Annotated in this window: 37 protein-coding genes and 1 pseudogene (1 of these 38 only partly in view); 23 read left to right on the plus strand and 15 right to left on the minus strand. The window is 61.0% G+C overall.

Going from position 1 to position 43,295, the window contains the following annotated elements; genetic code table 11:
- Together ABHT90_RS03895 and ABHT90_RS03900 are read right to left on the minus strand one after the other, a co-directional pair.
- A protein-coding gene (locus tag ABHT90_RS03895; RefSeq protein ID WP_346981685.1) for an RsmB/NOP family class I SAM-dependent RNA methyltransferase crosses the window boundary here: on the minus strand, positions 1–370 show its 5' end (the start). Its footprint begins 734 nt before the window's first position; only the first 370 of its 1,104 coding nucleotides appear in the window; the start codon lies at positions 368–370; its stop codon lies beyond the left edge, outside the window.
- 151 nt (positions 371–521) lie between these two features.
- Positions 522–2,672, minus strand: a complete 2,151-nt coding sequence (locus tag ABHT90_RS03900; protein ID WP_346981686.1) for a methionine--tRNA ligase — start codon at positions 2,670–2,672, stop codon at positions 522–524.
- A 132-nt stretch (positions 2,673–2,804) separates the two neighbouring features.
- Between ABHT90_RS03900 and ABHT90_RS03905 the strand changes: the two genes are divergently transcribed.
- The 3 genes from ABHT90_RS03905 (at position 2,805) to queA (ending at position 5,239) form a co-directional block, all read left to right on the plus strand.
- The gene (locus ABHT90_RS03905; RefSeq protein ID WP_346981687.1) at positions 2,805–3,371 is read left to right on the plus strand and encodes a DUF3267 domain-containing protein; all 567 of its coding nucleotides are present in this window, start codon (positions 2,805–2,807) and stop codon (positions 3,369–3,371) included.
- Positions 3,372–3,381: 10 nt separating this feature from the next.
- Complete coding sequence (locus ABHT90_RS03910; RefSeq protein WP_346981688.1) at positions 3,382–3,957, plus strand: epoxyqueuosine reductase QueH; 576 nt, start codon at positions 3,382–3,384, stop codon at positions 3,955–3,957.
- A gap of 70 nt (positions 3,958–4,027) precedes the next feature.
- Entirely contained in the window at positions 4,028–5,239 is a 1,212-nt protein-coding gene (queA, locus tag ABHT90_RS03915) for a tRNA preQ1(34) S-adenosylmethionine ribosyltransferase-isomerase QueA (protein WP_346981712.1), read from the plus strand.
- 349 nt (positions 5,240–5,588) lie between these two features.
- On the opposite strand, the gene ABHT90_RS03920 is transcribed toward queA, so the two are convergent.
- Positions 5,589–7,352: a coiled-coil domain-containing protein gene (locus tag ABHT90_RS03920; RefSeq protein WP_346981689.1), complete on the minus strand. Its 1,764-nt coding sequence runs from the start codon at positions 7,350–7,352 to the stop codon at positions 5,589–5,591.
- Positions 7,353–7,646: 294 nt separating this feature from the next.
- On the opposite strand from ABHT90_RS03920, the gene ABHT90_RS03925 reads away from it, so the two are divergent.
- Entirely contained in the window at positions 7,647–8,447 is an 801-nt protein-coding gene (locus tag ABHT90_RS03925; protein WP_346981690.1) for an SDR family NAD(P)-dependent oxidoreductase, read from the plus strand.
- Between the two features lie 503 nt (positions 8,448–8,950).
- On the opposite strand, the gene ABHT90_RS03930 is transcribed toward ABHT90_RS03925, so the two are convergent.
- On the minus strand, positions 8,951–10,072 hold the full coding sequence (locus tag ABHT90_RS03930; protein ID WP_346981691.1) for an IS110 family RNA-guided transposase: 1,122 nt from the start codon (positions 10,070–10,072) through the stop codon (positions 8,951–8,953).
- Between the two features lie 295 nt (positions 10,073–10,367).
- Between ABHT90_RS03930 and tgt the strand changes: the two genes are divergently transcribed.
- The 4 genes from tgt to ABHT90_RS03950 all read left to right on the plus strand — a co-directional run bounded on the left by tgt (position 10,368) and on the right by ABHT90_RS03950 (position 13,202).
- Entirely contained in the window at positions 10,368–11,507 is a 1,140-nt protein-coding gene (gene tgt, locus ABHT90_RS03935; RefSeq protein ID WP_346981692.1) for a tRNA guanosine(34) transglycosylase Tgt, read from the plus strand.
- A 213-nt stretch (positions 11,508–11,720) separates the two neighbouring features.
- Complete coding sequence (locus tag ABHT90_RS03940; protein WP_022093814.1) at positions 11,721–12,479, plus strand: LOG family protein; 759 nt, start codon at positions 11,721–11,723, stop codon at positions 12,477–12,479.
- 112 nt (positions 12,480–12,591) lie between these two features.
- Positions 12,592–12,891, plus strand: coding sequence for a type II toxin-antitoxin system RelB/DinJ family antitoxin (locus tag ABHT90_RS03945; protein ID WP_022093815.1), 300 nt, complete (start codon positions 12,592–12,594; stop codon positions 12,889–12,891).
- A 2-nt stretch (positions 12,892–12,893) separates the two neighbouring features.
- Positions 12,894–13,202, plus strand: a complete 309-nt coding sequence (locus ABHT90_RS03950) for a type II toxin-antitoxin system RelE/ParE family toxin (RefSeq protein ID WP_195502729.1) — start codon at positions 12,894–12,896, stop codon at positions 13,200–13,202.
- A gap of 64 nt (positions 13,203–13,266) precedes the next feature.
- Here the strand turns inward: ABHT90_RS03950 and ABHT90_RS03955 are convergent, their stop codons facing one another.
- Positions 13,267–16,251, minus strand: coding sequence for a TOTE conflict system archaeo-eukaryotic primase domain-containing protein (locus tag ABHT90_RS03955; RefSeq protein ID WP_346981693.1), 2,985 nt, complete (start codon positions 16,249–16,251; stop codon positions 13,267–13,269).
- A gap of 742 nt (positions 16,252–16,993) precedes the next feature.
- A complete protein-coding gene (locus tag ABHT90_RS03960; RefSeq protein ID WP_022094987.1) occupies positions 16,994–17,854 on the minus strand; it encodes a DegV family protein in 861 nt (286 codons plus the stop codon).
- Between the two features lie 156 nt (positions 17,855–18,010).
- Between ABHT90_RS03960 and ABHT90_RS03965 the strand changes: the two genes are divergently transcribed.
- The 10 genes and pseudogenes from ABHT90_RS03965 to ABHT90_RS04010 all read left to right on the plus strand — a co-directional run.
- A complete protein-coding gene (locus tag ABHT90_RS03965) occupies positions 18,011–18,673 on the plus strand; it encodes an HAD hydrolase-like protein (protein ID WP_346981694.1) in 663 nt (220 codons plus the stop codon).
- A 54-nt stretch (positions 18,674–18,727) separates the two neighbouring features.
- The gene (locus ABHT90_RS03970; protein WP_346981695.1) at positions 18,728–20,164 is read left to right on the plus strand and encodes a M20 family metallopeptidase; all 1,437 of its coding nucleotides are present in this window, start codon (positions 18,728–18,730) and stop codon (positions 20,162–20,164) included.
- A 294-nt stretch (positions 20,165–20,458) separates the two neighbouring features.
- Positions 20,459–21,397, plus strand: coding sequence for a phosphate ABC transporter substrate-binding protein (locus ABHT90_RS03975; RefSeq protein WP_346981696.1), 939 nt, complete (start codon positions 20,459–20,461; stop codon positions 21,395–21,397).
- 25 nt (positions 21,398–21,422) lie between these two features.
- Positions 21,423–22,331 carry a phosphate ABC transporter permease subunit PstC gene (gene pstC, locus ABHT90_RS03980; protein ID WP_346981697.1) on the plus strand — a complete coding sequence of 303 codons (909 nt, stop codon included), beginning with the start codon at positions 21,423–21,425 and terminating at the stop codon, positions 22,329–22,331.
- Positions 22,324–23,250 (plus strand): phosphate ABC transporter permease PstA, encoded by a 927-nt coding sequence (gene pstA, locus ABHT90_RS03985; RefSeq protein WP_346981698.1) that lies wholly within the window; start codon positions 22,324–22,326, stop codon positions 23,248–23,250. The genes pstC and pstA overlap by 8 nt, the downstream gene beginning before the upstream one ends.
- A complete protein-coding gene (gene pstB / locus ABHT90_RS03990) occupies positions 23,247–24,119 on the plus strand; it encodes a phosphate ABC transporter ATP-binding protein PstB (protein ID WP_346981699.1) in 873 nt (290 codons plus the stop codon). The genes pstA and pstB overlap by 4 nt, the downstream gene beginning before the upstream one ends.
- Positions 24,120–24,282: 163 nt before the next feature.
- Positions 24,283–26,142, plus strand: a complete 1,860-nt coding sequence (locus ABHT90_RS03995) for an ABC-F family ATP-binding cassette domain-containing protein (protein ID WP_346981700.1) — start codon at positions 24,283–24,285, stop codon at positions 26,140–26,142.
- A 6-nt stretch (positions 26,143–26,148) separates the two neighbouring features.
- The gene (locus tag ABHT90_RS04000) at positions 26,149–26,919 is read left to right on the plus strand and encodes a Cof-type HAD-IIB family hydrolase (protein WP_346981701.1); all 771 of its coding nucleotides are present in this window, start codon (positions 26,149–26,151) and stop codon (positions 26,917–26,919) included.
- 182 nt (positions 26,920–27,101) lie between these two features.
- Positions 27,102–27,491, plus strand: a complete 390-nt coding sequence (locus ABHT90_RS04005; protein WP_195502713.1) for a metal-dependent transcriptional regulator — start codon at positions 27,102–27,104, stop codon at positions 27,489–27,491.
- Between the two features lie 452 nt (positions 27,492–27,943).
- Positions 27,944–28,957: pseudogene (locus tag ABHT90_RS04010) on the plus strand (IS110 family RNA-guided transposase); the annotation flags it as partial.
- Positions 28,958–29,348: 391 nt separating this feature from the next.
- On the opposite strand, the gene ABHT90_RS04015 reads toward ABHT90_RS04010, so the two are convergent.
- The 5 genes from ABHT90_RS04015 to ABHT90_RS04035 all read right to left on the minus strand — a co-directional run bounded on the left by ABHT90_RS04015 (position 29,349) and on the right by ABHT90_RS04035 (position 34,976).
- Entirely contained in the window at positions 29,349–31,301 is a 1,953-nt protein-coding gene (locus ABHT90_RS04015) for a heavy metal translocating P-type ATPase (protein WP_346981703.1), read from the minus strand.
- A 99-nt stretch (positions 31,302–31,400) separates the two neighbouring features.
- Positions 31,401–31,619: a cation transporter gene (locus ABHT90_RS04020; protein ID WP_006235433.1), complete on the minus strand. Its 219-nt coding sequence runs from the start codon at positions 31,617–31,619 to the stop codon at positions 31,401–31,403.
- A 63-nt stretch (positions 31,620–31,682) separates the two neighbouring features.
- Positions 31,683–32,048, minus strand: coding sequence for an ArsR/SmtB family transcription factor (locus tag ABHT90_RS04025; RefSeq protein ID WP_117634970.1), 366 nt, complete (start codon positions 32,046–32,048; stop codon positions 31,683–31,685).
- Between the two features lie 419 nt (positions 32,049–32,467).
- A complete protein-coding gene (locus ABHT90_RS04030) occupies positions 32,468–33,658 on the minus strand; it encodes a hypothetical protein (RefSeq protein ID WP_346981704.1) in 1,191 nt (396 codons plus the stop codon).
- Between the two features lie 349 nt (positions 33,659–34,007).
- On the minus strand, positions 34,008–34,976 hold the full coding sequence (locus ABHT90_RS04035) for a 3'-5' exonuclease (protein WP_346981705.1): 969 nt from the start codon (positions 34,974–34,976) through the stop codon (positions 34,008–34,010).
- Positions 34,977–35,148: 172 nt separating this feature from the next.
- Between ABHT90_RS04035 and ABHT90_RS04040 the strand changes: the two genes are divergently transcribed.
- Complete coding sequence (locus tag ABHT90_RS04040) at positions 35,149–36,237, plus strand: putative manganese transporter (protein ID WP_346981706.1); 1,089 nt, start codon at positions 35,149–35,151, stop codon at positions 36,235–36,237.
- Positions 36,238–36,370: 133 nt separating this feature from the next.
- Here ABHT90_RS04040 and ABHT90_RS04045 read toward each other — a convergent pair whose 3' ends face one another.
- Entirely contained in the window at positions 36,371–36,853 is a 483-nt protein-coding gene (locus tag ABHT90_RS04045) for a YaiI/YqxD family protein (RefSeq protein WP_055310731.1), read from the minus strand.
- Complete coding sequence (locus ABHT90_RS04050; RefSeq protein WP_346981707.1) at positions 36,854–37,456, minus strand: HdeD family acid-resistance protein; 603 nt, start codon at positions 37,454–37,456, stop codon at positions 36,854–36,856.
- Between the two features lie 235 nt (positions 37,457–37,691).
- Here ABHT90_RS04050 and ABHT90_RS04055 point away from each other — a divergent pair, with 235 nt between their 5' ends.
- The 3 genes from ABHT90_RS04055 (at position 37,692) to ABHT90_RS04065 (ending at position 39,641) form a co-directional block, all read left to right on the plus strand.
- Positions 37,692–38,363 (plus strand): nitroreductase family protein, encoded by a 672-nt coding sequence (locus ABHT90_RS04055; RefSeq protein WP_199579994.1) that lies wholly within the window; start codon positions 37,692–37,694, stop codon positions 38,361–38,363.
- 82 nt (positions 38,364–38,445) lie between these two features.
- Entirely contained in the window at positions 38,446–38,988 is a 543-nt protein-coding gene (locus ABHT90_RS04060) for a histidine phosphatase family protein (RefSeq protein WP_055252053.1), read from the plus strand.
- Between the two features lie 17 nt (positions 38,989–39,005).
- Positions 39,006–39,641 (plus strand): histidine phosphatase family protein, encoded by a 636-nt coding sequence (locus ABHT90_RS04065; protein WP_346981708.1) that lies wholly within the window; start codon positions 39,006–39,008, stop codon positions 39,639–39,641.
- A gap of 131 nt (positions 39,642–39,772) precedes the next feature.
- Here the strand turns inward: ABHT90_RS04065 and ABHT90_RS04070 are convergent, their stop codons facing one another.
- Entirely contained in the window at positions 39,773–40,456 is a 684-nt protein-coding gene (locus ABHT90_RS04070) for a DUF1015 family protein (RefSeq protein WP_346981709.1), read from the minus strand.
- Positions 40,457–40,495: 39 nt separating this feature from the next.
- Entirely contained in the window at positions 40,496–41,716 is a 1,221-nt protein-coding gene (locus ABHT90_RS04075; RefSeq protein ID WP_346981710.1) for a M20 family metallopeptidase, read from the minus strand.
- 154 nt (positions 41,717–41,870) lie between these two features.
- On the opposite strand from ABHT90_RS04075, the gene ABHT90_RS04080 reads away from it, so the two are divergent.
- Positions 41,871–42,920: a hypothetical protein gene (locus ABHT90_RS04080; RefSeq protein ID WP_346981711.1), complete on the plus strand. Its 1,050-nt coding sequence runs from the start codon at positions 41,871–41,873 to the stop codon at positions 42,918–42,920.
- Positions 42,921–43,295 lie beyond the last annotated feature (375 nt).

Raw genomic sequence — 43,295 nt, forward strand, 5'->3', positions numbered from 1 at the left:
GGTAGATGCCGAGATCCCACAGATCGGAAACCTGGGCCTCGGGCAGGATAAAGGCGTCTGGGTACCAAGCGACGGGGTTGTGGGCGATGCCGGCGGCACCGAGCGCCGCAGCGATGTCCTCGGCGGTCGCCTTGAGCGTGTTGGCGCGCAGCGTGACCGGGCGTGTGGCCGCGGCGCCGAAGCCCTCGATCATGAGCTCGGCATCGGCGGGCGCATAGGCGCCGGCGACCGTGTCGACCATAAAGCGCGGCAGGTCGACGGCGGAGTGTTGGGCGGCAAGCTGGTCGGAAAGCTCGGTAGCGGCAAACTGCCTGAGCTTGAGCTCGGGCTTAACCTGCTTTTTCTGCTTACGACGACGCGGCTTGGACATCCGTCTTTCCTTCCCATTCCATTAAAAGTAGTCAATTTGGGACGGGGCTATTATAGCTGCCCGTCCGTTTCGGCAGGCGTTGCAGTTAAATTTGGGACGGGGTAGCTAAAATAGCCCCGTCCCAAATTGACTACTCTGCCTTGGCGGTTGCCTAGTACTGGCTCTCGTGCTTGCTGAAGAAGTCGAAGCGCGGGGGCAGCGGCTTTACGCGGTGCTCGCCGGGCTTCTCGCCCAGGCTCTCCACGAACTTGTCCGTGGAAGTAAAGATGTTGTCCCAGCTAAAGAACGCGACCGGGTCGACGTCGAAGTACTCACAGATGAGCTCGCAGCCGGCCGGGACGATGCCGTGCATCAGGACGGTTGCCACGCGCAGCTCGGTAAAGGCGTCGACGAGGGCCTGCGTCATGGCGGCATTGGCCGGCTCGCCCTGGAGCTTGTTGGCGGCCTTGGAGGCATCGCTCCAGCGCTTGTTGGCGGCGCGCAGGTAGTCGTCGCACACGGCGAGCGCGCGGTGCGTCTCGAACTTGTACATGGCCTGCTCAAAGGCGAGGGCTGCCTGTTGGGCGGCTTCGACCACGGTATCAGAGGCGGCACCGGCGGGGATGCAGCCGTTGCGGTAGGGGCTCTCGTCGCCTTCCTTGACGGCGACGCCGTAGAAGCAGCTGCGGGCCAGACGGTTGAACACGCCAGTCAGCAGCGCACTCTCCTTAAGGGCCGGATCGATGACGCGCTTGTCGTCGCAGGCGCGCACCTCGTTGCCGTCCTTGTCCTTGCCGGTTACGCGCGTGTCGTATGCCTTGGGGCTAAAGCTCACCGGCTTTTCGGACAGGCCGAGCGACAGCCAGTGCGCGCGCATCTGCTCGCAGGTGTAGTGGTTGAGCAGGTCGTCTGCCGGCGGGGGAGGCGTCTGCGAGGACGAGCTGGCCTTTTTGCCCATGTAGAGCAGGTGGTAGCAGGCGCTGACGGTGCTCTGCGTGAGGTCCCAGCCCAGGGCCTCCCACATGGCGGTCTGCGCGATGCAGTAGAAGTAGATGTTGTCCTGACCGATAAACTGGTAGATCTGTGCGTCGTCCGAGCACCACCAGTCGCGCCAGTCGAGTGAGCTGTGCTGGTAGGTGGGCGCGGGCACCTGCGTGGAGTCGGCAGCGGGCTCGCCCATGAGGGCGGCATCCTGGGCGGCGACACCCTCGGTCACGCCGGCGGCCTTGGCATCGCGTGCGAGTACGGTGCGGGTGTAGCTGATGGGCGCCCACAGGCTCTCGGGCCAGCACCAGCAGGTGACGTCGGAAACGCCGTCGACCTCGGGCACCGGAACGCCCCAGTCGATGTTGCCGGTGATGCGGAAGGGCACGAGCGCCTTGCCGCTGCGGAAGCGCACGCCGCCATTGGCGAGCACCGCGTGGGCGTCGTCGCGCTCTTTCCAGCTGGGGAAGGTGACGGTAAAGCTGCTCTTGTTGCCCTCGGGCTCCAGCACGGTGTGCTCGGGAAGCTGATCCTCGACGGCATCGAAGGCCTCGCGGAACTTGTTCTGGATGTAGAGCTGAGCCGGCAGCAGCCATTCCTCCATGGTCTTGGAGACCACGGAGCGAACCTGCGGGTTCTGGGCGAGCTTGGCGGTATAGGTCTTCATAAAGTCGAGGTAGGCCGGCAGGTCGAAGTAGAGGTTGTCGACCGGGCGCAGTTCGGGCACCTCGCCGGTGAGCTGGCTCTTGGGCGCGATGAGCTCCTCGGGCTCAAACTGGTGACCCAGGTCGCACTCGTCGGCATAGGCCTTCTCGGACTTGCAGCCCTGGATGGGGCAGCGGCCGATCACCTGACGGCCGTTGAGGAACGTGCCGGCCTTGGCATCGTAGAACTGCAGCGTGGAGCGCTTGGAGATGGTGCCCTGCTCGTGCAGGCGCTTGATAATCTCGGCGGTTACCTCGTTGTGAATCTGCGCGGCCGGCTCAAGGCCCGAGCCGCCGTAGATGTCGCAGCTGATGTTGTAGTTGTTGAGGGTCGCGGCCTGGCGGGAGTGATTGGACTCGACATACTCGCCGATGGACTTGTCGTAGCCCTCGTTCTCCTTGAGCTTGCGGTAGCTCTCCATGATGGGCGAACCGTAGCAGTCGGTGCCCGAGGTGAAGATGACGTTTTCGCGGCCCAGGCGGTCGCGCAGGAAGCGGGCGAAGAAGTCGGCCGGGACAAAGACGCCGCCGACGTGGCCAAAGTGCAGACCCTTGTTGCCGTAGGGCTCGCCGGCGGTAACGATGGCGCGGCGCGGCCAGCTGGGACGGTCGTTCATGGAGTATTTGGATGCCATGGGACTCCTTCGCATATGGTGAGAGCGCGGCCGGGCACGGGGTTCGGCGGCGCGGTGGTCAATTCGTGCATATCGTTCGACATTATCGCACATGCGGGCGGGTGCGTGGCAGGGGCGCTATCCTAAGATGCTATGAATGAGATTTCCAACATACATGCGTTTGAAGACGAGGATTTTCTGCACGCTTGCTTCGTGTGGGGGATGGTCGTCGTCGGCGTGTTTGCCGTGTGCCTGGTGCCGGTGTTTATGCTGCTGGGCGGGCCTGCGGACTTGGACGCGGCTGAGGCGGGCGGCTGGATGGCTGTCGTGGGCTGGATAGTCGGCTTGGCTGCGGTCTCAATGGCGTCGTTTGCCGTGCACGAGCTGGTACATGCGGTGTTTTTTAAGCTGCTGGCTCCTGCGGGCGCGCGCGTGACCTTTGGGGCGAACCTCGAGACGGCGATGATCTATGCCTGCGCCGAGGGCGTTGTGTATTCGCGCCGGCGGTACATGGCGGTTTGCCTGGCGCCGACGGTTGTTGTGACGGCGGCGCTTGCCCTGGGGTTTGCGTTTTCGGGCTATCCGCTGCTGTGCTACCTGGCGGCCGGCTTGCATTTGTCGGGCTGTGTGGGCGACTGGTATTACGTGCGGACCATTTTGCGCGACCGCCGCATTGTCGCCTGCGAGGATACGTCCTTTGGCGTGCGCTTTTTCGGGTGAGGAGATGTCGATGAAGCCGTTGTTGCTGCATGCGTGCTGTGCGCCGTGCTCTCTTGAGCCGGTCCGCCTGCTGCGCGAGGAAGGGTTTGAGCCCACAATCTGCTGGACAAACCCCAATATTCAGCCGCACGATGAATGGCAGCGGCGTTTGGACGAGCTGCGCCGGTGGTGTGCCGATGGCGACATCGAGCTTATCGAGGCGGGGGAGGACCGGGAGCGCTGGGAGGCCGGCGTGGCCCCGCTGGGCGCCGATCGAGCCCGTCGCTGTCGCTCATGCTATGCCCTGCGTCTGGCCGAGGCGTGCCGTGTGGCCCAGGAGCGCGGGTTTGAGTTTGTGGGCACGACGCTCGCCGTCTCGCCGTACCAGTTGTTCGAAACCTGCAATGATGTGTTGGAGCGTCTGGCTACTGCCCGCGGTCTCACTCCGGTGATTCGCGATTTTCGCACGTATTACCCCGAGGCGACACGTCGTTCGCGCGAGCTGGGCATGTATCGGCAGAACTACTGCGGCTGCCGTTTCTCGGCCGTCGAGGCGGCCATGGACCGCGCCCGCATCCGCGACGAGCGCAAAGCCGCCAAAAAGTAGTTCACTTGGGACGTCAGCCTGCTAGGATGTAGAGCGGACTTTAGCTATATAAGGAGAATCCGACGTGTCTATGCGTACCGATGATTTTGACTATAACCTGCCCGAAGAGCTCATCGCCCAGGCGCCTGCCGAGCCGCGCGACTCCTGCCGCCTGCTGGTGGTTGATCGCAAAGGCTCCGAGACAGGAACGCCGTTAGGGCATGGCGGCACCGTCGAGCACCGCATCTTCCGTGACATCATCGACTATATCGAGCCGGGCGACGTGCTCGTCATCAACCAGACGCGCGTGATGCCGGCCCGTCTTATCGGTCGCAAGACGGGCTCGGGCGGCGTGGTCGAGACGTTGTTGCTCAAGCGCCGCGAGGATGTTGACCCGCTGGGCCATGTTTGGGAGTGCTTGGTCAAGCCGGGTAAGCGCCTGAAGCCCGGTGCTCAGATTGAGTATCGCGCCGGTGGCGCTCATGCGCCCGAGGGGGCTCCCGTGGTGCTGACGGCCGAGGTCGTCGACTTTGTCACCGATAGTCGCGGCGGCCGCCTGGTGCGTTTTGAGCCGGCCGGTTGCAATGCCGCCGGCGAGCCGCGCACGCTTGACGAGGCCATCCATGCTGCCGGTCACGTGCCGCTGCCGCCCTACATTACCGATTACGAGGGCGATCCCGAGAAATATCAGACCGTGTACGCCATGAAGGAGGAGCACTCGGCTGCCGCTCCCACGGCGGGCCTGCATTTTACTCCTGAGCTCATGGCCGCTATCGAGGCCAAGGGTGCCAAGTTTGCCGCCGTCGAGCTCGAGGTGGGCATCGATACCTTCCGCTTGGTGGAGGAGGACGACCCCACGCAGCACGTCATGCACACCGAGCGCTACCACGTGTCGCAGGAGGTTGTCGACGCCGTGCATAAGGCCAAGGCCGAGGGTCATCGTGTGATCGCCGTCGGCACTACCGCGGTGCGCTCGCTCGAGAGCGCGTTTGACACGGACGCGCCGGTGTCCGATCCGGCCGTGACGGCGCGCTATTTTGAAGGCCGCGAGGATGGGGCCGATACGCTTGGCCGCGGTGACATCGTGGTGCGCGAGAACGCCACGACGCAGCTTTACCTCATGCCCGGCTCGACCTATCACGTGGTCGATGCGCTGATCACGAACTTCCACGTGCCGCGCTCCACGCTCATGATGCTCGTGAGCGCGCTTGCCACCCGCGACCAGATCATGGATGCCTACGCCGCTGCCATCGAAGAACGTTATCGCTTCTTCAGCTTTGGCGACGCGATGCTCATTTTGTAGTTACGCGGTTCTACGAACCGCGTAACTGCTCGATGCTGCGCGGGCCGCATTTGGACAATCTGACGTTCAACTTCAAGGACGCGACCAGAAGGTCAGCGCCCTTTCGTTTCACGTCACCTTGTCTCAAATGCGACCCGCTCGCTGACTCTGCCATAACATCGGCATTTCTTTGGTTGTCGATGTAGTCATTGGGGACGTTCTTGTTCGACTGGTCGTTTAAGAACGTCCCCAATGACTACCTTGCATCAATCTAATAAGTTGCGGTGAGATAGTTCTTGAACTGGCCTTTTTTGAGGCTAAACAGGAACTATCTCACCGCAACTGCGTTGAGCGTTTTTTGGCAGCCGGTTTACTTGCTTGCGAACAGCCAGACTAGGATGATCACTAGGATTGCGGCGACGATGCAGACGATGGCGCCGGTGAATTTGATGCGTGAGTCGCGGGTACGCTCGCGCACCGCGTCCTCGGTGGCCTCGAGCTGGGCGACTTCTCGCTCGGTCTCGGCGTGTTCGGCTTTGTCTCGGGCCAAGGACCCTGCAAGCGACTCAGTGATCTTTGGGTGGTCGTGTACCTCGGTCGCCTGTTCGATAATCGACTGCGCATGCGCGGCATCTGCTTGGGCGTTGGCGATGCTCTGCTCTTGGTCGCGGCGTGCCTTGTCCTCGGCAGCGATCTTCTCGTGCAGTTCGCGCTGACGCGTCGCGGCGGCAGTCTTCGCCGTCTGCAGCTCGTCGCGCGCGGCATCAGCCTCAGTCGTCACGGCTTGGTGCGCGCGTTTGGCTTCGGCAATGGGGGCTTGAGCCTGCTCGACGGCCTGCTCGGCTGCGGCAAGCGAGTGCTCAAGGTCGGCGGTGATGCGCGGGACATCTTCTTCGGCTTTACGCAGGGCATCTGCCGTGTCGGAGATCTGCATCGAGAGCTCGCTGGTGCGCACCGTATAGTTGGCGGGATTTGCCGAGGGATTGCGTTGCAGCTCGGCATACTCATGACGCAGCGTCTCGAGCTGGGCGCGCGTGGCGTCGACGGTTTGTTGTGCGGCGGCAATGCCGGCGTCTCGCTCGGCCTTCACCTTGTCGCGGATGCGCTTGGAATCCTCAAGACGTCGAATGAGGCGGTTGCCGGTCTCGCGCGAGCTCGCCTCGCGGGCCTCCACGGCATCGAGCGCGGCTTTCAGCCGGAGCTCAGTCGCGTCATCCTCTGTCTTCATTTGTTCGAACTGACTCTTGAGCTCTGTCGCTTTGGCGGCGTGGGCATCACGGTCAATCTCGGCGGCCGCTGCAGTCTTTTGGGCCGTGGCAATCGCCTGGCGCTGGTCGGCGACGATCTGGTCGTAGCGGCCTGCGATATCCTGGCGCGTCTCGAGTTCCTCGGCCTGATCGGCAATGCGCTGCTCAAGTTCGGTCAGATGGGCGCGGGCATCGGCAAGTGCCTTTTTCGCGGCGTTCATCTCGCGCATGGCCGAGGCACCCTGGGCGATAAAGGTGCCCACGGCGTTCGCGGTGTTCGAGACAGCGGTCCCCAGATCGCGACTCGCGGCGGGGGAGTGGGGGACGGTCGGGCGAGTGGTGTCGGCAGCGTCCGCATCGGCAGTCTGCGGCGCGGCGATATTGCCGGTACCGCCCTCGACCACAGAAAAGCCTGCTGCGTGCGGATCGACCGCATCGGCGCCAATCGTGGGGTGCTCGAGCTGCAGAAATGAGGGCATGGTGCTGCCCTGGTCGGCAACCGGAGTCTCGCCGGGCACAAAGGTCGAGGCCGCCTCGGCGGCCTCCTCTTCCTCGGCATCAATATCGGCATCGGCGACGGCGTCTTTCATCGCTTTGACAGCATCCATCATGGAGTCCATGACGGCATCGAGCTCTTCTTCCGAAGAGACCTCGATGGGGCCCGCTGCTTGCGGGACGTCGTCCTGTACAGGGGCGTCGTCCTGAGCGGGCGCATCGTCGTTTTGCTCATCGGCGTTTTCTGTTTCGGGGGTTTCCGCCGTAGCGCTTTCGTCCAAGATGGGGTCGTCGATGTCGATACCATCGCAGGTCACAGCGTCAGTATCTGCGGTGACGTCTGCGGGATCATCAATATGCTGTTGAGTCTGGGGGTCCAGCTCGTCTGTCATAGGCATGTGCTCCTCATCGTTGTTTGTCACCCTATGATAAAGTCTCGCGCCGACATCCCGCGCGCCGCAGCAAAGTTTCAAAACGTGTTCGATGGCTCGTCGCGTTAACAAAAACTCGGCCGTTCTATTCAATTTTTACTTGACAATCCCTTCGCCGAACGACGTGGTGCCGTTCGCCTACCGCGGTCTTTTATTTTCGCTTGAACACGCTAAAGTTGCATCTCAGCTTTTGGCGCGTGAAGTTGGATACGCGCAGTCGGCGGGCGTGCCCGTCGCGATTTGAAAGGACTTTGTATGGGACTTTTCACTGGTAAGACCGTGATCGTCACCGGCGGCGGCAAGGCCACGCTTAAGGACGGTTCCGCTGGCTCCATCGGCTACGGCATCGATATCGCATTTGCCAAGGAGGGCGCGAACCTCGTCATCACCGGCCGCAACGTCGCCAAGCTCGAGGCCGCCAAGGAGTCTCTCGAGGCCGAGTACGCTGTCAAGGTTCTGCCTGTTCAGGCCGATGTCTCGGCTGGTCAGGACAACGAAGCCGTCGTCCAGAACGTCATCGACAAGGCCATTGAGGAATTCGGCCGCATCGACGCCGTCGTCAACAATGCTCAGGCCAGCGCCTCGGGCGTGACCATCGCCGATCACACCATGGACCAGTTTAACCTGGCCATTTATTCCGGTCTGTATGCCACCTATCTGTATATGCAGAAGGCCTATCCGCACCTGAAGGAGACCAAGGGCTCCGTGGTCAACTTTGCCTCGGGCGCCGGCCTGTTTGGCAACTACGGCCAGTGCAGCTATGCCGCTGCCAAGGAGGGCATCCGCGGTCTGACTCGCGTTGCCGCCAACGAGTGGGGCAAGGACGGCATCAACGTCAACATCGTGTGCCAGCTTGCTTGGACCGCTGCGCTCGAGAACTTCCAGGATGCTTATCCCGAGGCGTTCAAGGCCAACGTCCACATGCCGCCGGCTGGTCACTACGGCGACGTCGAGAAGGAAATCGGACGCGTGGTCGTTCAGCTCTGCGGTCCCGACTTTAAGTACATGAACGGCGAGACCGTCATCCTCGAGGGCGGTATGGGCCAGCGGCCTTAGGGGTTACGTCTCAGGTTCCGCCGTTCTAACGAACGGCGGACCAGCCGACGCTGCGCGGGCCGCATTTGGACAATCTGACGTTCAACTTCAAGGGCGCGACCAGAAGGTCAGCGCCCTTTCGTTTCACATCACCTTGTCTCAAATGCGGCCCGCTCGCTGACTTATGCTCAACCTGCGGCGCCATTTTGCTTGAAGGCACCTTGCTCGATCTGGCGGGCTTTCGCTCATATGACCCAATCCGCTGTCAAGAGCCACAATGGCCCCGCCGACCGCTTGCAATCGGTCGGCGGGGCCTGCCGTTGAACCCGTCCCGGTCCGCCCCGGCATGTCGTCGACGCCCTCGGCTCAGTCTCATATCCGCGGATACCGTTCTGTCGGCCCGCACTCCATTCCTTCGGCGGGGTTCCCCAAGTCTGTCGAGGCGCATGCGGAGGGCTCCGCGCGCACAGCGAAATAGGGGGTATCCCCGAAGGCCGCCCGGCTCGCCGGGACGGGGGCCATGTCTATTCCGCGCCCTCCCGGCACATCATGCCGAGGGCCCAGAGCCACCTCACGAGCTCGGCCGCGGTGGCCGCGTTGGCCTTCGCCGCGGGCATGCCGCGGGCGAGCATCTCCTCGCGCCGCCGCAGGAGCCGCTCGGACCCCTTCCTCCCGTGCATCCTTATCTCGAGGGGCACGCCCGTGTCCCTCGGCATGAGCTTCGGCTGGTGCCGTGCCGCGGCGTAGCACCATGAGCCCTCAACGGCCAGCTTCCTCACGAGCGCGTTGCCCGCACCGCTGATGCCTCCGAGCCGCACGGAGTCGCCACTCGACCTCTGACTCGGCGCGAGGCCGAAATAGGCCGTGACCCGCCTTCCGGAACGGAACCTCGTGAAGTCGCCGACCTCGGCCGAGAAGGCCGCGGCCAGCGCGAAGGCGCAGCCCTTGATCGACTGGAGGGCGGCCACCTCCGCGGCGATCGGGCTGGCATCCACGGCGGCCCTGTACTCGGAGAGCAGGTCCGCCCGGGCCTCCGCCGCGGCCTCGACCTCGTTCCTCAGGGCGGCGAGCGCCCGAACCCCGCCATCGTCCTCAGGCCTGGCCTTGTCGAGCCACCTCAGGAAGTCGTAGGTCCAGTACTTCCTCGGGTTGCCGGCGGGCGTGGTGCCGCCGTAGACGAACCCCCGCCTTGCGAGGAAGGCGAGCAGCCGCTGCTTGGCGGTCGCCAGGCGCGCGGTCGCCCCGTCGTAGGCGCCGGCGAGGTCCCTGATGCCCTCGACCTCGGGGGAGGGGACCCATACGGGGGAGATGTCGTGGGCGAGTATCGCCTTGGCCATCCTGGCGGCGTCGTTCCTGTCGTTCTTGGAGGCCGAGTCGGCGGCCGACCTGGGGATCTTCGAGACCGCGGCGACGACGCACTCGACGCCGAGCCCGGCGAGCTCCCTTTGCGGGGCGAAGCCGAGGTAGCCGCTCTCGTAGGCCGCGAGCGACGGCCCGGGGAACCCATCCATCCACCCGGCGATCTCGCCCCAGGGGTTGCCGGGGAACCTCCTCGTCACGGCCTCGCCGGTGTCCGCGTCGAGGGCGCAGACGGTGGTCGACCTCAGGTGGACGTCCATCCCGAACGCGGTAGAATACTTTGGCATGGGAGCCTCCCAACCTCGTTGCGGCGCGGCTGCGCCTATGGCACTTCAACATCATTGTCGCAGCCCCGACCCGCGGTCACGAGCGGGGGCTCCTGTCTTTTTAGCGCCCTCGGATTGGGTCATAGTGTCTGTCGGAAATGATCCGTTGGGGACGGAGGAAAACGGATTATTTTTATCCTGGTGCATTGGTGCAGGGGGCAGGTTTCCTTTGCACCAGTTTCTGTCGAGTCGGTGCTTCTTGCGGGTTGCCCGTATAATGGTTTGCGTATGAACCGCAACCAAGGAGTTCCAGTTTATGGACCAGAGCCTTTTTAAATTCGACATGATCGCCGAGGACCCGACCACGCATGCGCGCGCCGGCGTGCTGCACACCCCGCACGGCGACATCGAGACGCCGATCTTTATGCCCGTGGGCACCAAGGCAAACGTCAAGGGCATTCCTACCGAGACCGTCAAACAGCTCGGCGCCCAGATCGTGCTTGCCAATACCTATCACCTGTCCATGCGTCCCGGCGAGGACACCATCGCCGAGCTGGGCGGCCTGCACAAGTTTATGAACTGGCACGGCCCCATCCTCACCGATTCGGGCGGCTTCCAGGTGTTCAGCCACAACGATGCCGTCAAGCTCACCGACGAGGGCGTGCGCTTTATCGTCAACGACTATGACGGCCGTCATGTGTTCTGGACGCCCGAGGACAACATGGAAATCGCCATGAAACTCGGCTCCGACATCTGCATGCAGCTGGACCAGTGCCCGGGCTATCCCGCCACGCGCGCCTACGTTGAGCGCGCCGTTGAGCTGTCGAGTATGTGGGCCGAGCGCTGCTATAAGGCGCATACCCGCGACGACCAGGCGCTCTTTGGCATTGTTCAGGGCGGCATGCACCTAGATCTGCGCCTGCGCTCGCTGCGCCATTTGGAGGAGTGCGGCGACTTCCCCGGTTACGGCATCGGCGGCTACTCGGTGGGCGAGGACCACGAGACCATGTTCGAGACCCTGGCACCGCTCGTAAGCGAGTACATGCCCAAGCACAAGCCGCGCTACCTGATGGGCGTCGGCAACCCCACCACCCTCGTGCGCGGTGTGGGCGTGGGCATCGACATGTTCGACTGCGTGCTGCCGACGCGCACCGGCCGCATGGGCACAGCGTTCTCGAGCGAGGGTCGCCTCAACTTCCGCAACGCGCGTTTTGCGCACGACGACGGCCCCATCGATCCCACCTGCACCTGCCCGGTGTGCACGGGCGGCTACAGCCGCGCGCTCATTCGCCACATGGTCACGCAGAAGGAGATGCTCGGCGGCATTCTGCTGTCGATGCACAACATCTACTACCTGCTCAACCTTATGCAGCGTGCCCGCCAGGCCATTATCGAGGGCCGTTACGGTGCATTCGTGAGCGACTGGATGAACAGTCCTGCTGCGGTGGATTACTAAGGGCGACAGGCACGCTTGCAGAGCGTGGGCAACGGCAAAGGTTGAGCGGCAGCTGCTCGTCACATTCGCTGACGCCGGCTGCGCGACCGCTGACCGATGCCTTGCAAGCGCTTGATGCAACGTGGGTACCATACCGAATAGTTGATGTTCGGGCGGGTGTTTGGCGCATGGCGTCGACCCCGCCCGCTTTTCTTTTTCTCGATAGGAGTACCCATGATTAAGAATGAGAACGTCGAGGGCGAGCCGGCCTACGACGAGACGTACCGACGCGGTCCCGTGGTCATGCGCGGTCCCATGATTCCTAAGGACAACACCTACGCCAACCTGCTGGCGCCCGAGGAGTCGACCGACTGGTTGCATGCCGATCCGTGGCGCGTGCTGCGCATTCAGGCCGAGTTTGTCGATGGCTTCGGCGCGCTTGCCGAGCTTGGTCCTGCGGTGACCATCTTCGGTAGCGCCCGCACGCCCAAGACCGATCCGCTTTACAAGGCGGCGCGCACCGTCGGGCGCAAAATCGCCCAGCGCGGCGTGGCGGTTATCACCGGCGGCGGTCCCGGCATCATGGAGGCGGCCAACAGGGGAGCGGCGAGTGTCAACGGCAAGTCAGTTGGCCTGGGCATTGAATTGCCGCACGAGCAGGGGCTCAATAAATACGTGAACCTCGGCATGGACTTCCGTTACTTCTTTGTGCGCAAGACCATGTTCGTCAAATACAGCTCGGGTGCCATCGTGTTTCCCGGAGGTTTTGGTACGCTCGACGAAATGTTTGAGGTGCTCACGCTGGTGCAGACACACAAGGTCAAGCGCATGCCGCTCGTTTTGGTGGGAACCGAGTACTGGCAGGGCCTGTTCGACTGGCTCAACGGCCCGGTGATGGACGCCGGTATGATCAGCCCGCTCGATCCCGAGCTCGTGCATATCACCGACGACCTCAACGAAGCCGTCGACATCGCCCTGAGCGGGCTGATGTAGGGCGCTGTGACTGTTGTTATAGTAATGTGAACGGCATACTGATGCTATTTAACATCAGTATGCCATCAAAACGGGGTATACTGATGCAAAAGACGAGGCGAGGAGGTCGCGTATGTCTACTGCAACGGTTAAGCCTACGACGGTTCGCATCGAAGAGGGGCTCAAGGAACAGGCGACTGAGTTCTTGGATTCGGTCGGCCTCAGCCTCAATTCCTATCTCAATCTTGCCGTTCGGCAGCTTGTAAATCAGCGAAAGATTCCTTTTGAGATTGTAGGAAGGGCGGAGGTGCCCAACGAGGCGACGAGGCGTGCCATGGTGATCGCCGAGGCTCATGAGTTGGGGATTTTGCCGGACGATAGCCCGTCATTCAACAACGCTGATGAGCTTATGTCATTCCTCGATGAGGAATAGCGATGTTCGAGATTAAAGTCGAGGCTCAATTTAGGGCGGACTACAAACGAACGATGCGCATGCATCCGCAGCTAAAGAGTGAGTTTAAGGCGGCAGTCGCAGAGCTTGCAGCTCACGGCTCGCTTCCCGCGGAATATGGCGCCCATGAGCTTTCAAACCCGGGCGGAAACTACAACGGCCACATCGATTTCCACCTATCCGATGGCTTGGTCGACGTGGTCGTTCTCTACTTACCGCATAAGACTAATCCTGTGATCCGGCTGGTCAGAATGGGCTCGCATGAGGAGCTGTTCCAGGGCCCGCAGGGCTGATTGCCGATTTCTAAGTTGCGGTGGAATAGGGATTGGTTGACGGCTAATAAGTCAAAAACAGTCCCTATTTCACCGCAACTGCTGGGGGTACCCCGTTCGTCGCCGCGGCCTCCGGTTCCACTTTTCGCTGAATTTCGCTCAAAAGCTCGGCTGCGACTTCGCTGCTTTTGAAACGAATGCTGCAGTCTTCTTTCTTTGGGAAAGCCAGCAACGGAATAGCTCCGTACCAGACAGTTTCCTCGTCAATCACTGATGCGCACAGGCGTCCTTCGGCTTTGATGAGATAGTTGACGTTCATCTCGGCAAAAATCGCTTTCACGTCATCGCGTGGAGTTGAAGCAATAGAAATCTCAAGGGCAATTCCACGGGTAGCGGCATCCGCGAGTGCAGCGGCGAGCTTTTCAAGGCATGCGGCGGACGCGTAGGGTGCGGCAATAAAAATGCTTTTCGATGCGTTCTCGATGTCATTCACTAAAGCCTCCACGGCTCTTGCCGACCTAACGAGGATGTTTCGATCGTCCTGTCTGTTGTCGTTTGCCGCAAAGACTTCATACCCCAGCTTGGCGTAGGTCTTGAGCCTCTTTTGGTACATGCGCGCGAACATGGGTATCGACAGGTCAACATAGTCGAATATCTCAACCCGCTGTTTGCCCTCGTGGCTTCTGTGTAGCCTACCTGCCTGCTGCGTTATGCTGCCGTCCCAAGATATTGGAGTGGCAATGAGCAAAGTGTCAAGGTAAGACAGGTCGAAGCCCTCGCCCAGAAGACTTTCAGTTGCGACGATGATTCGATGATCATGCTCAAAGCTGGGAAGACTCTTCAGTATTGCTTTTCTTTCTTTGGCGTCGATTTCTCCGGTTAAGAGTATGGGTTCGTGTCCACGGCTTTGAAGTAGCCTGCATAGCTCTTCGGCATGCTTTTTTCTTTTAGATAGCACAAGCGGATGCCGGCCGTTTGATGCGGCCTCGAGGGCGTCCTCGATAATTGCTTCGTTTCTCGCGGCGTGTACACACAGGAGATCGAGAATTTGGTTAAAGGATGCTCCTGGTCCGTAGGTGGGTAATCGAATTCCGGTGAAACGCGGTCTAACAATGCGCTGAATCCCCTGTTGGATTGCTTGCGTTTTTGGATCGACGACATAGCGAACCGGGCCGCAGAGCATCGAGAGTGCCCGCGTGAGTCCGTCCGAACGCTCGGGCGTTGCGGAAAGGCCATATACATATTTGGCAGGAGCGGACTTGAGGACAAGCTCAAGCTGTGGCGCGGCCGCATGGTGGCATTCGTCACAGATGATGAGACTGTAATCGCGAACGAACTCCTTGGCTAATGACTCGCCGGTTTGGGGATCCTTGCCGGATAGCGACTGGAATGAAGCAATGTCGATGAGACGGCTTATGGCGGTCTTGCCTCCTCCGATTTGCCCAATGAGCGGAGGCTGTCTTTTGCTGATTCGTCCCTTTGGGGTTCGGACGGGCTCTCTGTTGTCCGTGATGTCGAGAAATCGTTCGAGTTGGGATTTCCATTGGGCAATGAGCGCAGTTTTAGGAACGATGACGAGCGTTGGAAGACCAATGGCAGCAATAAGATAAGCTCCGATGACGGTTTTGCCGAACCCCGTCGGTGCGGACATGATCCCGTCTTCATAGCTGAGCATCTGTTCAGCGACAATTTGCTGTTCAGGGCGAAGAGTCCCTTTAAATGCCATCGCAATTGGATGGCTCGACTTGCGTTTGTCTGAATAGTGGGCAGAAACGCCGGCTTCTTGAAGCAGCCGCTCAAGTTGAACCTTGCAGCCTCTGGGAATCGCGACGTAGCCATCTCTAAGTTCGCTGAGGTCTATGAACCGCGGTTTGCCGAATACCGATTGATGCATAGATTGTGCGCGGAAGAATTCTGTGTTGGCAAATGTTGCAAGCCTGCGGACTTCCATTTGAGCTGCGGGACTTAGAGATTTTTCGGGGATATAGAGCATATCGGTCTGCGTGACGGACAGCGATGACGGGAAGTCCCGCGGTGTGAGCGGAAGCCGCTTTCGCAGTCTCTGGGAATGTGGCACACCGGTGTTTGCCGCCGCAACAGCTGCTATTCCATGTGACCTATTTTCGATGCTCTCGATCAGATTTTGCACCGTCACGCGCGGGATTAACTGGATTTGCGAAAGGTAAAGCCATTGATCGGGAAAGGGCTCAAATTGCTCGTCAACAAATACGCTGTTCCCTTTTCGCTGCGCTTTTCCTTGAAAAGGCAGCGCTATGAGATTTCCAAAGCCGCCCTCAGGAATGGTGGACTGCGCGGGCAGCATTCGGTCAAATGCTTTGAAGGTGATTGTCTTGTTCAGTATCGCCGCTTCGGTGATAAGGCTGCTTCCAAAATCTCGTGCGGTCTTTGCGCTGACGAGCTCTAGGAAGAAAAACCAGACATGTGCGCCGTCGCCCGATCTCGATCGCTCAACTGCGACATCGATTCCGTGGCTTTTTGCGACATGTCGAATGGCTTTCGTCGCTTCTTTCCAATCGGCTCCGTCAAAATCGATGACCAGGACTTTCGTGTTACTGTCTTTATCGAGCACATATTGGCCTATAACGTCTCGAAGCCTATCGTCATTGCCTCTGAAATGGGCGATGATCGCGGCATCGCTCAACTCGGGGAAGACGCGGCTGCTGCATTCCGTGCATTTGACTCTCTGGTGGCTTGCTTTGGGGCAAATGCCTGACTTCCACTCATTTGCGCAGGCGGGCGTATAGCCAATTCCTCCGTCTTTTCTGCGGTACCCATGAGCGTAGACATCTTTGCGACCAGTAAAGAGATTGCGGAAGAGCTCGAGTTTGTCGCGCGCTGGGCTTGCGCTGGTGACGATATCTTCGATCTGCGCCCGTCTATCGAAAGAATCGCCAGCTTTCTCCCATTCTTCCAGCGTTGTATAACGGATGTCTGGACCGCTGCTGCAGATAACGATTTGCTTGCGCGGATCCGAAGCGTGGACGACCGTTTTATTGAATTTGAATAGGGCGCTCCCGAAAAGGGCGTATTGATGCGTGCCGTTGCTCATTTGAAAGCCATTCTTATCAGCGTTCATTGGGATGAGGGTACGTCATTTCAGCTTTATGAGATACGCGACTTCGATTTTGGTTCGGTAATAGTGGGGTACCGATCCGTGAGTGGCAATCAGCCGGTGCCAAAACGTGCGGCGGCTGTTGTTAAAGGTTTTTGACGGCTATGGGGCGGGTTGGCGGCGTGGGGAGGGGTTTTCGAATGACCCCGTGGTCAAATAACGTCAAATGTGAGTACTGCTGTTAATGTAGTCTCATAACATTTGGCAAGAATAGAATACCAATTCGACATTATTCTATATATCTAACCCACCAAACACGGCATTTTGAGCCTTGGCAAGGCGTGAAATTAATCGAAACGATCGATTCCGGCGAGATTTTGCTGCTACTAATTTGGTGGCAGTACTCATATTTGCCATTTTTGTCCAGTGGGTACCGCGAGGGGGTCTGTTCGACTGGCCCAACGGTCCGGTGATGAGCGCCGGTATGATCAGCCCGCTCGATCCGGATCTGGTACACATTACTGACGACCTCAACGAGGCCGTCGACATCGCCCTGAGCGGGCTGATGTAGAGTAGCTAAAATGGGACGGGGCTAAAAAGACTGGTCTGAAACGTTTGATACCAGTCTTTTTAGCCCCGTCCCAAACGAACTGCTTCTAAGTTGCGGTGGAATAGGGATTGATTGGCGGCTAATAAGCCAAAAACAGTCCCCATTTCACCATAACTGATGTGGGCGTCCCTAGCGAGTTGGCTGGTAGCGGGGGCAGTAGCTGATGGCGATGGCGTCGACGCCTACATGGGTGGCGATGGTGCAGCCGATGGGGCCGGTGCCGGCGTCTACGTAGTCCTGGCCTGCGAGTGCCTCGTCGACAAGCTCCTGCTCCTCGGCGGCACCGGTCGTGAGCACGCGCACGCTGGAGCCCGGATGCTCGGCCAAAAACGCGAGGCAGTCTGCCATGGTGTTGGCGACGATGCGCTTGGCGCCGCGGCCCTTCTTGATGGCCTTGATCTCGCCCGACTGCCACTCCGGCGAAACGGCCAGGCGAATATTGAGCATCTGCGTGAGCTGGCCGGCGAGCTTGGGCGCGCGGCCGTTCTTAACGAGGTTCTCGAGCGTGCGGGGAATCAGCAGCAGGTGCGCGTCGGGCAGGGTCGCGCGGATCTGTGCCTCGGTCTCGTCCAGGCTGCGGCCGTCCTCGCGCATGGCGAGCGCGTACTCCACCAGCAGGCCCTCGGCACCCGAGCCGGTGCGCGAATCGATGCAGCGCACGTCGAGCTCGTGGGTCTCGGCGACCAGGCATGCGTTGGAATAGCAGGCGGACCATTCGCTGCACAGCGAGATAAAGATCGCGCTGTCGTGGCCGTCAGCACGCACGCGGTCAAAGAGTGCCTTGAACTCGCCGGCACTCGGCTGCGAGGTGTGCGGCAGCTGCTCGGAGCCGGCCATGCGGGCGACGTACTCCTCGGCGGTGATCTGTACCTGGTCGAGCAGGTCCTCGCCCTCGATAATCACATGCAGTGGAATGACGTAAATGCCAAGCTCTTGAGCACGGGCGGGGGAGATGTCCGACGTGGAGTCGGTTATGATGGCAAAAGACATAATTGCACCTTTCATTGGGGCGCTTGCGCGCCGCCTTCTGAGAGCAAAGTGCGACAAGTATAGTGGAGTCGTTCCACATTTCTAGGTTCAATTGTTGAATAGTCAACAGTTTGAAGTGTCGGTGTGGAAATCATCAACTGGGGAAGAGGAATGCCGATGGAGGCGTTGGAGATATACAGGCGGCCGGTTGTGCTGTTCGATTTTGACGGCACGGTGGCCGATACGGGCCGGGCGGTGATGAGCTCGACGCGCAAGACGTTGGCCGCGCGCGGGTTTTCGGAGGCGCAGATGGGTGACCTGCGCCGCATGATCGGGCCGCCCCTGTGGAAGAGCTTTCACGACTTTTATGGCTTCTCCCGCGAGGAGTCGCTTGTGGTGGCCGACGAGTACCGCGCCTTTTTTGACGAGCTGGGACCGGAGGAGTATCCCGTGTTTGACGGGATCCCCGAGCTGCTGGATGGGTTGGTCGCCCAGGGCAAGCGCTTGGCCGTGGCGACGTCGCGCATGGAGGCAAAGTGTGTTGACATGGTGGGAGAGCTGGGACTTTCTCAGTTTGAGGCGGTGGTTGGCATGAATCCGCCGCAGGGGCGCGAGACCAAGGCCGATTCGGTCCGCGACGCGTTGGCGGCCTTGGGTGCGGCCGCGGGCGATGCCGTGATGATCGGCGATCGCTTTAACGACGTCGAGGGCGCGCACGCGATGAGCGTGCCGTGCATTGGTATCTATTCGGGCGCGGCGGCGCCGGGCGAGCACGAGGCGGCGGGTGCCGATGCAGTGGTGCACTCGGTGGCCGAGCTTGCTAAACTTTTCGCTATATAGGTATTTGATGTGAGGGGCGGGCACGCTCGCCGCTCATTGGTAAGGAGGTCGTCCATGAATCAGGTGGAGCAGAGCGTTGCCGAGTATGTCGACGAGGTCTGGGAGGATGTCGTCGCCGATATCGAGCAGCTGGTGAGTTATCCGTCCGTGGCAGTTTCTGCCGATGCGGAGCCCGGCGCGCCGTTTGGCCGCCCGGTCCGTGACGCGCTCGACTGTGCGCTCGGCATCGCGCAGAAGCTCGGCTATCAGACGAGCGACGACGAGGGCTATGTGGGAATCGCCGATATCCCGGGCCGCGGCGACAAACAGCTCGCGACTATCTGCCACGTGGACGTGGTTCCCGCCGGCCCTGGCTGGAACACCGACCCGTTCACCATGGAGCGCCGCGAGGGCTGGCTGCTCGGTCGCGGCGTGATTGACGACAAGGGCCCGGCGGTATTGTCACTCTACGCCGGCGCCTACTTGCTCAAGCACGGCATTGTTCCGCGCTACACCTTCCGCGCGCTGCTGGGCTGCGATGAGGAAGTGGGCATGTCCGACGTTCACCATTATCTGGAGAACTACCCCAACCCTGACTTTCTGTTTACGCCTGATGCCGAGTTCCCGGTCTGCAATGCCGAGAAGGGCCAGTTTGGGGCGACGTTCGTGAGTCCCAAGATCGACGGCGGGCGCATCGTGTCGTGGAGCGGCGCCGAGGCGAGCAATGCCATTCCGTCGCAGTCCATCTGCGAGCTCGCGATTGCCGCCGATGAGCTGCCGGCGCCGGTCGAGAATGCTGACCGCCTGGAGATCACGGCTCTCGACAATGGTCATGTGCAGATTTTCGCCCACGGTATTGGCGGTCACGCCTCGATGCCCGAGGGGACGATCAATGCCGTCGGCCTGATCGTGTCGTATCTGCGCGAGGCCGAGGACGCGTTTGGTGCACGCGACGAGCGCCTGCTGACGCCTGCCGAGCACGAGTTCGTCAAGTTCCTGGCCTTTGTGCACGCGGATGCCTATGGCCGCGGCCTAGGTATCGATGCGACGAGTCCGGCGTTTGGCCCGCTTACCTGCAACGCTGGCGTCATCCGCGTGGCGGATGGCCATATTGAGCAGGTCATCGACGTGCGCTTCCCCGACAGCACAAGTGCCGATACCATCCGCGAGCAGCTCGACCCGCTCGTGGGCCGTTTCGGCGTGACGTGCCAGCTGGGTCGCGCGAAGGTGCCGTTCTCGGTCTCTGCCGATGATCCGGCCGTGAAGGCGCTTATCGATACCTATAACGAGTTCACCGGCAAGCATGCCGAGCCTTTTGCCATGGGCGGTGGCACCTACGCGCGCAACTTTGCGCGCGCCGTGTCGTTTGGCCCCGAAGAGACCGGCCTTGAGCTGCCCGCGTGGGGCGGCCAGATGCACGGCCCCAACGAGTGCGCCAACGAGGAACAGCTCAAGCAGGCGCTTAAAATCTACATCGTGGCCATCCTGCGCCTCAACGAACTCGAACTTTAAGGTTTCGCGGTTTCCCAATCTAAGTTGCGGTGGAATAGTTCCTAGAATGGGCCATTTGATGGCCAAGCAGGAACTATTTCACCGCAACTTTGTTTTTATTGGTGTAAAAGGCGGGTCATGCTTGGTGGCGGGTTTGTTATCCGTTTGTAAAGGCTGGGCCGGGCTTGCGGTAAGGGTCTATCAAATGCCCGTAAGAAACCGCAGATAACGCGGTTGTCGCCTGATCGGGGTCGTATCTTTCCGAACAGCAAAGCGGGCAGGGTGCTCGCGAGTCGCATGTATGAAAGGAAGATCATGCTCGATCAGGCTTATTCTCGTCGTCAGTTCCTCGGCCTCGCTGGTGGTCTTGCCAGCATCGTCGGTCTCGGTCTCGTTGGTTGCGGCGGCTCCGGCGCTTCCGACGCCGCCGACAAGGGTAGCGCCGCTGCTGCCGAGTCCGTCTCCGGCGAGGTGACCTACGACGGTGCCTCTTCGTTCCAGGCTCTCGTCGAGGCCGCTGCCGAGAAGTTCATGGATGCCAACCCGGACGTCTCCGTCTCCGGCTCGGGTAACGGTTCGGGCAAGGGCCTGACCGCTGTCGCCGCAGGCACCGTTACCATCGGCAACTCCGACGTCTTCGCCGAGACCAAGCTCGAGGCCGATCAGGTCAAGAACCTCGTCGACCACGAGGTCGCCGTCGTGGGCATGGGCCCCGTCGTCTCCAAGAACGTCAAGGTCGACGACCTGTCCCTCGAGCAGCTCAAGGGTATCTTCTCCGGTCAGATTACCAACTGGAAGGAGGTCGGCGGCGACGACGCAAAGATCGTCGTCCTCAACCGCAAGGCCGGCTCCGGCACCCGCGCCACCTTCGAGGCCGCCGTCTTTGGTGACGAGGCCGTTGACTTTAAGGGCGACGCCGAGCTCGACAAGTCCGGCGACGTCCAGACTCAGATGGGCAGCACCGACAACGCCATCTCCTACCTCGACTTCTCGCACTTCGATGACTCCAAGTTCAACGCCATCAAAGTCGAGGGCGTCGAGCCCAAGAGCAAGAACGTCACCGACGACTCTTTCAAGATCTGGGCTACCGAGCACATGTACTGCTCCAAGGACGCCGACGAGGCTACCAAGGTCTTCCTTGAGTTCATGCTCTCCGACGACGTCCAGGGCAAGCTCGTCGAGGAGCAGGGCTTTATCCCCGTCTCTGCCATGAAGGTCGTCAAGGACGCCAGCGGCAAGGTCTCTGCTAAATAAGCAATCGCCCCCGGAAAGGTTTGCAATGGCAAAACAGCTGCCAAAGCGCGACCTTGAGAACGTGGGCCTGGGCGTCACGGGCGCGTGCGTTGCGCTCGTGACGCTTGTCGTTGCCGCGCTCATCTTTATGGTCGCCCAAAAGGGCCTCTCGGCTTTTCTCAAGGACGGCGTTTCGGTCGTCGAGTTCTTCACCGGCACCAAGTGGGACCTGGCCAACACAGCCGAAAACGGCCTGCCCTATACCGGCGCCCTGTCCCTGATCGTCACCTCGTTTGCGGTCATGGTGCTCTCCACGCTTATCGCGCTGCCCATCGCTATCGGCTCTGCCATCTTTGCGGTCGAGATCCAGCCTAAGTTTGGTTCCAAGATCTTTCAGCCGCTCATTGAGCTTTTGACCGGTATTCCCTCGGTCGTCTTTGGCCTGATCGGTTTTCACGTGGTCGTCGGCCTTATGAAGAGCGTTTTCCACGTAAGCACAGGCCTGGGCATCTTACCCGGCGCCATCGTGCTGGCCGTCATGATCCTGCCGACCATGACCACGCTTTCGGTCGATGGCCTGCGCGCCGTGCCCGACAGCTACCGTCAGGGCTCGCTCGCGCTGGGCTACACCCGCTGGCAGACCATCTGGCACGTGGTGCTCAAATCCGCCATGCCGTCGCTCATGACCGCAGTCATCCTTGGCATGACCCGCGCCTTTGGCGAGACGCTCGCCGTGCGCATGGTTATCGGCGGCATCGAGGCCATGCCGACGTCGCTGCTGTCGCCGGCGTCCACCATCACCACCACGCTTACCACGTCTATGGCGGTCTATGCCGAGGGTTCGGCCCAGGACGATGTTCTGTGGGCGCTCGGTCTGCTGCTGATGGGCATGAGCCTCATCTTCATCCTGATCATCCACCTTATCGGCCGCAAGGGGGCGAAGGCTCGTGGCTAGTACGCGCATCCATATCGACGAGGCGAGGTTCGGGCGCGTCCAAAAGCAGGACCGCATCGCCACGGGCGTGCTGACGGCGATCGTCGCCATCGTCATGCTCATCGTTGTCTCCATGGTGACCTATATCCTGTTCGAGGGCATCTCGACGCTGTTCCAGCCGGGCTTTCTCACGCAGCCGTCGCGCGCCAACGGTACCCAGGGTGGCGTGCTCTACCAGCTGTTCGACTCGTTCTACCTGCTGCTGATCACTCTGGTCATCTCGGTGCCCATCAGTCTGGGCGGGGCGGTCTTCCTGGTTGAGTACGCGCCGAACGGCCCTATCCGCGACATCGCCTCTACCGCCATCGAGACGCTGTCCTCGCTGCCTTCCATCGTCGTCGGCATGTTCGGCTTTCTGGTGTTCTCGGTGCAGCTGGGCTGGAAGTACTCCATCATCTCCGGCGCTGTCGCGCTCACCATGTTCAATATCCCCATCCTGGTGCGCGTGATCCAGCAGGCGCTCGAGGACGTGCCACAGGCCCAGCGCGATGCATGCCTGGCCATGGGCCTTACCCGCTGGGAGGCCACGCTGCACATCCTGATTCCCGAGGCCATGCCCGCCATCGTGACCGGCATTGTGCTTTCGGCCGGCCGTGTGTTTGGCGAGGCCGCGGCACTGCTCTTTACCTCGGGCATGAGCTCGCCGGTGCGTCTGAACTTCTTGAGCTTTAACCTGTCGAGCCCCACCTGCGCCTGGAACGTGTTCCGTCCCGGCGAGTCGCTCGCCGTGCACATCTACAAGATCTATGGCGAGGGCAGCCCCGAGGCTCAGCAGATCGTTTGGGGCACCGCTGCACTGCTGATGATTTGCGTGCTGCTGTTTAACGTAATCGCCCGTATCGTGGGCAAGCAACTGGCAAGGAGGATGACGGCCGAGTGAGCGAGATGAAAGCAACACCCGCAGCCGAAGCGGCACCGTCCGAGATCCAGAACTTCCTGTCGAGCGTGGGGGAGAGCGAGAAGCGCGTGCGCGCGAGCGGCAAGGCCGTGAGCGACGAGGTCGTGCTCTCCACCAAGGACGTCAACGTGTACTATGGCGACCACCATGCCCTGCACGATACGTCGCTCGACTTTCACAAGGGCGAGATCACGGCGCTCATCGGGCCTTCGGGCTGCGGTAAGTCGACCTTCTTACGCAGCCTCAACCTGATGAATCGCGAGATTCGCGGCTGCCGCGTGGAGGGCGAGATCAACTACCGCGGGCGCAACGTGAACACCAAGACCGAGAACACCTACGAGCTGCGTCGGTCCATTGGCATGGTGTTTCAGCAGCCCAACCCTTTCCGCAAGTCCATTCGCGACAACATCACGTTTGCGCCCAAGCGCCACGGCATCACCGACCGTGACGAGCTCGATCGTATGGTCGAGGAAAGCCTGCGTGGTGCGGCGTTGTGGGACGAGGTCAAGGACAAGCTCGACAAGAGCGCCTACGCGCTTTCGGGCGGCCAGCAGCAGCGTCTGTGCATCGCGCGCACGCTGGCGCTCAACCCCGACGTGATCCTGTTTGACGAGCCCTGCTCGGCGCTCGACCCCATCTCGACGCTGGCGATCGAGGACCTCATGTCATCGATCGTTGCCGAGCGCGCCATCGTCATCGTGACGCACAACATGGAGCAGGCGTCGCGCGTGTCCAACCGCACGGCGTTCTTCTACATGGGCGATATGGTCGAGTACGACGAGACTGACGAGATTTTCCAGCGGCCCAAGGACAAGCGGCTGAATGATTACCTCACCGGCATGTTCTCCTAGTCCGGGACATGCTTGAGGCCCGCGGCGGCCACGGTTGCCGCGGGACTGATTGGAGAGGCGGGTCATCTCTTGCGGGAGATGGCCCGCCTTTTTGTGTCGTGTGCGGCCTGCCTTTTCGCTGCTATCATGGACAACGTTGAATTTCTACGAAGGAGCAGGGCATATGGCGATTCTTTTGGGATGCGATTCCGTCAGCCTAGAGTTTCCCACCAAGCATATTTTCGATAGCGTGACGCTCGGCGTGGGCGAGGGCGACCGCATTGGTATTGTCGGTAAAAACGGCGACGGCAAGTCGACGCTGCTGAGCGTGCTTGCCGGCACGCTGGAGCCCGACGATGGCCGCGTGACGCATCGTCGCGGCACCACGATCGGTCTGCTCGGCCAAAAGGACCAGCTTGTCGATACCGACACCGTGCACCATGCCGTCGTCGGCGACACGCCCGAGTACGAGTGGGCGTCGAGTCCGCGTACACGTCAGATCCTGGCCGGCCTTATTAGCGATGTGCCCTGGGAGGGCACGGTGGGCGAGCTTTCGGGCGGCCAGCGCCGTCGCGTGGACCTCGCGCGCCTGCTAATCGGCGATTACGACGTGCTTATGCTCGACGAGCCTACCAACCACCTTGACATGCGCACCATCAACTGGCTCGCGCGTCACCTAAAGGCCCGCTGGCAGCGCGGCCAGGGCGCCATGCTCGTGGTCACGCACGACCGCTGGTTCTTGGACGAGGTCTGCACCAGCATGTGGGAGGTCCACGACGGCCAGGTCGATCCCTTCGAGGGCGGTTACTCCGCATATATCCTTCAGCGCGTAGAGCGCGACCGCATGGCCGCGGTTACCGAGGAGCGCCGTCGCAACATGGCGCGCAAGGAGCTCGCGTGGCTGAGCCGTGGTGCCCAGGCGCGCTCCACCAAGCCCAAGTTTCGCGTGGATGCCGCTCGCGAGCTCATCGCCGACGTACCGCCCGTGCGCGACGAGCTGGAGCTCAAGCGCCTGGCGGTGAGCCGCCTGGGCAAGCAGGTTATCGACGTGGTCGACGTGGACGCCGGCTATGCGGATACCGATGGCGCGCCCAAGCAGGTGCTCTCCGACGTGACCTGGCTCATCGGCGCGGGCGACCGCTATGGTCTTTTGGGCGAGAACGGCGCCGGCAAGTCGACCTTGCTCGACGTGATCCAGGGCAAGATTGAACCCATGCGCGGCCGTGTGAAGATTGGCCAGACGGTGCGCTTTGGCGTGCTGTCGCAGCAGCTCGAGGAGCTCGAGCCCTTCATGGGCGACACGATCCGCGAGGTGCTCAGCAACTATAAGAAGTACTACGTCATCGACGGCAAGGAGACTTCGCCCGAGAAGCTCTGCGAGCGTCTGGGCTTTACGACCCAGCAGCTCTGGAGCCGCATCGGCGATCTTTCGGGCGGCCAGCGCCGTCGCCTGTCGCTGTTGCTGACGATCCTGGACGAGCCCAACGTGCTTATCCTGGACGAGCCCGGCAACGACCTGGATACCGACATGCTCGCGATTGTCGAGGACCTGCTCGACGGCTGGCCCGGCACGCTGATCCTGGTGACGCACGACCGCTTCTTGATGGAGCGCGTGACCGACCAGCAGTGGGCGCTGCTCGACGGTCACCTGACGCATATGCCCGGCGGCGTCGACCAGTACCTGCGCCTGTGCAACGCTACCGCCGAGGGCGAGCCCGTGGGTGCGCCGAGCGCCAAGACCGGCACGTTTGACACTGGTGCTGCGGCGGCTGCGGCCGAAAAGCCCAAGTCGAGCGGCCAGCCCAATGGCCTTTCCAACGCCGAGCGCCAGAAGCTCCGCCGCGAGGTGAGCTCGCTCGAGCGCAAAATGGAGACGCAGCGCGCCCGCGTGGAGGAGGCCGAGGCCGCGATGGCACAGGTTGACCCCACCAACTACACGGCGCTCGGCGAGCAGCAGGCAAAGATCGACGAGGCCCACGCCGCCATGGACGAGCTGGAGATGGCGTGGCTCGAGGCGAGCGAGAAGCTCGAGGGCGAGGAGTAGGCGAGGATGATTAAGGCCGCGTTTTTCGATATCGACGGCACGCTGCTGAGCTTTAAGACCCACCAGATTCCGGCGTCGGCGCAGCAGGTACTCGACAGCTTTCGCGAGCAGGGGATTGCGTGCGTGATCGCCACGGGCCGCCCGACCTACCAGATGCCGGATTGGCTGTTCGACTTGGGATGGGATGCGTACATTACGCTTTCGGGCCAGCACTGTTTTGATGCCAAGGGCGTTTATCGCAGCTGCCCGATCGATCCGGACGACGTTGCGGTGATTGTGGACCAGGTGGCGCAGGGGCGCTACGACTCGCTGTGCATGCAGGGCGAGAACTCGTTTGTGAACCGCCTGTCCGAGCGCGTGGTGACGGCCGGTAGCAACGCGGGAATCGTCTACCACGAGGAGCCGTTTGACCATGCCTTCGATGCGCCGGTTTACCAGTTCTGCGCCTTTGTGGATCCGGCCGACGAGCATATCGTGACCGATGCGGTGTCGCATTCGCTCACTACGCGCTGGTGTGATCTGTTCTGCGATATTATTCCGGCCAACGGCGGTAAGAACCTGGGCGTGGCGGCGACGCTGGAGCGCCTAGGCATCGATGCGAGCGAGGCGATCGCCTTTGGCGACGGCGAGAACGACCTGTCGATGTTTGCCGCCGTGGGCACGAGCGTGGCCATGGGCAACGCGCAGGACACCGTGAAGGCCGCGGCGACCTATGTGACGACCGCCGTGGACGACGACGGGATCTATAACGCTGCGAAGTACTTTGGACTGCTATAGCTGCGGCTCGGCACTTGGGGACACTCCTTGCGGGGCGTGTTCCCATTTTGTTTTCGTCCCGCACGTTTTGTGAAACACGGCTAACTTTTAGACAAAGTAGTAAGACATGGGCAACTTTTGCGGTAAAGTTAGCCGTGGAAAGTATCCAAAGGCTAACTAGCAATCATCGCGAAAGGCGGCCCATGGCCCTACGTGAATCCGGAGAAGACTATCTCGAATCAATCTACGTTCTGTCGGAACGTCAGGTCATCGTGCGCTCGATCGACGTTGCGGAGTACCTCGGCGTAACCAAGGCGAGCGTTTCCAAGGCCATGGCGACGCTGGAAAGCAACGGCTATGTCGAAATGGGCAAACGAGATGTTCATCTGACAGAGCGAGGGCTGGAGGTCGCTCGCCAAATGTGGGAGCGTCACTGCTTTTTCGTGGGGCTGCTGGAGGATGCGGGTGTTTCGGCTGAGGTCGCGTCGCAAGAGGGCTGCCACATGGAGCACTGCCTGAGCGAGGAAAGCTTCGAGAAACTGAGGGCGATGCTGAACCGGGGCGAGGCGACGGGCCAAGCGGCGGAATCCTAACGAACCCCCAGTAGCGCGGAGTTCGCGCAAAGCGCGGGACAGCGACCGGGACCAGTAGCCCCACCAACTAAGTCCAACTCAGACAAAGAACCCCGCCAGCAAGCGATGCCCAAGAACCGCCAGCAACGTTACTGCAGGCCGGGACCGGGCTTGGTTTTGAAAACATTCCGCACTGATATTTTCTGTATTGAAGACGTCGATGATGCACCCGTATACCATTGACGTCGACACCATCAGATGCGGACCGCGCGGTGACCCCACATTCCGCTGGCGCCCACAGGGCTGCCCTCGTTTCCTGACATGTCCCGCGCGGGCCGCGGCGAGCCGAGACCGCCGCATGACCTAATAGGAGCATGGAGCGATACCGCGGACCCGATCAACCGCATTCTATCGCGCCCCGTCAGTGTGCCGTCTGCCCGGTCCAGGCGAGCACGGAAAGAACGGAGCGAGACATGAGAACCGAATCGACACCCGGCGCCCGCGGGCCGGTCTTCTGCGGGGTCGACACCCACGCCGACTCGCACTGGCTGTGCGTCCTGGACTGGAGGGGCCGCAGGGTCCTGCCCCGCCGGTTCCCCGCCGACGCGGCGGGCTACGAGGCGCTCGCCGGTGCGATCGCGGCGGCCGGGGAGCCGGCCTGCGTCGCGATGGAGGGGACGTCGTCCTACGGGGCGGGCCTCACCAGGCACCTCGCGTCGCTGGGGATGCCCGTGCGCGAGGCGCTCTCCCCGGCGGGGATGCAGAGGAGGCGCCCGGGGCAGGGAAAGTGCGACGAGGCGGACGCGGAGAGGGCCGCCCGCGCGGCGATGCCCGGCTCAAAGCTCGGGACCCCCAAGAGCCAGGACGGGTGGGTCGACGGGGTGCGCTGCATGCTCGCGGCGCGCTCCGGGGCGGTGAAGGCGCGGACCTCGGCGATCAACACCGCGAGGTCGCTGCTCACCACCGCGCCGGAGGGGCTCAGGTCGAGGTTCCGCGGGATGGCGGGGCCGAGGCTGATGGAGGAGCTCCCCTCCGTGCGCGCCGAGGGCGCCCTGGGCGCCGCGCTCGGCGCGCTGGCGGACCTGTGGGCGGCGGCGCGCGACGCGGCGCTCGACATGGAGCGCGCGATCGAGGCGTCCCTGGAGGAGAACTGCCCCGCGCTGCTGGCGATGTACGGGTGCGGCCCCGTGAGCGCGGCCAAGCTCGCGGTCGCGGCCGGGGACAACCCGGGCAGGCTGCGCTCCGAGGCGTCGTTCGCGGCGATATGCGGGGCCTGCCCCATCCCCGCCTCGAGCGGGAAGACCGTGAGGCACAGGCTCAACAGGGGCGGCGACCGGCAGGCGAACAGCGCGCTGCACGAGATCGCGAGGCAGAGGGTCATGCGCGACCCCGAGACCGCCGAGTACGCCGAGAGGGCGAGGGCGCGGGGGAAGAGCGACAGGGAGGTCATGAGGTGCCTCAAGCGCTACGTGGCCAGGGAGGCGTACCGGGCGCTGATGCGCCCGCACGAGATCAGGAGGCCCGAGGACGCCTCGGAACTCGTGGCGGCCAGGCGCGCGGCGAAGGTCAGCCAGGTGAGGGCGGCGTCCATACTGGGCACCAGCGAGAAGTACATCTCGATGCTGGAGAGGGGCCAAAGGGAGCTCAAGCCCATAAGGAGGGCCTACGAGGCGTGGGTCGAGGCGGGGCTCCCGCTCAATTGGGACAGGCAGGCGTTCGAGGCCGAGCGCAAAATGGATTCTAAAAAACACCTTGCCAAATAGGAGCGTCAGCGCGAGGCCCGCCTTTCCGTTGCTCCGCAGGAGCAGGAAAGACGGGCCTCATGCGCGAGGACGTTTTCAAAGCCAAGCCCGACCCCGGCTGGAGGGGCCACGAGTGCTACAGGTTCTTGACACCCATCGCGCGCATGGCGTTCAGGATGGCGATGATCGCCACGCCTACGTCGCCGAACACGGCAAGCCACATGTTGGCGATGCCCAGCGCTGCCAGCACAAGGATCAGCAGCTTAATGCCCAGCGCAAAGATGATGTTCTGCCAAACAATCGCCATGGTCTTGCGTGCCACGCGGATCGCGCGGGAAATGTTGGACGGCTTGTCATCCATGAGCACGACGTCGGCGGCCTCGATCGCAGCGTCGGAACCCATAGCGCCCATGGCAATGCCAACATCGGCGCGCGTAAGCACAGGCGCATCGTTGATGCCGTCGCCGACAAAGGCGAGCTTGCCCTTGCCCGATTCGGCTGCCAGCAATGCCTCGACGCGCTCGACCTTGTCGCCCGGCAGCAGCTGCGCGTGGAACTCGTCGAGACTGAGTTGCTTGGCCACAGACGCCGCAACCTCCTCGCGGTCGCCCGTGAGCATGACGGTGCGCTTGACGCCGGCGGCGTGCAGGTCGCTGATCGTCTGCTCGGCATCGGCCTTGACGGTGTCTGCAATCACGATGTGACCAGCGTACGTGTCATCGACCAGTACATGGAGGATCGTGCCGACGACCTCGCAATTGGGCGCTTCGACGCCGGTCGCGGCGAGCATCTTTGCGTTGCCAACGACGACGTGCTTGCCGTCGATGGTTGCCGTCACGCCATGGCCCGCGTCGTTGGTGGAGTCGCTTACGCGCTTGGGGTCGACCTCGCCCTGGTAGGCGACACGCACAGACTGCGCGATGGGGTGATCGGAGAACGACTCCGCAAGGGCTGCGACCTCAAGCAGCGATTGCTCGGTATAGCCGGCTTCGGGGTGTACTGCCACGACCGAGAACGTGCCGTTGGTGAGCGTGCCGGTCTTGTCGAAGACGACGGTGTCCACGTCGGCGAGCGTCTCGAGGTAGTTAGAACCCTTGATGAGAACGCCCAGCTTGGAGGCGCCGCCGATGCCGCCAAAGAAGCTCAGCGGGACGCTGATCACGAGCGCGCACGGGCAGCTGACGACCAAGAAGGTCAGGCCGCGCAGGATCCAGTCGGACCAGGCGCCGGTGATCAAGCCGCCGCCGAGCGCGAGTACCGCGGCCGCGCCGGTGACGGCGGGCGTGTAGACGCGGGCGAAGCGCGTGATGAAGTTTTCGGTGCGCGCCTTCTTTTCGCTGGCGTTTTCTACGAGCTCCAAGACGCGCGCGACGGTGGACTCGCCAAAGGGCTTGGTGGTGCGCACGTGGATGAGGCCCGTCATGTTGATGCAACCGCTGATGATATCGTCGCCGGACTTGGCGGGGCGGGGGACTGACTCGCCCGTGAGCGCGGCGGTATCGAGCTGTGTCTCGCCTTCGACGATGACGCCGTCGATAGGCACGCGCTCGCCGGGCTTGACGACGATGACGGTGCCCACGGCGATGTCATCGGGAAAGACCTGTTCGAGCGTGCCGTCGGGCTGCTCGACGTTGGCATAGTCGGGTGCGATGTCCATCATGGCGCTGATCGATTTACGGCTCTTGCCCACGGCGTATGCCTGGAACAGCTCGCCGACCTGGTAGAACAGCATGACGGCGGCGCCTTCGGCCATGTGCGGGTCGGTATCGGGGAAGAGCACCATGGCAAACGCGCCGATGGTCGCGACTGCCATAAGGAAACTCTCGTCGAAGGCCTTGCCGCGGCGGATGTTATTGAATGCCTTTTGCAGTACGTCGTATCCGGCAATCAAAAACGGCACGAGGAACAGCGCGAAGCTGGCGTAGATGTTGCCAGGCTCCCCAAATGCGATAGTGAGGGCGCCGAGCTCGTCGAGGGCATAAACAACGGCAAAAATGCCCAGTGCTACCAGGATGCGGTTGCGCTTGTGCTCAAGGGACTCTTTCTTCTTGCGCTTCTTCTTTTTCTTTTTGGGATCGGCGGCTGCCATGATTCAAACCTCCCATTTGAGTGTATGAACACTTGCTCATATAATTTCGCGAGCAAAGGCCGCGGCAAGCGCGGCCTTACAGGTCAACGTATGCGCGGGTTAGAGAATGATTTCGCAGTCCGGCTCGGCGTCGGCGGTGAACTCAACGACGCGGTCCAGGACCTCGTCGAACTCGGCGTCGTCAGCCTCGAGCGTCAGCTTCTGGGTCATAAAGTTGACCGAAACGGACTTGACGCCATCGAGCTTAGCCAGCTCGTCCTGAAGTTCACGCGCGCAGTTGGCGCAATCGATCTCGTCGAGCTTGAACTGCTTTTTCATGGTGGGTTCCTTTCCCTGTGTTAGCGGTCTGGGTGCCGGCCGCGCTGATACCGTGGTTGATTGCTATTCGCAGATATGGCTCATGCCCTGGTTAAGCATGGTGTAGACGTGATCGTCGGCAAGCGAGTAGAGAATGTTGCGGCCGTCGCGGCGGAACTTGACCAGGTGCGACTGCTTAAGCGTGCGCAGCTGGTGCGACACCGCAGACTGCGAGGTCGCGGTCGCTTCGGCGATGTCAGCCACGCAGAGCTCGCGGCCCATGAGGGCATAGAGGATCTTGATGCGTGTGGTGTCGCTGAAGACCTTGAACAGGTCGGCCAGGTCGTACAACAGCTCCTCGTCGGGAAGGTCCTCGGGCGAGCAGCTGGTGGGGATCACGGGCTCGGTGGCCTCGATGTCGGGTTTCGTTTCATCAACGCGGATGCTCATTGCAATATCCTTTCATATGAACATGCGCTCATATAAATTACTTCCGATTATATGAGCGCATGTTCATATGTCAATGACGTTCAGGTAATTCGTCGCACAAAATGATGGGGAATAGTGGACGAGATTCCGGACTGAGCGGTTTTGATAGCCGATGCCGGGGTGGGTGCCCCCGCGCCGTGCAAAAATTGGAGTATTCTGCAACTATAGGGGGTCCGTTAATCTATTCCAGGCCAAATAAAGCCGCTCAAGAGTTATCCAAGGGCGGTAGACAGACAAGGTCTTCCTCAAATGTTGCCTAACGTTCCCGTTCGATAGCGTTTTTGTTTCTCATTTGGATTAACTTGTGGGTGCTGGAAGGCCGACCCTGCTGAATACTCGCAATTTTGCACATCGCTAGGGTACCCACCTTGTTAGCCGGTCTAGCTTCCGGCCCCGAAGATTCTGCCCTCGGGCGCGAGGCTGCTTATTTGGGCAAATGATGGGCTGTCGGATTCGACAGTCTGCATGTCATCGATTGCCGGAACTTCATTTATTGTCGGGTCATCCAGCGTGATGCCTTCGAGTGTTGCTTTTTCGAGGTCGATTCGTTGACGATCTTCGGAATCCTGGCGAAGCTGCTTCTGAATTCGCTTTTTCTCTTCTATAAACCTTCTGAGCACAAACTGTCTCAGGTCCTCTTGCATGATTTGAAAGTCTTTTGGCAGACGCGAGGGGCGTATGCCCTCTTTCCGTTGGATCACCTCCATGACCCTAACGAAAGCGCTGGCATGCATAAAGGAATAACGACTGACGGTGATGATTCCGTATCCCATGGACGCAAGCGCATTCTTGCGCTCCTCATCGATGGCGCGGTCTTCTTCCGCGTCATGATAAAACCCGTTGTATTCAATGTCTGTGCGAGATTTCTTTAGATACGCATCCATAAAGAACTTTTTGCGTCTCGTGAGATTCTTTGCGGCAGCGGTGACCTGCACCTCGCAATCGGTCTCAATTCCCTTAATACCAAGCCCTCCTTCGCTTTTAGGCAGCGTTAGCATCATGACAAAGGCCGTTTCCATAGGAGACCGGCATCCGTCGCGCACACATTGAATCGCCTTTCGGGCAAGGGCCAGACCGTCGCATCTGGTAATGGAATTAAAGAACTGTTTTAACCTTTCGGTCGAGGTGAGCGCGAAACGCTCGTTATACGAGGTGGAAGAGCCGGTTCCAAGGGAGTAAGCGCCGCACAATTCAAAGTAGTACTCCACCAGTTCGCGAAAAGGGAGATAGGTGGCGGCCTGAAGTGCGCAAAGCTCAACGCCAACAATGAAGATGCCATCTTTGAGCTCTATAAAGCGTGAGTTCGAGAATCGTTTTGACGAAACGTGGCATTGACAGTTCATTGCATAGCGCGCATTCCTGCGATCAAACACCATTACCTCGAGGCAATCATTTGCGTCGAGGGAAACATCATGTTTGGTGAGCCATTTTGCGGCTGCGTCAAGGAGCGTTCCGGTGGGACATGATCCGTAAATCGCGACAGGGTTACAGGACTCGATGCCTTTCGCAGACACCGAATGCGCGGCCTGGTAGACCGCTTTTGCAGTGGTATGTGACAATACGATACTCATGGTATATATCGTGCCAGCTAATGCCGTGTTGATGGCGCTGAGTGGGAAAGCCGTTTTAGGGGCCTAACCAAATGCTGTCCAAAAGCTTGACGCGATTATGGGCTGGCACGCCTAAAATCAATGTTCTCGCAGCTTAGCTATAGCATATAAAAACTCAATTGCTGCACATTTGATTTCGATGCATCACCATCCGACAACGAATTACGTGTCGGGAATTGGCCGAAATCGTTCAAAATGAGGGTTCTGAATTTGTGATGGCAGATCTATCTGTGGAACGTAGGGCGGCCCCGCTGCGGTGTTTCCCGCTGCGAGGCCGCTCGTGAGCAAGCAGTGTTTGTCGCAGGCGTTGCTATTTCGCGAATAGGTTCTTGAGGTTGAACTCGGCCTGTACCGTGCGGAGCATGAGGTCGGTGTCGTCGAGGCCCAGGTGCTGCTCGTTGGCGTCGGGCGCGAGGGTGCCGCGACGGCGTGCCCAGTTCTCGAGCGCGGCTGGCGCGGACTCGCGGGGGAGCGAGCGCACGTCGGCGTCCAGGCTGCGGCAGATCTGGCGCGAGTCGATGACGATGATCTTACCCGCGCGGCGTGCCTCGGCGTAACCGTCCAGGTGAATCTTGAACCAGCTGTCCTCAAAGGCGGCGTTATGCGCCATGTACGGGTACTTCTTCATAAGCTTGAGCAGCTGCTTCTGCAGTTCCTTGTTCTCGCGGAACGGCTTTTTGCCGTCGATGTCGTCCCAGGTGATGTGGTGGATATTCGACAGCGGTACATCCTCGCCGCGGTAGATGTCGGGCAGGCCACAGTAGTGCGCCTCGGCGTCGTGCGGGACGGCGTCGCTGGTGAGCTCCATGATTTCCCAGCCCACATTGATGATATAACCGCGCTCGGGTGCACGGCCGGTGGTCTCGATGTCGATACCGAGCACGGTGCCCTGGATGGGCTTGCGGGCGTAGGCCACGCCGAGCGCGTCGCGGTCGCCGCGGATTTCGCGCATGACCGACGCGGCGGTGCGCTTTTGCATCTTGCCGATGGCGGCGCAGGTGTCGGCATCGGACAGGCCGCGCGAAAGCGTCGCGGGCGTCACGTTGCGCAGGCGCGCCTCGCCAATCTGGTCGCACAGGTCGCGGTTGCGGTCAGCCAGGTCGCGCACGGTGGCAAAGTCGAAGCTGGGGTCGCCCTCGGCGGTAAAGTACTCGGTTTCGAGCACCTTAAGGGCCTCCTCGCCCTTCTGGCGCTCGGACTCCATGGCGCCGTGATCGCCATAGATAAACATGGGAATAAACGGCTGGCGCTCGTATTCGAGTGCTTGTGAAACGTTCATATAACTGCTCCTTGGACGGGCCGTGTCGCGCGGCTCGGTGGCATTGAGTTATGGCGAGATGATAGTTTACCATGGGCAACTATTGGCATCGCGCCTAGGACAACTACAATACCCTAGTTGACCGCTAGGACTTTTACAATGCTGCCGAAAGACACGAAAGGTTCCATCCGTCATGGATTTACTGATTGATATTCTGCTCGACGCTGGCAAGGACACGCTGTCCCTGGTGCCGTTTTTGTTGGTGACGTATCTTGCCCTCGAGACACTTGAGCACGTTGCGGGCGACCGCGTCAACGGCGCTATCAAGCGTGCCGGCGCCGCGGGTCCGGTTGTCGGATCGTTGTTGGGCATGGTGCCACAGTGCGGGTTTTCGGCCATGGCGGCGACGCTGTACGCCGGTCGCGTCGTGACGCTGGGCACGCTGGTTGCGGTTTTCCTCTCGACCTCAGACGAGATGCTGCCGCTGTTGCTTGCCGAGCAGGTTCCCGTGCAGACCATGGCGATGCTTTTGGCCTCGAAGGCACTGATCGCGCTGGTTACGGGCTTTATCGTGGATGCCGCCATTCGCGGCCTGCGTCGTAACGCTCGCGCGCATGCGGCGATTCGCCGTACCGTGCTGGGAACCGCGGCCAACCCGGCCCATGTGAACTGTGCGCACGACGACCACACTGGCGGTGACATCATCGACGAGGTGGCCGAGGCGGGCGTGAGCGCCGACCACATCCACGAGCTGTGTGAGCGCGACCATTGCGGTTGTGATGAAGACGAGGACGAGCACGAACACGGACATGGCCACGATCACGGTCATGAGGGCGAATATGAACACCATGATGGTCACGGTCACTCCCATTCCCACGAAGGGACGCCTGTCCTGTCGATTATCCGCAGCGCCATCTCCCACACCGTGCAGGTATCGGTATTCATTTTCCTGGTGACGCTGATTCTGGTCGCCGTGCTCGAGACGTTCGGCGAGTCCGCGATCGAGCAGTTCCTGCGCGGCAACGAGACACTCGCTGTCCTGGGTTCGGCGCTTGTCGGCCTGATCCCCAACTGCTCGGCCAGCGTCGTCATCACGCAACTGTACCTGGAAGGCGCGCTGCAGCTGGCCCCGATGCTCGCCGGCACGCTCATTTCCGCCGGCGTGGGTTATCTGGTGCTGTTCCGCACCAACCGCAGCGCCCGCGAAAATGCCGTGTTCCTGATTATGATGTACGTCATCGGCGCGGGCTGGGGTCTCATCCTTTCCGCCTTTGGCCTCTAAGTAGATGTTTGGGATAGGCCGTAAAAACTGGGGTATACCGTAAAATCTACCGCCATGACTTGGGCGTTGGATGCGCGTCAATCGCCAAAACAAAAAGGTAGATTTCCGGACATGTCCCAAAAATCTACCTTGGTTAGCGCAGCAGCTCGGTGAGGTTGCGTTTAAAGCGGGCGCGGTCTTCGCTGGTAAATGCCGCCGGCCCGCGAGTGCGTCCGCCGGCGCGGCGCACCTTCTTTTCCTCGTGGCGAATAAACAGTTGCATGTCGATGGTCGCCTTATCGTAGACGCGCCCGCGCACGCCGATGGCGGCGGCATCGCGCCCGAGCACCATGCTCGCCAAGCCAATGTCCTGCGTCACGACTACGTCGCCCGCCTGCAGGCGTTCGACAATGGCAAAGTCGGCGCTGTCGGCGCCCACGCTCACATCGAGCGTCGTGACCCAAAATCCGCGTCGCGCATGCTCGACGTCGCGCGGATCGTCGCGGCGAATGTGGCGTTCCAGGTTCTGTGTGCTGTTGCCGGCGATAACGACGGCGACGCCCGCCCGCCGCGCGCAGTCAATCGACTCGCGCGTGACCGGGCAGGCGTCTGCATCAATAAAGAGCGTTCGCGGCATCTAGTGCACCAGTTTGCCAAATTGAATAGCGCGAACAATCAGCGTTACGCCAAACACCAGCAGCGCGGTGCCGCTAAAGATGACGAGCATCTTGGCCGACCACAGCGGATAGATAAACACGAACATGCCGGCGATGATGGAGAGCGCGCCGCTCAGGATGGCGAGGGCACGGTTGGACGAAAGCTCGGACTCCAGAATGGACATGACACCTTCGACGATCCAGCCAAAGCCGGCCACGATAACCACCATCGTGGTGAGCGTCGCGGTCGAGAAGGCCTGGTTGCGCAGGATTATGACGCCGCCCAAGATAATGAGTAGGTTGGAGATGATGCTCGTCACGCGCCAGCCGGTGGGCAGCAGCGGCTCAAAAATGGCAGTGAACAGTCTGATGGCAGCAGTGATTACAAAGTAAAAACCCAGGACGGTCGTCAAAAAGACGAGGGACTTGGCGGGTGCAAAAAGCAGCGCGATACCAGCAATGAGTGCTAAGACGCCCGTGATGGCGTAGATCCAGCGTACGGCCTTGACGGCTTTGCCCGCCATGCTTTTCTCGTCAAATCCAAACTGGCTCGATTTTTGGTCATCGTTCTTAAAGATGCCCATAATGTCTCCTTTCCGTGCGGCGTAAGCCTTGATCGTTACAACCAGTATCGCTTAAAGGCGCTGGCGTATGGGTCGGGGAGGGCGAAACGTAACCCAAAGGTCCCGAATTGTTTCCGTTGTTCCCCACGTCGCGATTTTCTATTCAACAGGTGTAGAACATTGCAGCCCTGTTCGTTATTGCCTACGTTTTAGGTTAGATTTTCCTAAAGACAATTGGCTTGAATTGGGGGTCCCTATGAACGAAGCAGTTCCCGCAGCGCCGGTAAGCGCAGAATCGATGGCAAAGCAGGGCTGCGAAAAGCTCGGTCTGGAAGCGTTTGATGCGCTGGTCCGTCGTGCCCGTACGTGCCGTCGCTTTGACGAGTCCATGCGCGTGCCGCGCGAGTTTTTGCTCGAGCTGGCGGAACTGGCGCACCTGGCTCCCTGCGGTGCCAATGCTCAGCGTCTGCGTTTTCATGTGGTAAGCGGTGCAGAGGACTGCGCGCGTGTATTTGACGAGCTTGCATGGGCCGGTGCGCTCAAGGATTGGCCGGGTCCTGCCGAGGGCGAGCGCCCGACCGGCTACATCGCGATTCTGGCTGAGCGCGCCGTTCCGGGCAAGCCTGCCGCTCCCATTACCGAGGTCGACACGGGCATTGCCGCGCAGACGATGATGCTCGCCGCCCGCAGCGCTACGCCCGAGGTGGCAGCCTGCATGTTCAAGGCCTTTACGCCCCATGCGATCGATGCCATGGGGCTCGATAACGACAAGTATGAGCTCAAGCTGATCATGGCCTTTGGCGTTCCGGCCGAGATACAGGTGATCGATGCGATCGATTCCAACCCCGATGGCTCCATCAATTATTGGCGCGACGAGGCACAGGTGCACCACGTACCCAAGCGTTCGCTCGCCGACGTGCTGGTGTAGCTGAGCGTCACCGCGGCGTGATCAGACGGTAAACCACCACAAAGGTGCCTGTCCCCTTTGTGGTGGTACGAGGGGAGGGCGTGTGGCAGATCTGTATTTGGTGCGGCATGGGCAGACTGAGCTCAATGTGCAGAGCATTTTGCAGGGCTGGCACGATTCGCCGCTTACGGCGCGCGGGCGCGAGCAGGCGCTGACGGCGCGTACGGCGTTTGCGGCGCGTGGCGTGGCCTTTGATCATGTGTATTCCTCGCCGTTGGGCCGGGCGCGGCATACGGCCGAGCTTATCGTTGGCGAGGGCCGTTCCATTGAGCTGGTCGATGACCTGCGTGAGTGGCATTTTGGCTCGCTGGAGGGCACATCAAATCGCGAGATGCCGCCGCAGCCCTGGGGCGATTATCCGGTGGCCTTTGGCGGCGAGTCGGAAGTGCAGCTTCAGTCGCGCATGGTCGCGGCGCTGTCCCGTATTATGGCCCGGCCGCAGCACGACTGCGTGCTGGCGGTTTCCCACGGCTCAGCCTGCCAGGAGTTTCTTGAGTATGTGACTGGCGGGGGAGAGCTACCCGACAACGGTGCCGTGCTTCATTTTGGCTATTGCGACGGGGCGTTTTCGCTCTTGGGTTGGTAACGAACGAAAGGACCCCTATGAATAAAGATCTGTATCTGGTCCGTCATGGACAGACGATATTCAACCTTAAGCGTATCATTCAGGGGTGGAGTGACTCGCCGCTTACGCAGCTGGGTTGCGACCAGGCGGCGCGCGCCGGCATGTTTTTACGTGCGCGCGGCATTGAGCCCGATCATGCCTACACCTCTACGCTTCATCGCACCGAGCAGACTATCGCCAACTTGTGGCCGGGCTTGGCGTACGAGCGCCTGGACGGCCTGCGTGAGTGGTTCTTTGGCGATTTTGAAGCCGAGCGCGTGATGTTGATGCCCGAGCGCCCGTGGCGCGATTTCTATCGCCAGTTTGGCGGCGAGGGCCAGATGCAGGTGCGTAAGCGCATGGTGGCGACGCTGACCGAGCTCATGCGACGCCCGGACCACAAGTGCGTCCTTGCGGTGAGCCACGGATCGGCCATCAAGGAGTTTTTGGACCACACGAGGGGCGCTGCGGCCGACGAGCGCGATCGCGTGCCGGGCAACTGCTCGGTGCTGCATTTCGTGTTTGACGACGAGACCGGTGCGTTTGAGCTGATTGAGATTTTTACGCAGGAGGATTACGCACGCGAGCTGGGGCTTGAACCGCTGGTGGCGACAGCGGGTCCGCGACGCGGGTAGCGTGGGTGTGGCGACGCAGGTCGCCGACATAATTGCTCCATGCGAAAGGGGCGGGGATGCATGTGCATGTATTGCATTCCCGCCCCCTGTTTGTTGAGCTGCCGATTCTTGTGCTGGGCGGTCTGGTCTTGCTAGAACCGCGCGACCTGGTGGGTGAGCAGGCCCATCGGGACCCGCTGCGCGGCGCCGCTGACCTGCGCGGCGGGGAAGAGCACGGCAACGGTAAAGTTGAACGGCTCCTTGCCGGTGTACGTTCCGGCGGCACGGGCCTCATCGGCTAGCAGCTGCGACGCCCCGGTCAGAGCGGCGGCGTAGGCGGGGTCGTCGGCCAGTGCCGGCTCCGGTGCTTGGTCGAGCATAGCGCGGATGGCCCCGACGGCGTCCTCGCGCTTGACCTCCCACGCGCGGTGCGTAATGCCCGCGGGGTCGGTGACGGCGTAGAGCGACGCACCCTCTTTGGCGGCGCCCAGGATGATATCCATGACGGGCGAGGCCTCGTAAGCGAGCGACACGGGACGAGGCTGAACTTTGAGTTCGGCGATCGCGTGCGCAGCGGCGGCCACGTCAGCGCTGGCATCGCCCTTGCCGCCCGCAAGTACACTCGTCGGGCAAATCGCCACGACACCCGTCGCGCGACCCGGCTCGCCCGAGCATTCGTACACGTAATACGCCGCGCCTGGATCCTTGAGCATCAGGCCATCGGCAATGGCTTCGCGCAGAGCATCGTTGCCGTTCAGGATGCTGCCCATTGCAGGCAACGCCTCGAGCACGCGGTCCTGAGCCGGGCGGATGCAGGGAAACGGAAGTGCTTTCATGGGCGGTCCTAACGCACGAGTCGGTTTGTTCGCGGCTTATTATGCCCCAACTTGGCCGCTCGCGTCCCAGAGCACGTTATCGGCGAGCGCGATTAGCACCTGCTGACAACGAACGATGTCGGCGTGGGGCACATATTCGTTGGGCTTGTGGGCGAGCGCGAGCGACCCGGGGCCATAGCTCATGCAGTTACGGTTACCCGTCTTGCCGGCAATGACGGCAGTGTCGGTGTAGCCGGTAAAGAAGCCGACGGTCGTATCCGTGCCCGTTACATCGTCTGCTGCGCACTTGAGTGCAGCTAGAAGGGGAGAGGCTGGATCGCGCTCGATGGCGGGGCGGTCGCCTGTCACGGTATAGCTTCCATGGCAGCCGGGGACCGCGGCTTCGGCAGCGACAATGGCCTGCTCTACCATGCGCGTCGCGGCGGCCGTATCAGTCGGCGGGGTCAGGCGCATATCGACCCAGACCTTAGCGTGGTCGGGCACGACATAGGGACGGTAGCCACCCTCGATCTGTCCAAACGTGATGGTCGAAGGCCCCAGCTCATCGTGCGCGGGCAGCGCCGCAAACGCGCGACGGAGCGAACACACGACCTCGGCCATGGCGGCGACGGCGTCTGCGCCCTTCCAAGGCTGGCTCGCATGCGCCGTGACGCCGGCCATCTCGATCTCGAACCACGTGCGACCCTTGTGCGCCACCTGGATCTGCCCGTCGGTGGGCTCGGTGTCCAGCACCCATTCGCGCGAGCCGACCCAACCGGCATTGATGGCCGCCTCGGAGCCGCGCATAAAGTCTTCCTCGTCGACCGAGCAGATGAGCGAAAAGCCGCGGCGGGGCAGCGTGCCATCCGCCGCCACGCGCTCGAGCGTATGGACCAGTGCGGCAATGGCGCAAGCCAGGCCACCCTTCATGTCGCAGGAGCCGCGACCATAGAGTTTATCGTCGCGCACGATCGCTCCGAGCGGCGGCGTGTCTGCCTCCCAGCCATCGCCCAGGGTGACGGTATCCATGTGACAGATGTAGACGAGTCGGGCCTCGTCGCTTACGGCCGGCACGGTAATCATAAGGTTGCGGCGCCCGGGGAGTACTTCGAGCTCCTCAATCTGCACGGCATCGAGCGCAGGACTATCAAGCTGCGCCAGCTGCTGCTCAATGAGCCTCTTAATGAAGTGCTCGATCTCGTCCTCATACGCGCCCGGGTCTGAGCTGTCGATCCGCACGAGCTCCTGCGCAAGCCGCCAGGCAAAGTTCTCATCAACCATATGCAACCTCACAATCAGTTTGCTTTCCAAACCGATTGTAAGCCTCCTGAGAGATCCGCGACGTGGGCGTGGCAGTATTTACCGTTCGCAGGCCGAGCCAGCGCGTTTGCCGTCCGAGCGGGTTCACAAGCGACGCAGCGGGTACGTACCCTTCATGGACGACATGCTGTGCGACATATCTGCCTTTCGGTATCACCGGATACCTCCACAGGTCTTGGCAATAATGCCGGACCTGCCCGATTCTGCGGACGATCCGCGCAGGGAGCACCTATGTGAGCATCCGCTCGTCACGCATTTCCTGGGCACCCCGTTACACGTGTTGGCGCAGGGCAGCTGTGGACGTAAGGGCGATCGCATTGTCAGGCATGTTTGGAACGGGGAGAGGCCGTTTGATTCCATGCGACAGACAGAGTTTGGCCTCGATGTCGCGTCCCCGCTCTTTACCCTGCTGACCCTGGCTTCCTCGGTCTCAAACGAGCGTTTAATCATGTGCATGTATGAGATGTGCGGCACCTTTGCCGTGTGCAAGATTGCGCCTCAGGTAAAGTCGGCACTTGAGCAGGCATATGGGAGCCGATGGAGTGACGCACGGTCGGGCTGGGAAAACGTAAAGGATGTCTCGGGGAATCCAACGGACTTGTGGAAACGACCTCCCTTGATCGAGCTCTCTGAGCTTACAGAGTTCGTCGATAAGGTCCGGGGGCTCCGCGGCGCTAAATCGTTCATACGAGCCGCGAAATGCATTACGGGGGTGGCAGCATCGCCGCTCGAGGTCCAGGCTTCGATGCTGTTTGGCCTTACGAGGTTGCGCGGCGGCGAAGGGCTGCGCCTTACCAATAACGTTGAGATTCGTATGACGCGCAGCGCCCGCCTGATTTCGGGGCTTGATAGGCGCTATGCCGATATCCTGCTGGCAAATAAGGACGGCAGCCGAGAGTGCCTGGTTGAATGCCAAGGTAAAGCCATACACGGATCCATAGAATCCAAGATCTCGGACTCCGATCGAACGACGGCCTTGCAAGCGATGGGATATCCCGTCGTTCTGATGACCTATGGCCAGCTGGCCGACTCCGATGCCTTCCGCGTGGTGATGGAGCTCATCATGTCCTATCTCGATATGCCGCTGAAAGACAAGACGCCGCGGCAGCAGGAGCTTGAACGGCGGCTTCGTGAGGAGATTTTTATCGATTGGGCGGGAATGTAGCCGCGCGGGCGGAAAACGGTCGCGCGGACTAGAGTTTTGGTCGCAAAATACTTATATTTTGCCTTGGAAGGGCCTTAAAAATGCTACCTAGAATAAGTTGTTTCGGAAAATGGACAGTCAACTTACATTCGGCACATAGAGACCGATTTTTACCTACTAAAGTCCCTGATAAAGCTGTTTATCAAAGCGGGTGTGCTTAGCGACTGGAGCCTCACTATCGATTATCTGAAAAAACTTGTTCTGGGTATCATTTTAAAGTCGTCCGGAGCAACAAAATCGCCCCCCGTTTCGTGAAAACGGGGGGTGTTCCTATAGTTTTGTCAACTGGGAAATGCTGCCCGCGCGACTGAATCGCGGCATGCTGACGCCAGGCCA

Origin of the sequence: Collinsella aerofaciens, assembly GCF_039758815.1 — a bacterium.
In the GTDB taxonomy this organism is placed as follows: Bacteria; Actinomycetota; Coriobacteriia; order Coriobacteriales; family Coriobacteriaceae; genus Collinsella; species Collinsella aerofaciens_BP.

What these genes read in the sequence shown, in the direction of transcription:
- ABHT90_RS03970 (WP_346981695.1), top strand. Translation starts at nt 18,728, where the DNA reads ATGAATCAGGTGGAGCAGAGCGTTGCCGAGTATGTCGACGAGGTCTGG.
- ABHT90_RS03940 (WP_022093814.1), top strand. Translation starts at nt 11,721, where the DNA reads ATGATTAAGAATGAGAACGTCGAGGGCGAGCCGGCCTACGACGAGACG.
- ABHT90_RS04065 (WP_346981708.1), top strand. Translation starts at nt 39,006, where the DNA reads ATGAATAAAGATCTGTATCTGGTCCGTCATGGACAGACGATATTCAAC.
- ABHT90_RS04035 (WP_346981705.1), bottom strand. Translation starts at nt 34,976, where the DNA reads ATGAACGTTTCACAAGCACTCGAATACGAGCGCCAGCCGTTTATTCCC.
- queA (WP_346981712.1), top strand. Translation starts at nt 4,028, where the DNA reads ATGCGTACCGATGATTTTGACTATAACCTGCCCGAAGAGCTCATCGCC.
- tgt (WP_346981692.1), top strand. Translation starts at nt 10,368, where the DNA reads ATGGACCAGAGCCTTTTTAAATTCGACATGATCGCCGAGGACCCGACC.
- pstC (WP_346981697.1), top strand. Translation starts at nt 21,423, where the DNA reads ATGGCAAAACAGCTGCCAAAGCGCGACCTTGAGAACGTGGGCCTGGGC.
- ABHT90_RS03955 (WP_346981693.1), bottom strand. Translation starts at nt 16,251, where the DNA reads ATGAGCAACGGCACGCATCAATACGCCCTTTTCGGGAGCGCCCTATTC.
- ABHT90_RS04000 (WP_346981701.1), top strand. Translation starts at nt 26,149, where the DNA reads ATGATTAAGGCCGCGTTTTTCGATATCGACGGCACGCTGCTGAGCTTT.
- ABHT90_RS04040 (WP_346981706.1), top strand. Translation starts at nt 35,149, where the DNA reads ATGGATTTACTGATTGATATTCTGCTCGACGCTGGCAAGGACACGCTG.
- ABHT90_RS03995 (WP_346981700.1), top strand. Translation starts at nt 24,283, where the DNA reads ATGGCGATTCTTTTGGGATGCGATTCCGTCAGCCTAGAGTTTCCCACC.
- ABHT90_RS04025 (WP_117634970.1), bottom strand. Translation starts at nt 32,048, where the DNA reads ATGAGCATCCGCGTTGATGAAACGAAACCCGACATCGAGGCCACCGAG.
- ABHT90_RS04080 (WP_346981711.1), top strand. Translation starts at nt 41,871, where the DNA reads ATGGACGACATGCTGTGCGACATATCTGCCTTTCGGTATCACCGGATA.
- ABHT90_RS04075 (WP_346981710.1), bottom strand. Translation starts at nt 41,716, where the DNA reads ATGGTTGATGAGAACTTTGCCTGGCGGCTTGCGCAGGAGCTCGTGCGG.
- ABHT90_RS04070 (WP_346981709.1), bottom strand. Translation starts at nt 40,456, where the DNA reads ATGAAAGCACTTCCGTTTCCCTGCATCCGCCCGGCTCAGGACCGCGTG.
- ABHT90_RS04020 (WP_006235433.1), bottom strand. Translation starts at nt 31,619, where the DNA reads ATGAAAAAGCAGTTCAAGCTCGACGAGATCGATTGCGCCAACTGCGCG.
- ABHT90_RS03960 (WP_022094987.1), bottom strand. Translation starts at nt 17,854, where the DNA reads ATGTCTTTTGCCATCATAACCGACTCCACGTCGGACATCTCCCCCGCC.
- ABHT90_RS04045 (WP_055310731.1), bottom strand. Translation starts at nt 36,853, where the DNA reads ATGCCGCGAACGCTCTTTATTGATGCAGACGCCTGCCCGGTCACGCGC.
- ABHT90_RS03910 (WP_346981688.1), top strand. Translation starts at nt 3,382, where the DNA reads ATGAAGCCGTTGTTGCTGCATGCGTGCTGTGCGCCGTGCTCTCTTGAG.
- ABHT90_RS03930 (WP_346981691.1), bottom strand. Translation starts at nt 10,072, where the DNA reads ATGCCAAAGTATTCTACCGCGTTCGGGATGGACGTCCACCTGAGGTCG.
- ABHT90_RS03975 (WP_346981696.1), top strand. Translation starts at nt 20,459, where the DNA reads ATGCTCGATCAGGCTTATTCTCGTCGTCAGTTCCTCGGCCTCGCTGGT.
- ABHT90_RS03950 (WP_195502729.1), top strand. Translation starts at nt 12,894, where the DNA reads ATGTTCGAGATTAAAGTCGAGGCTCAATTTAGGGCGGACTACAAACGA.
- ABHT90_RS03925 (WP_346981690.1), top strand. Translation starts at nt 7,647, where the DNA reads ATGGGACTTTTCACTGGTAAGACCGTGATCGTCACCGGCGGCGGCAAG.
- ABHT90_RS03905 (WP_346981687.1), top strand. Translation starts at nt 2,805, where the DNA reads ATGAATGAGATTTCCAACATACATGCGTTTGAAGACGAGGATTTTCTG.
- ABHT90_RS03920 (WP_346981689.1), bottom strand. Translation starts at nt 7,352, where the DNA reads ATGACAGACGAGCTGGACCCCCAGACTCAACAGCATATTGATGATCCC.
- ABHT90_RS03965 (WP_346981694.1), top strand. Translation starts at nt 18,011, where the DNA reads ATGGAGGCGTTGGAGATATACAGGCGGCCGGTTGTGCTGTTCGATTTT.
- ABHT90_RS03945 (WP_022093815.1), top strand. Translation starts at nt 12,592, where the DNA reads ATGTCTACTGCAACGGTTAAGCCTACGACGGTTCGCATCGAAGAGGGG.
- ABHT90_RS04050 (WP_346981707.1), bottom strand. Translation starts at nt 37,456, where the DNA reads ATGGGCATCTTTAAGAACGATGACCAAAAATCGAGCCAGTTTGGATTT.
- ABHT90_RS04030 (WP_346981704.1), bottom strand. Translation starts at nt 33,658, where the DNA reads ATGAGTATCGTATTGTCACATACCACTGCAAAAGCGGTCTACCAGGCC.
- ABHT90_RS04055 (WP_199579994.1), top strand. Translation starts at nt 37,692, where the DNA reads ATGAACGAAGCAGTTCCCGCAGCGCCGGTAAGCGCAGAATCGATGGCA.
- ABHT90_RS04015 (WP_346981703.1), bottom strand. Translation starts at nt 31,301, where the DNA reads ATGGCAGCCGCCGATCCCAAAAAGAAAAAGAAGAAGCGCAAGAAGAAA.
- ABHT90_RS04005 (WP_195502713.1), top strand. Translation starts at nt 27,102, where the DNA reads ATGGCCCTACGTGAATCCGGAGAAGACTATCTCGAATCAATCTACGTT.
- ABHT90_RS03900 (WP_346981686.1), bottom strand. Translation starts at nt 2,672, where the DNA reads ATGGCATCCAAATACTCCATGAACGACCGTCCCAGCTGGCCGCGCCGC.